The organism is Desulfitobacterium chlororespirans DSM 11544 (genome assembly GCF_900143285.1).
In the GTDB taxonomy this organism is placed as follows: Bacteria; Bacillota; Desulfitobacteriia; order Desulfitobacteriales; family Desulfitobacteriaceae; genus Desulfitobacterium; species Desulfitobacterium chlororespirans.
On record NZ_FRDN01000007.1, the window covers coordinates 38371 to 96041 of the forward strand.

The window sequence follows — 57671 nt, forward strand, 5'->3', positions numbered from 1 at the left end:
TGAGGGCGATCTCCCATCGGTCTCTGCCCCTGAGGATGGTCTCCCATCGGTCTCTGCCCCTGAGGGCGATCTCCCATCGGTCTTTGTCCTTGGGGACGATCTTCCATCGGTCTTTGCCCTTGGGGATGATCTTCCCTTTCTACTCGGGGACTTTCCACTTGCGAACCTTGAGACTTGTCACGATTCCCTTCAGCCGGCCCTTGCGTTAAGCTTTTGCTTTCCGGGGACGAAGCGCTTTTTCTAGGTTCTGCGACTTGCTCTTTACTCTGCGGTTTCTGAATTCGAGTCCGAAGACGATTGGCATCCTGATCTTCGACGGCACTCAAATGGTTCTTTACATCGACACCTATACTTTCCAGGCGACTCATCACTTCTTTGCTGCTTAAATTTAATTCTTTGGCTAATTCATGAACACGTATACTCAAAATACCACCCCCACATATTCAGCGCACATTATCTTTCCAGGCGTCAACTCCTTATCTTTAATATGGCCTTGGCAAATCCTTCGTCCATAATCAAAACCGTTGATCTTGGGGAGAGCCCAATGGCAATCCCCAGGTCCTGCTTAGTCCCCAGTATCAAAACCGGCAAGCGAAGGTCTTCCGCCCATTTCCCATATTTTTTATGAGTTCCAGGAGCGTCTTCAGCCAAAATGAGAAGAAATCCCTTCCCCTTCTTTAGCATAACTTCTATTTGTGACTCTCCGGAGGTAATTTTCCCCGCTCTTCGGGCTAATCCTAAGAGTGAGTAGATTCGTTCTAGCACTCTCTACCCAACTTCCTTTCCAATTCCTCAATCACTTGAGGTGCCAGTTCAATTTCCAGGGCTTTTTGGAACCGCTTACCCTTTACTGCTGCTTTAAAGCACTCGATATTCGGGCAAATGTATGCGCCACGGCCATTCCGTTTACCAGTGAGGTCAAGCTCCACGGCTCCTTCTGGTGTGCGAACTACGCGAATGAGCTCCTTTTTCGGCTTCATTTCTTGACAGCCCAGACACATTCTTAGCGGAATTTTGCGTGTCTTCATAGCATTCACCTACCTTTTGCCTTTGGCTTTCTTCTTTTTCTCCTTGCGGCTGTTTTTCTCATCCGCCTCAAAATATTTCATCATGGACCGATCCCGTTCCGTCAATCGTTCTTCTTTGTCGCCTGACCCTGTGTAGGCATCGTCTCCCCCAGCACTTTCTCCTTTAGGCTCCCCATTCTCCGGAGTCGCTGCATATTCTCCGTTCTCTTCGTAGGGAAGTTCTTCATTCTGATAAGCAGTGGATTCCTCATACTCGGAATTCTCATCATAAACCAGCTCATCATCATAATTCTCCTCATAGGTCGCGTTTTCATCGTAGTCCCCATTCTCTTCATAGTCATCGTATTCGCTATAGTCTTCATATTCATCGTAGTTTTCATACTCTGCATAATCAGCGAATTCGTCGTACTCTTCGTATTCTCCCTGGGCTTCATTCTGATCGGGAATAAGATTTTGGGCCAGGGCCTGGGACTCACTCTTAATGTCAATCTTCCAATTGGTCAGCTTGGCGGCCAAACGGGCATTTTGACCTTCTTTGCCGATCGCCAGAGATAATTGATAGTCAGGAACTACGACCAAAGCCACTTTCTCATTAGGTTTAGGGTATACTCCCACAACTTTGGCCGGGGAAAGGGCATTAGCCACAAATTCCTCAGGATCTGTGGAATAATTGACGATGTCTATCTTTTCGCCCTTCAGCTCAGTAACAATGGTTTGAACCCGGCTGCCTTTCGGTCCTACGCAAGCCCCCACAGGATCTACATTGGCATCCCGGGAATAAACAGCGATTTTAGAGCGGGCTCCCGCCTCCCGGGACACCCCTTTGATCTCAACCAGTCCGTCATGGATTTCCGGCACTTCCAGTTCAAACAAACGTTTAATCAGACCCGGGTGGGTACGGGAGAGCATGACCTGAGGCCCTTTGGTTGTTTTTTTGACTTCTACCACAAAGGTCTTAATCCGCTCAAAGGGTTGATAAGTCTCACCAGGAATTTGTTCCTGCGCTGTCAGAATGGCCTCTACCTTACCTAAATCAACAATGACGTTTTTCTGATCATAGCGCTGAACAATTCCGGTAACGATATCCCCTTCCCGGTTGATATATTCATCGTAAATCATGCCCCGCTCAGCTTCACGAATTCTTTGCACTACTACTTGTTTAGCTGTCTGAGCCGCAATCCGCCCAAATTCACGGGGCGTGACTTCGTATTCCACCACATCATCGATGGCATAGTTGGGGTCAATCTTCCGTGCTTCCTCCATACTTACCTGAGTTCTTGCGTCTTCAACCTCTTCCACCACGTTTTTCCGGGCGAAAACTTTGAACTCTCCAGTCATGCGGTCGATATGTACCCGAACATTCTGTAATGAAGCAAAATTTTTCTTGTAAGCAGATATCAGGGCAGCTTCAATGGCTTCAAACAGAATATCCGCTGAGATCCCTCTGTCTTTCTCCAATTCATGGAGGGCCTCAATGAACTCCATATTCATTTTTTATTCTTCCCCCTTATATTATGTTCCAAAACATATCACTCCACTAGAACTCAAAGGTTAGATTAGCTTTATCTACTATCGCTCTGGGGATGGCCATCTTTTCCTTTTCATATTCCAAAACGATATCATCCTCAATTAAACCCACTAAATAACCGGTAAATTCTTTATATCCCTGATAGATTTCTTTGGTCAGGACCCGGACGAGCTTTCCTGTAAACCGTTCAAAATCTTCATCTTTCTTTAGCGGGCGTTCCAATCCCGGTGAAGAGACTTCAAGCATATACGCTTGGGCTATCGGATCATGCTTATCCAATACCTCGCTTACCAAATGGCTTACATTCGTGCAATCATCGATATCCACTCCGCCCTCTTTATCGATATAAATGCGGAGATACCAATGTGCACCTTCCTTAACATATTCGACATCAACCAGCTCAAGGCCTTGTTCGGTTATCACAGGTGCAATGATCGCTCCAACTTGTTCCATGATGGATTCTCCCATAGCCATCCTCCTCTTATTTTAATAACCACTATGACTAGTGTTGCGAGGTTTTCATGAGTTATACAAAACAAAGGAAAGAGTGGGTTCAAGACCCACTCCTCTTCGGCTGCAATAGAATTTCTCTTCTATAAACTATAGCACATACTGGGAGATAGTGCAAGCTATTTAAAATGATTCGTTAATTTCTTTAAGATGTTGGTAATTCTACCTCCGGGGCGTTCATAGCTTCCTCGGGAATAACGAAGTCCTGGGCGCTATTTGGGTTTAAAATCGTGTATTCCATAAATATTTCCGCATTAGCGAAGATGTCTTTTATCTCTGCAGGCATATTTGGCTCTTCAGCCAGAGCTTTACCTAAGTTTCTCATATTCTCGGATAGATCCATCTGACACTTCAGCGTATCAAGAGTATTTTTATCAACCCAGATTGTATAGACCATATCCCCTATCTGGGAAAAGACATCCCCATTGATCAGACCATTCCCTAAGCCAAGCATATCGCCGGCTGTTTCCTGAAAAATCTGGTCAAAGATATCTCCTGAGGCTACTAGCTTTATCTTTAAGGCATCTTTTCCGTCAATTTTTTCTTCCCCAATGATTTCCGCCGAGACAAGATGGTCCATAAACAATTTAAGGTTATCCTTGGGGTCCATATACATCGTTTCCATCATGGCCGGGTCATCAAAGGTGATTTTTTGCCAGTTGTTTTCGATATTCTGATAGACAGCCATTTTTTCCGCATTTTGCTCTGCATACTGCTCTATCGTCATTTTTTGACCCATGCCAGGAATTGTGGTTTCCATCACCATTTTCATTTTCATAGGGTTTTGAAATATGACTCCTTTTCCTGTCATGGACATATCCAGAGCCTCGTCTCCTACAGAAAACTTCATATTCATGATCATATCCATATCATAGCTCTTCAGCCCATACCACTTTGCAAAGGATTCCTCAACCATCTGTTTGGGGCTTTTTCCTTCGCTTACGTTAGTCGTCCCCGTAGAACAGGCTACCAGAGCTAGTGTACAAATGAACATAAGTATAAGCGATACTATCTTTTTATTCATTCCAGCTAAGCACATCCTTCTTATCAATTTTGATAGGGCTTCGAAAATTATAGGTACTGATTTAATATTAGCATAGATATCCCGCTTCTGATAGCTGAATAATATGGGAAGGAAGCGATGGCTAGTCTATAAAATATTTTAGACTCAAATGTTGCAGCGCTGCATCATTTGAGTTGCGGCAGGAACGCTTTGCAGATTCTTATCCCGCAAAAAGCATTAGAAACAGTTGAGAAAGCAGCAATACCCCAGAAAACATCATCATTATAAGCTTTTTTGATCTATAGTAAAACACAAAAGCCGCAAAACCAATTAACGGTATAAGAATATTTATCCAGCTCATGTGCCCTATCATTCCTACGGTAACATGCGTAACAAATTTGCTGTAAAGAGCCAATGCAGCTAAATAGAAACTGCTTAAAGCCAAAAGTACAACAATTGTATTTGTTAGATATAGCAAAATCTTCTTTATTTTAATGTTCATTATACATACCTCCTTGGTTTAAATAATCTTTTGTGAAATTCATTTACAGCAGTTTCTGGGGTTTTTCATGTTCATTGGTAAAATAATACTGAGTAGAAGTTTCCATAACATGAGAAAACACTACTTTGTCATATCGGTTTCAAACCTCAAGTCAACGAATCTGACTAGCAAAATTGATTTTCCTACATCTCTTCTGTTTTATAAAAATATCCTTTCGAAATAAAAATTCTTAATGATATTGTTAAGATAGATAACAGAAATAAATCTATAAATTCAATATAGAATAAGTTTGCTATGGCACTCGATGAATACGAATTAGATTTTTGAAAATGCCCTGATGACATCGTACATTGAATGAGCCCCCTATAGCAAACATTATTGCTATTGCCTGCATAATGATTGCCAATAAATAGGGAGTTCTCTAAATATTATTTGCATTATGTATCCTCCGAATAATCCTTCTTCAAATAAAGCAACGCCTAAGAAATATAATTCCTATTAAGCCCTGAAATATATGGAAAGTACCTATTCTTTCCCTTTCTTACCCTTTAAAAAAAATCCTAAAACGATCAACACTACGCCAGGGATAACATTTATTGAGATGCTATCCGGAGTAAACATGGGAAAAGGGGGATTTGTGCTGAATGAAAGGATCGCTATACCTAGCATATATATCAGGCCTAATATCTGGATGATAAATCCGAGTTTTTTCATAAAAGTCTCCTTTTCGCTCTTATCGCCGACGACATAAACTCAAATGGTGCACCGTTGCACCATTTGAACTACAGGCACATGGTCAGTTTAAAGGCATAGTCCAAAAAGCTCTAAAAGCAACTGGTGTGAGGAGGCAAATTACCAACCGGTTGGTAATTTGGCCATTCCTGCAATCGGCTCATCATTCAGCTTCTTTCAACAATAAGCCCATCATTTCAACCATATATAAAGGCAAGTTCAGCAGCCTGTCCTCGCGTCTATAATCAGCCATGGAGGCGCGGATGGAGAGCTCCGGTCGAAATTTTTCCTGATACATTTTCAGGCTTTTCGCCTTCAGATTCGTTTCCGCACAAAAAATACAACGATATTTGATTCCAGTAATACACTTTTTACAACGATACCTGTACAATAAGCAGCATTTACAAAGAAATTACCAATCAATTGGTAATTTCGCCATTTCATTCTCCGGCTTTAAGTGCCTTTTGGATGATACCTGAATCCACAGAAAGATCTTCTATAGTCACTTTTTGTCCCTTTGGGCCAGTTACCCACTCTTTGAATTTCACACAATAAAAACCTGGAATCCCCATTTCATTTTCCGTAAGCTCCATAGCCCCAGGTATCGGTTGATTTGGCGAATAAATTACCTCCAGCTCCTGACGCCAAGTCCATCCTGCTTGCTCACCAGATAAATATTGCCATAATTTTGCCCTTTGCCAGGCACCAGGCAAAGGAGTTTCGCCCGTTAACATTGGGGCAAAACGCTTATCCCACTTTCTTTCCAAAAACATGACATCGATTGCTTCAGGGTCCCAAGCAGCAGCCGGTTGGTTATGAATGAAAGCTTCCCAATTGTCCAAAGTCCCCTTAAATGATCTTCCTTGGGGATTATAGCCATAATCATCAGCAGCAGCCAATACTCCTAAGGGGATAAATGAGAATATCCATACGAGTAAAACTAATGGAATTAACCTCTCCTTGCTCTTCATGCAATCTCTCCTTAAATTTTTAATACCATATAATGGCATTATTTCGTTGCAAGAGCGGCAATTCCTCCCTAAAATTGCTAATTTAGTAAAAATTTAATATTTCTTTAAGTCCATCTGAACATAATATAACCCCCTGCCATAAAATAAATGGCGGGAGGTTTTTGATGGGTTGCCTATGGGTCAAGCCTCCAAATTTCCAAGCGCTTGGAAATTTGCTCCTCAGGCTAACTGCGGTCGGGTAGCATTGGCTGCTCCCCTAGGATGAGTTTCTTTCCTTGGAACTTATCTTCCTTAGCCTCCCCCGCTTTAACCTTCTGCTCAGGATAAAACTCCGTCAGATGCTTCCAAAAGCGTTTAGGCATGAAATTCATACGGCAGCGGGGATTATCCCTGCTTGCAATGGCAATGGTTTTATAGAATTGCTGCCAGAGACGGCGATATTCCACTTCCTTTTCTTCCGGCTCCGGCAACTCCCACTCTTCTACATCCACGATCTCAACTCTGCCTGCTTGGTGAATGAGAGCGGCCTTATGGGTTTTGTCAAAAATCATAAAGACCTCATTGGGGTAACGGTTTGAGAAGTGATAGGCCAGCAGAGGCAAAACGAAATTCTCCGGTTCAATCACCGCAACTAAGGCCTCATTATAAACCGAAAACCGGACAAATCCTTTATAACGATGACTTTCATTGGTCAAGTTCCTTACGGCTTTCTGCAAGGCATGGACATTGTCATCAGTCAGCATTCCCATGACTTTCCCTCCTAGCTTATACCCTAGCCTTAGGAAAAGGAAAATCAAACGTTCCTTTTGTGGGGTACAGGTCAGGAAGCCCAGCTTCACCAGTTCCTGTGCTTCCAGGGAAATCCTGACGGGAATGGAATCATACACCCGCTGAGCTTTTTGGCGATCTGTCTCAATAGACTTGAGGATATCAAAAAGGCCAGGCTGACCTTCCGGCGGGAGAATGTCGCAGGGAATTTCTTTCTGCTCATAGCTCGCAAAGACACAGCACATAAGCCCTTCAAAGCTTCCGTCGTATTTGTAGACTAAAGTTGCCCCGTCAAACATTGAATCACATCCTCTCGGGAAAGGGGCGGTTCCTCAAATAAGGCTAACTGCTGGGGAGCCTGGGAAGGAAGGCCGGCGATGACCCGCTCGGACATCAGAGCCTGCATCACATTGTGGGGAGCCACCTTAAGCCCCGCCAGGGTTTTTCCTTTGCAAAGAATAAAGTACTGAGCACGCTTAAGGACAACGCCCAGCTTTTTCAACCCGGCAAAATCCAGATGGGCTATTTTCCGTGCCCGCAAAATCCGGCGGGCACTGGTCACACCGATTCCCGGTACCCGCAGGAGCATTTCATAAGGAGCCTGATTGATCTCGACGGGGAACTGGTCCAGGTGATTAAGGGCCCAGTTGCATTTGGGATCCACATGCAAATTAAAATTCTGATGGCCTTCATCCAACAGTTCCCGGGCTTCAAAACCGTAGAACCGCAGGAGCCAATCCGCTTGATAAAGGCGATGCTCTCTCAACAGGGGAGGCTTTACTGAAACTGCCGGGAGCAGGCTGTGTTCAGCAACCGGTATGTAGGCCGAGAAAAAGACCCGTTTCAGCTGATACTTCTTATACAGGCCCTCCGCCAGGGTCAAAATCTTATAATCGGTATCCGGTGTAGCACCAACGATAAGCTGAGTACTTTGACCTGCGGGGACAAATTTCTGAGCATGGCGGTATTTGATCAGATCCGTAGTATTTTCCGTTATTTTACCTTTGATGAGGCCCATAGGCCGGAGAATAGCTTCCTTGCTCTTATCGGGAGCTAAAAGCTTCAGGCTCTCCTGAGATGGGAGTTCAATATTAACGCTGACCCGGTCCGCCAGATAGCCCAGCCGGGTTAGGACCTCATTATCCGTACCGGGAATAGCTTTAACATGAATATATCCGGCAAACCGATACTCATGGCGCAAAAGTTCCAAAGTCTTAATCAGTAGTTCGGACGTATAGTTGGAGTTTTTTATGACCGCCGAACTCAAAAACAGTCCCTCAATATAATTGCGGCGATAAAAATTAATTGTCAGGTCGGCAAGCTCCCGGGGAGTAAAAGCAGCTCTGGGAACATCATTGGAGCTGCGATTGATGCAATATTTACAATCGTAGACACAAACATTGGTCAGCAACACTTTAAGCAGGGTTATACAGCGGCCGTCTGCGGCAAAGCTATGGCAGATCCCGGCTGCTACCGTATTGCCGATGCTGCCTGGCCTGCCCTTCCGCTCGACTCCGCTGGAAGTGCAAGCCACATCATATTTCGCGGAGTCTGTTAAAATCGTGAGTTTATCAAATACATCCATATCCGTTCCCTCCATTGATAAGAATATCATATAACAGAACATACATTCTTTCAAGAAGGATTATCTGTTCTTTTTAAGCAAACTTTATCGTTTTATCTTTCTTAAAATAATCAAGGCAGCGAAAGAATAGCCCGCTGCCTTTTTGATCCCTATATCACTCTAAATCTATATTTAGGTCCCACTTTATGGTTCAACATAGCCGCTTAAAAAAATTATTTCCCCCACTTGGTTATAACCTACAATTTTAGTTAATATTCCGTCTGAAGGATTCAAAAAGACAAACCATATCTTGCCTTCTTCGTTGCCGACAATGCGAGCTTTCTTTACAATATCTGAATTCTTAGTTAGGACGCCGATACTAGCGATATCCTCTCTTAGACTTTCACCATACGCTAAGGGAAAGGAGCTTTTCACATATCCTTTCGTAGAGGGAAAATATTGAGCTGTTACTTCATCTATTCCAGTATGCTCTCCGCCGGACACCCATTTCCAGCCACTGTTGGTCCGTTGAACATATCCAGCCGCTATGCTGTGAGCCTCCCCATCATTGATCCCTTTATGATAGAACACCACTTCTCCGTCATTTACTTTCTCTCTATGGAGAATCGCCACAACCTCCCTCCCGGATCTTTCTATAGCTTCCTCAATAGTTCGTCCTGAAGGATGATGTGTGTTGTTAAACAATGTTCCTATAATTCCAAAAATCAAGAGCAATATAACAGCAAACAATCTACCCATATTTCCCTCCACACCTACCAATAAAAATCATCAGCTATTGCTGATATTCTACATGCAAGCAAAAGTTCCTCTATTTTCCAACCCGGTATGATTATGAGTAAATCAACGTTACGATACAAAAGCCATACTCTATAAAAAAAAGCTGGTCTCCCATAATATAAGGACAATCAGCTTTTACTTATTTATACACTCCTCCACGGGAGTCTATCACCTGAATGTAGATAATCTTTTCAGTATGACTGATCTCAAAAAGTATGCGGTATGAGCCAACGCGAAGACGGTACAACTTCTTGTAGCCTTTCAGGAGCTTTATGTCACCGCTAGGAGGAATTTCTAAAAGACCTGCCAGCCCTTTTGCAATACGCTCTTGGGCAGACACGTCCTGTTTGGCTAGAATTTTACCGCTTCCTTACGGTAAATCAACCTGTAATCCGAATTCACGCTTAGCATCCTCCCCTGTAACGTAACCGTCATCACTGTTAAGCTGGCGAAGTTCTTCTTCAGTTAGAGGTTCATCATCCGGGTCCGCTTGATTAATTTGTTCCCACCCCTCTTCTTTTTGGGTGGAACGGTTTAATAGATACTGCATGAAATCAAAAACAGTTTTTTGATCATCTTCAGGAAGACGCTCGACTAAATTATGAATATCTTCTTTTCTTATAACCATGAGCCTAACCTCCTATAATATCCACTAATGTAAAATTATCATTCCCACTAAGTAAAGTCAAGGATTGGAAAAACCCTAAAACTAACCTGGTTGAAAAATAAACCGGGAGATGCCTTTACAGCTCCTCCCGGTCATACCGCTCATATTATGCCGCGCTATCGCGCTTACTTAACGCCTAATGCTTCCCGAATCATTCCCTGGATACGGCCTGCCAGTTCTTCCACCTTCACCAGCTGGACTTCCCCGGTCTTGCGCTCCCGTAGCTCGACTTCGCCATTGGCTAAGGTCTTGCTTCCTACAGTAACTCTCAGGGGATAACCCACAAGGTCCGCGTCTTTGAACTTGACTCCGGGGCGCTCATCCCGGTCATCCAGGACGGCTTCCACTCCGAGCTTCAGCAGTTCTTGGTATAACGTCTCACCCGTTTCACGAACCTGGTCATCCTTCATGTTGACAGGTACGACGATCACATGATAGGGTGCAATGGGAATAGGCCAGATGATGCCATCCTTATCATTGTTTTGCTCAATAGCCGCAGCCATGGTACGGCTGACCCCGATACCGTAGCATCCCATAACACAGGGATGTTCAGCTCCGTTCTCATCCAGGAATACGGCATTGAGAGCTTTGGAGTATTTGGTGCCCAGTTTAAAGACCTGGCCCACCTCGATGCCCCGTGCTTCTTTGAGAGGGCTGCCGCATTGGGGACAAGGTTCCCCGGCGTTTACCATGCGCAGATCAAGAATCTGATCGATGCGGAAATCCTTCTCCGGCACCGCATCCACATAATGCTTGTCCTCAGCATTGGCGCCGCAAACAGCTTTCGCCATCAGAGGCACTTCCAAATCAGCAACCACCGTTAAGTTCTTGGGTGCACCTATGGGGCCTACATAGCCTGGTTCGCAGCCCAGTTTTTCCAGTACAGCCTCAGGGCCGGCCAGCTGGAGATTGATAAAAGGACCAAGGGCATTGTTCACTTTGATCTCATTGATTTCCCGATCTCCCCGAACCAGAACCAAGATGAGTTTATCATCGCCTTGATAAAGGAGGGATTTGACCAGATCACTCTTGGAGACCTTCAAGAATTCAGCCACCTGCTCAATGGTCTTCGTTCCAGGGGTATCCACGCTGCGATAAGCTCCTATGGGAGCATCAACCGCCACAGGGGCGGGCTTACATTCAGCCTTCTCTACATTGGCGGCATAATCGCAATCAGGGCAATAAACTACGGCAGCTTCCCCGGATTCAGCCAGGACCATGAATTCATGTGTGCCGCCCGTGCCGCCAATGGCTCCGGCATCCGCTTCCACCGGACGGAAAGACAAACCACAACGGGTAAAGATCCGGGTATAGGCATCATACATTTTCTTATAGCTTTCAGCCAAGCCTGCTTCATCCCGGTCAAAAGAATAGAGGTCCTTCATAATGAACTCCCGGCCCCGCATTAAACCAAAGCGGGGGCGCCGCTCATCCCGGTATTTGTTTTGGATTTGATAAAGCAGCAAGGGCAACTGTTTATAGGAACGGATTTCACCCCGTATCAGATCGGTAATGATCTCTTCATGAGTCGGTCCCAGGCAGAATTCCCGATTGTGGCGGTCATTAAGGCGCATCAGCTCCTGTCCGTATAGATCCCAGCGACCGCTCTCACGCCAGAGCTCGGCAGGCTGAATAATCGGGAGCAGGACTTCCTGTCCTCCCTTGGCATCCATTTCCTCCCGGACGATTTGTTCGATTTTGCGCAATACGCGCAAGCCCAAAGGCAAGTAGGTATAGATGCCGGCTGCGGATTTACGAATTAACCCCGCCCTGACCAACAATTGATGACTGACGACTTCCGCCTCGGCAGGAACCTCCCGCAGAGTGGGATTGAGAATTTGGCTTACACGCATGAGTGCTGCTCCCTTCCATACTGTTTCACATAATTTTCAATTTCCGCAAGTAAAGCGGGCAATAGTTCTTCTTCCGATAAACGGGCAACAATCTCCCCTTTTTTAAAGAGCAAGCCCATGCCTTTGCCTCCGGCAATACCAAAATCTGCTTCCCGGGCTTCTCCAGGCCCGTTGACCGCGCAGCCCATCACGGCAACTTTCAAGGGCCGATCCAAAGGGGGCAGATGGGAAAGCTTGTCCTCCACCTTCTCTGCTAATTCGGCAAGATTCACCTGAGTCCGGCCGCAGGTAGGGCAGCTGATCAGCTCCACTCCCCGGTTCCTTAACCCGAGAACTTTTAAAATCTCCAGGGCTACCGGAATCTCCTGAACAGGATCTCCGGTAAGAGATACACGCAGGGTATCTCCTATCCCTTCGGCTAAGAGACTGCCGATACCTACCGCAGATTTTACTACTCCGGAACGTACTGTTCCTGCCTCAGTGACTCCTATATGGAGGGGGTAATCCACCCTTGCCGAGATCTTGCGGTAAGCCGCCAGCATCAGGGGAACATGGGAAGCTTTTAAGGAGACTTTGATTTTGTCATAGCCTTCTTCTTCAAGCAAGTGGATATGCCCTAGAGCACTTTCCACCATGCCCTCAGGAGTGACCCCCTGATATTTTTCCAGAATTTCTTTTTCCAATGAGCCGGCATTGACCCCGATCCGTATCGGTATCTCTCTTTCTTTACAAGCCCGGACCACCTCTTGCACCTTCCAGCGGGCACCGATATTGCCCGGATTCAGTCTTAGCCCGTGCACACCTTGTTCGATAGCCAGCAAAGCCAGCTGATAATCAAAATGGATGTCGGCAATAACGGGAAGTTCGCTCTTCAAGGCGATCTCCCCGAGAGCGTGGCCTGCCTCCCGATCCAGTACGGCCAGCCGCACCACCTCACACCCCGCCCGGGCCAAAGCTTGAATCTGCGCCAGGGTACCGGGGATATCCCGGGTATCTGTATTAGTCATGGATTGGACGACGATAGAGCTGCCTCCCCCTATGGTTACGTCACCAATCTTTACTGTTTTCGTCAGCTTACGCTCCACATTGAAGCCTCCTTAGCCTTTGCCGGTGAAGAGTTTTAAAATATCCTGATAGGTTACAGCCAGCATCAGGCACATTAAGAAAACAAAGCCCAGGAAATGAATAAAGTTCTGCCGTTCGGGATTCATCGGTTTACCCCTCAATCCCTCAATCAGCAAAAAAACCAGGTGGCTTCCATCCAGGGCCGGAATGGGAAAAAGATTAAGCAGGCCCAGTTGGATACTCAATATCCCGATAAATCCCAGATAATTCTCCCAGCCTGATTCAGCACTTTGATCGATAGCCTGAACAATGGCTACCGGTCCTCCCAATTCAGCCTTGGTCTCACCTGTGATCATCTGAGTTAAAGTGACCAGGATCAAACGAGTGAAATTAATGGTTTGTTCCAGTCCATAGCGTGCCGCTTCCAGTAGGGTCGTCTTCTGATAGATCACTTCCGGACTAATCCCTACCAGGCCATTTCCTGAAGCGGGGTCTTTTTGAGTCCCTATGGTGAGGGCTCTTTGTACTCCCTGGTGCTCAACCACCAGCACAACCTCTTGATCCGGCTTAATATGAATCGCTTGGGTTAAGTCCGTCCAGGTAGGAGTCTCCACGCCATTGACGGAAACAATCTTATCCCCGGCTTCAATCCCTGCGGCTTGAGCGGGCATTCCTTCAACAAGGGAGCCCACCACATTGGTATTGGTTGCCGTGGCGATACCAAAATAAGCAAAGACAATCATGAACAGGAAGATGGCCAAGACTAAATTCATAATGGGTCCTGCGGCGATAACCGACATACGCTGCCACACTTTTTTATTGCCGAAGCTCCGCGGATCTGTGGTAGCAGCTAAAACCTGGTTCCCATTTTCATCTGTCTCAGCATCCATGCCATAGAGTTTCACAAAACCGCCTAAGGGAATCAGCCTTAGGGAGTAGGCGGTTTCTTTACCTTGGAAACCAATGATCTTCGGCCCAAAGCCAAAAGCAAACTCCAAAACCTTGATGCCGTTTAAACGAGCCACAATAAAATGACCCAGTTCATGAATCATCACCAACAGCCCGAAAGCAAATACCACAGCTATAGCACTTACCAAACTAAACCCTCCTCCATTCCCCACCATGAATGGGTGTCTTGCTTGTGTTTCTCTTAATCTTATACCAATCTATCTTCAACTATGCCTTGTCTTTCCTTCTAACCATGGATGAGCTCTTCTGTACGGATACGAGCCCAATGATCCGCATTAAGTATGGTTTCCAAATCCGTGGCATCTAACACATCATGTTCCGAGCAAACCTTATCCACCAAGCCGATAATTTCCAGATAAGCTACCCTGCGTGCTAAAAAGGCATGAACCGCAACTTCATTGGCGGCATTCATCACAGCCGGCAACGTTCCTCCCCGTTTTCCACAAGCATAAGCAAGCTTCAAGGCAGGAAAATCATAATCCTCCGGGTCAAAAAAGGTTAAGGTCTTTCCCCGTAAATCCAGTCGTTCAAAGGGATTAGGCCAGCGGGTCGGATAAGTTAAGGCATACTGGATAGGCAAACGCATATCCGGTCTCCCACATTGAGCCAGAACACTCCCGTCACAGTATTGAACCATAGAATGAATCACACTTTGCGGGTGGATCAAGACTTCAATCTGATCATACTCCATATGGAAGAGGTGATGAGCCTCGATAACTTCCAGGCCTTTATTCATCATGGTGGCCGAGTCAATGGTTATCTTTGCTCCCATTGCCCAATTAGGATGCTGAAGAGCTCTTTCCGGAGTGACCTCCTGCAATTGTTCTTCAGACCACCCCCGGAACGGACCGCCGGAAGCCGTCAGGATAATCTTGTCCAGAGTACGCGGATCTTCTTCTAAGCATTGGAAGATGGCCGAGTGTTCACTATCCACGGGAAGAATGGTTCTGCCCAGCCTTTGGGCTGTTCTCATAACCAAATCGCCGCCGGCAACCAAGGTTTCCTTATTAGCTAAGGCGATGTCTTTCCCCGCCTTCAAGGCCTCCAGGGTCGGCTCCAAACCAATGCGGCCGCTGATGGCGGTTACCACCGTATCCGGCACCTCATCCGTAACGGTACGCAGGAGCCCCTCCATCCCGGAAACCACTTCAATATCCAGATCCGCCACCCGTTGTTTTAATTCCCGGGCAGCCTTTTCCTCCATCAACCCGATGATCCGAGGCTTAAATTCCCGGGCCTGGAGTTCAATTTCCTGGACGTTCTTCCCTGCCGCTAAAGCAAAAACCTCTAACTGTTCCGGATTTTGACGCACAATATCCAATGTCTGGGTGCCGATAGACCCTGTAGAGCCTAAAATTGTCAATCTCTTCACGCACTCACTACTTTCTTATTTACCAAAAAAGCCTGCTTTTCTTAGGGCTTCATAGATAATCACTAAACCCGGTCCCAAAATCAAACCAAAACCACCCAATAGCTTCAGACCAACATACATGGAAATAATGGTGGCCAAGGGATGGATGCCAATATTTTGGGACATGACTTTAGGTTCAAGGATTTGTCTTATGACAGTAGCTATCAAATATATAATTAAGAGCTTAATGCCCTCAGATACCGAACCCAAAATAAACAAACCAACAATCCATGGTACAAAGATCATCCCTGTGCCAACGATGGGCAATAAATCCAAAAGAGCCGAAATAAACCCAATGGTAAAGGCATAAGGATTACCCATCCATAATAGCCCCACCGTTAAAATAATGCCGGTCACAGAAATAAGTATGGCTTCCGCCCGAACAAATCCAACCACCGCAGCGCCCAAAGCCCGGCTTACGGAATGGGCACTGGGTTTCCACTTCCGAGGCACCAGGTTGCTGAAAAAATTCTTGACCCCCGGATAACTGGCACTCATAAAAAAGGTAGCTACGATAGATACAACTAAGACTATAAAAACTCCCGGCAAAGCAGAAATGAAATTCAAAAGAACCTTACTGCCTGTAAGCGCCCAGCCCTGTAACGAGTCAATAAGCCCTTGAGTAGCATTATTGATGGAAATCTGGATCTGAGGATTGAGTTGGATAAAGTTGTCGACTGTGCCGAGGATGTTGTTAAAAAAGCCCACCACATAGCCGTAGCTGGGAAAAGAATTACCCAGATCGGACAGCTCCGTATAAAGACGGACTACAATCAAAAAGACAATACTGCCAATCCCCAAAATAGCAAGAACTAAGGCTAAAACCGCGGCGATGGGTCTGCTTGTTTTTAATCCCTGCATAAAACGCAGAACCAAAGGTTCCAGCAAAAGAGCAATGAAAAAAGCAATGATGAAGGGTAAAAGCGCAGCAAGGAGTTGACTCATGACCTGGCCGAATACCGGCATAAATTCCATAAAGAAAAAGGTAATGACTTTAAGCAGAACCAAAATAAAGGTAATAACCGCCAGACGATTAATATTTTGTTTAAGCTTCGGTTCCTCTTGAAGATTCATAGAATCACCCCACAATTAGTACCCAATAATACATGATCGGTATCACAAACAAAAGACTGTCAAAGCGGTCGAGGATTCCCCCATGTCCCGGTATAATATTCCCCGAATCCTTGATATTGACACTCCGCTTCAGGGCGGATTCAAAGAGATCGCCAATCTGAGCACTGACAGCTACAACGCCGCTTAAAGCAATGTAGGCTGCCAAGGGAGCGCCGCCGATTATTTGCCAAGCCAGGATACCGCTTAAAATGCAAAAAACCAGCCCCCCTACGGAACCCTCTATGGTCTTTTTGGGACTGACCCGAGGGGCAAGTAAATGCTTCCCCATCACTCTCCCTATAAGGTATGCAAAGGTGTCGGTTGCCCATACCAGAATAAAGGTTAAGATAGCCCATGCTATTCCTTCGGAAAATCCCCGGATCAGATAGAGGTGAGAAAACAGCACCACCGTATAAATGGGAGCAAAGCAATTATACCCCGCTTCCCCCAGACTAACTTTAGGATACCCCAAAGCCGCTCTTCCCATAGCAAACAGCAGCCAGGCGATCATTAAAGGAAAATTCCACTGGATTTCACCAGCAAAAATCAGCACTAGCCATAGCATAGAAAAGATACCGGAACTTATCGTCCATGCTTTAAATCCCAATTTTTGACCAATGGCCAGGGCTTCCTTAAGCGCTATGAGGGAAACCGTCGTCACGAGTAAGGCAGTATATACCCCTCCCAAATACGTTAATCCCAGTAAAACAGGGACTAAAACCAAAGCGCTTAGTGTTCTTGTCAGCATATGATACTCCTTATCGCTTGTTCAACCCGCCGAAACGGCGCTCCCGCTTCTGAAATTCCAGCAGCGCTTCAACCAGTTGATCCGGACTAAAATCAGGCCACAAGCATTCTGTGACAATAATCTCGGTATAAGCAATCTGCCATAATAAAAAATTGCTTACACGCAATTCTCCCGAAGTTCGAATGAGCAAATCCGGATCAGATAATCCTGAAGTAAACAGATGTTGTGAGATCAGTTCACCCGTGATTTCCTCAGGTGTAAGTTCCTTTTTCATGACTTTTTCACAGAGTTGCCGTACTGCACAAGTAATTTCAGCGCGCCCACCGTAATTTAAGGCTAAATTGAGAATAAGTCCCCCATTATTCCCCGTTTTCTTAATAGAGCGCTTTAATTCCTTCTGAGCTTCCAGGGGGAGCTGCTCCATATTGCCAATCATCTGTACACGCACTTTATTATCATGGAGTTCATCCAGCTCACGCCGTAAATAGTCGATCAATAGATTCATAAGAATATTGACTTCTTCTTTAGGCCTACTCCAATTTTCGGTGGAGAAAGCATACACCGTTAAGGCCTCAATGCCAAGATTTGAACAAGCTTTAACGATATCCCTCAGTGCTTCAACGCCAGCCTTATGACCTACAGTTCGGGGTAAGCCACGTTTTTGCGCCCAGCGGCCGTTCCCATCCATAATGATCGCGATATGCCGGGGTAAATTGTCTTTATCCAGCTGATCGGCCAAGGTTTTGCTTTGCTCTTTTTTGTCCCAAAATCTATGCCACATTTCCACACCTCCAATGGGCAGACCTTAGAGAGGGTAAAGACCCCCTTATGTTTAAAGGGGGTCAGATCCACTGAAAATCAAACTTCCATGATTTCCTTTTCTTTCGTACCCATAATACGATCAATTTCTTTGACGAACTTATCCGTCATTTTTTGCACATCATCTTGGGCACGTTTAACTTCATCTTCTGAAGCCGTATGATCTTTTTCCAGTTTCTTCAGTTCGTCATTGGAGTCCCGGCGGATGTTGCGTACGGCAACCCGGGAATCCTCAGCTTTTTTCTTCACAGTTTTGACGATTTCCGTTCTTCGTTCGGCGGTTAACTGAGGTATGAGCAAACGAATGACTGTACCGTCGCTTGAGGGGTTCAATCCTAAATCAGATTTTAAAATCGCTTTCTCAATCATGGGCAGACTGGATTTATCCCAGGGCTGAATCGTCAGCATGCGAGGCTCCGGTACGGAAATATTGGCAAGTTGGTTCACCGGAGTCTGGGTGCCGTAGTACTCCACAGTGATCTTGTCCAACATGTTGGGGTTGGCTCGCCCGGCCCGAATCGTAGCATATTCTCTTTTCAGCGCTTCCACCGCTTTGACCATCCGGTCTTCTGCTTCTTTTAAAACGTCATTAATCATTACTTATCCCTCCCTACATATGTTCCAATGGATTCACCCATAATCCCTTTGCGGATATTACCCTTTTTGTTCAGGTCAAACACGATCAGAGGAATATTGTTGTCCATACACAATGAGGCTGCTGTAGAGTCCATAACTCCCAATCCCTGACTAAGCACATCCAAAAAGGTCAATCTATCGTATTTTTTAGCTTCAGGATTCTTCAAGGGATCGCTGTCATACACTCCATCCACACGTTTAGCCATCAGAATAGCTTCAGCTTCAATCTCCGCCGCCCGCAACGCTGCCGTGGTATCCGTTGAGAAGTAAGGGTTGCCGGTTCCAGCCGCAAAAATAACAACGCGTCCTTTCTCAAGGTGACGGATAGCCCGTCTTCTAATATAGGGTTCTGCCACTTGTCTCATTTCAATAGCGGACAAAACACGGGTGGCCGCACCGGCCTTCTCCATGGCATCCTGCAGCGCTAAAGCGTTCATGACCGTAGCCAGCATTCCCATATAGTCCGCATTGGCCCGATCCATCCCTTGCTTACTCCCCGCGATTCCTCTCCAGATGTTTCCACCACCAACCACTAAGGCCACTTCTACCCCAAGTTTCTGGATTTCAACAACTTGTTCGGCAACGGTTACAAGCATCTCATGGGCAATACCAAAGCCCTGACTCCCAGCTAACGCTTCCCCGCTAAGTTTCAAGATAACCCGGCGATATCGTGGTGTTTCCATTGCTGAACCTCCAAATACATATTTCTACATAACGAAAAATAATCCTCTTCCATATTCAAGTTTATACTTTCTGACGGTGTAAAAAGAGAACACCTAAGTGTCCTCTAATTGCTTACCTTAGCGGTTCATTTCTTTCATAACTTCTGCAGCAAAATCTTCCTCGCGTCTCTCGATACCTTCGCCCATTTCATAACGAGTGAAGCGGCGGATGACGATACGCTCCCCGATCTTAGCCGTTTTTTCAAGCACAAGATCATTAATCGTCTTATCTGGATCTTTAACAAATTCTTGTTCAAGCAAACATACTTCTTTATAAAATTTAGAGATCCTTCCTTCGACCATTTTATCAACGATCTTCTCAGGTTTTCCTTCATTTAAAGCCTGAGCTCTAAGGATATTCTTTTCGTGTTCCAGCTCTTCTTCTGGAACATCGGTTTTCGCAAGGTAGCGGGGCTTGGCCGCAGCAATTTGTAGAGCAATATCTCTGGCAAATTGTTTGAAATCATCCGTATTAGCCACGAAGTCTGTTTCACAGTTGAGCTCAAGCATGACGCCAATTCTTCCGCCGCCATGAATATAAGCTTCAACGATCCCTTCGGCTGCGATGCGTCCTTCTTTTTTGGCTGCAGCAGCGAGACCTTTTTCACGAAGGAAATCAATCGCTTTATCCATATTGCCGCCGACTTCGTTAAGAGCCTTTTTACAATCCATCATTCCTGCTCCGGTACGTTCACGGAGCTCTTTTACTTGAGCTGCAGTTACTTCTGCCATAGTTAAAACCCTCCAAACATATGTATCTATTTCTTAGGACATGATCTTAAAGAAAACCCGGCTTCGCCGAACCTTAAACGCATGCTCGCCAATGAGGCGCAGTCGCTGGTTGCCCTTATGCTTAGAAAGTATATAACGCAAGTTTATACTTTCTGACAGTCTACAGAAAAGGAGCAGGATGAGCATCCGGGAAGCTTAACCAACCCTTCTTCACCCTGCCCCTCTACTTAATCTACATTTACCCGTATGGGGGATAATTATTCAGCAACGACTTCTTCAGCAGTGATCTCTGCTTCTTCAGCCTCATCGCTTCCTTGTTGTCCCTCAATGATGGCATCTGCTATACGGCCTGTTAAAAGCTTTACTGCACGAATGGCGTCATCATTCGCTGGAATGACCACGTCAATCTCATCAGGATCGCAGTTCGTATCCACAATACCAACGATAGGGATGTTCAAGCGGCGGGCTTCAGCCACAGCGATCCGCTCTTTGCGTGGATCCACAATAAATAGGGCATCAGGAAGTTTCTTCATGCTTTTGATTCCGCCTAAGAATCTCTCCAACTTCTCCATTTCATGGCGAAGTGCAGCAACTTCTTTCTTAGGAAGAACTTCGAATACGCCTTCAGCTTCCATCTTTTCCAATTCACGAAGACGGCTAACGCGCTTTTGAATAGTTTGGAAGTTGGTCATCATGCCGCCGAGCCAACGCTCATTGACATAGTACATACCGCAACGTTCAGCTTCTTCTTTCACGGACTCCTGAGCTTGCTTCTTTGTACCGACGAACAAAACCGTACCACCGTCTGCCGCTAAATTCCGCACGTAATTGTAGGCTTCCTCTACCTTTCTTACGGTTTTTTGCAGGTCAATGATATAGATACCATTGCGCTCCGTAAAAATGTAACGAGCCATTTTAGGATTCCAACGACGAGTTTGATGACCGAAGTGAACACCGGCTTCTAGTAATTGCTTCATAGAAATTACAGCCATTGTGTTGCACCTCCTTTCTTGTTTTTTCCTCCGCAGGTTCATCTCTCGGCCAACCCTGGTTTTAGGGAACTCAAGCCTCAATCCCTCTGCGTGTGTATTCATTTCACACTGCGAATAGGATATCACAATTATAACGCTAATGCAACAAAAAGCTTAGGCACGGGAAAAGTTTGTCCGAATCTCATTCTCACTGATGTATTGCTCCAGCTCCGTCATCAATTCAGGGAAAGGAAAATAGAGATCACTAAGATAATAGTCCTGTTTCTTCGTTTTAATCTGAACGATCTCCTTACCTTGTTTGGTGGTGAAGAGAGCAATGCGGCGAATCTCGGCCGGGGAAAGGCTGTGCTCTCCCCGCAGAGAAGCAAAGACCAGTTGATTATCACTGACCCGGAAGTTCTTGCTCCGCCCATAAATCCATATGGCGGCAATTCCCAGAGCCGTGAGTAAATAGATAACCCGCAGCACATTGAATTCTAAAGCCGCTATCTTAAGTCCATAGTGTAAAACAGCTAAAACAAGAGGGGTAATGACCAGATATAGCCCCCCGGGAATCAGCAAAGGCTTCACTTGATAGGAATAAACCTGCTCTTCCATCCAGATCCCTCCACCTTTGTGCTTACACGGAATAAACGAGTTCAGTAATTACTTGTTGTGGCTGATTTTGTCCAACTCCTCGAGGAGATAATCATTTAAGACGCGGATGTAGGTTCCTTTCATCCCTAAGGATTTGGATTCAATCACTCCGGCGGATTCAAATTTTCTTAAGGCGTTGACAATGACGGAACGGGTAATTCCCACCCGGTCGGCGATCTTGCTGGCCACCAGTAAGCCGTCTCCGCCGCCTAATTCAGCAAAGATATGCTCCACTGCTTCCAATTCGGAATAAGATAAAGTCCCTACAGCAATTTGGACAGCCGCTTTCTTACGCGCTTCTTCCTCCGCCCGCTCAGCTTTAATGCGCAGAATTTCCATACCGACCACTGTCGCTCCGTATTCAGCAAGAATTAAGTCCGCTTCGCTGAAATCCTGATCGAATTTTGCCAATACCAAGGTCCCCACCCGTTCTCCACCGCCGAGAATCGGAAGAATCGTCGTGATTTTATTATTGAAATGGCATCGCTCTTTTTCGTTAAAGACGCAGCCGTTGGCTACTTGAGTGGTATTGGATCGGGTTTCCGTGACCTTTAATAATCCTTCATTATAACTTTCCGGGAACCGCTCGGTATGAACGACGATGTCTTCCATGGTGTTGCAGCCAAAATTCTGCATAAAGCTATAGCCTAAAATTTTACCGCGACGTCCTACAATATAGCAATTGGACTGAATGGATTCACTTAGCACATTGGCCATTTCGTCGAAATCTACGGAATGTCCGGCAGCTTTCTGAATTAATTTACTAATCGCTCTTGTTTTTTCCAATAAGCTTTTCATGGTGAAAATTCCTCCTATTATTTAAAAACGCTGATTCGAATTCCTGTTAAAGGATATACCTGGAAAGATCCTGGTTCCTCACGATATTGCCAAGTCGGTGCTGGATATATTCCCGATTAATCGTGACCGTATAATCTTCCGGCAGCTCCGAGGCTTCAAAGGACAATTCCTCCAAAACTCTTTCCACGATAGTATGCAGCCTTCTGGCCCCGATGTTTTCCGTGTTGGAATTCACCTCATAGGCAACTTTTGCTAATTCATCAATAGCATTCTCTGTAAACTCGACCTTTATCCCCTCGGTTTCCAGCAAGGCGCTGTACTGTTTAATCAATGAGGATTGAGGTTCAGTCAAAATCCGTTTGAAATCCTCAATGCTCAGAGATTCCAGTTCAACCCGAATGGGAAAGCGTCCCTGGAGTTCGGGAATAAGGTCTGATGGCTTGGCCACATGGAAAGCACCAGCCGCAATAAACAGGATGTGATCTGTCTTTACAGGTCCGTATTTTGTATTAATGGTAGAGCCTTCGACAATGGGCAGTATGTCCCTTTGGACACCTCCCCTGGATACATCGGGACCGGAGGCTCCATCTCTTCCGGCAATCTTATCGATTTCGTCGAGGAAAACCATCCCTTCCTGTTCCGCTCGGCGAATTGCTTCTTGAACCGCTTCATCATGATCAATGAGCTTCTGGGCTTCTTCAGTGGTTAAGATACGGCGGGCCTCGCTGACTGTGACTTTGCGTTTATGCCGCTTTTTAGGAAGCATGCCTGCCATCATATCCTGGAGATTCGTATTGATCTCCATGCCGGTTCCTAAGAAATCAGGGAGAAGGGGTTGATTGTCCTCTACCTCCACCTCGATGACTTGATCATCAAGTTCTCTGCGGTGCAAGCGTTCTCGAATAAATGACCTATCCCTTTCAATCTCAGGAGTTACCGTCTCCTCCTTTTCCTGGCCTTGATTAAACAAGAACTGAAAAGGGTTTGACGAATTATTTTCTTGACGCTTCCCCGGAACGAGTAAGGCTTCAAGGCGTTTTTCCGCAGCCTGTGCAGCCTGAATCTCCACTTCTTCCATCTTCTCCGCCTTAACCATGCGCAAGGAAATTTCAACTAAATCACGGACGATGGATTCAACATCTCTTCCCACATAGCCCACTTCAGTGAACTTTGTGGCTTCCACTTTAAGAAAAGGTGCTCGCACCAGTTTGGCCAGACGTCTGGCAATCTCAGTTTTCCCAACGCCTGTGGGGCCAATCATCAGAATATTCTTCGGGAGAACTTCCTCCTGCATCCCTTCGGGGAGTAAGGATCTTCTGTAGCGATTACGGAGTGCTATGGCTACTGCCCGCTTAGCTTGGTTCTGACCTACGATGTATCGATCTAATTCCCGGACAGTTTCCCGTGGTGTTAGTTGTTCCATTGGCTCCCCTCCTTACAATTCTTCAACAATAATTTGGTCATTGGTATAGACACAAATGGATGAAGCGACCTCCATAGCCTCTTGAACAAGCTGTGCAGGTTGGAGATCTGTATTTTTAACCAATGCCCGGGCTGCTGCTAAAGCATAGTTGCCACCGGAGCCAATCGCTGCTATTCCATCGTCAGGTTCGATAACCTCACCGGAGCCGGAAATTAAGAGCATGCTTTGCTTATCTGCTACAATGAGCAGGGCTTCAAGATTGCGAAGTGCTTTATCCATCCGCCAGTCTTTAGCAAGCTCTACCGCAGCTCGTTGGAGATTCCCTTGGTATTCCTCAAGCTTATTTTCAAACTTCTCGAAGAGGGTAAAAGCATCGGCAACAGAACCGGCAAATCCTGCAAGAACCTTGCCATGGAATAGTCGGCGCACTTTTCTTGCTTTATGCTTCATCACCGTAGCCTGACCCATGGTCACCTGGCCATCGCCAGCCATTGCCACTTGATCACCCTTTTTTACAGCAACTATAGTCGTTGCGTGAAACATGGGAATACCTCCTTATATCGGCAGTTTACAGAATTATTGGGTAAGTGTCAAGGGAAATTGTATACAATTGTTGTCTTTTTGTGAAAACTTACGAATTCTTCACATTTTCTTAGCACGGGGATGATTTTGTTCATAAACCTCCCGCAAACGCTCCTTGGTTAGATGAGTGTAAATCTGGGTAGAGGAAAGCTTGGCATGCCCCAAAAGCTCCTGAACACTGCGGAGATCGGCTCCGCCATCAAGCAAGTGGGTGGCAAAGGAGTGGCGAAGCATGTGGGGATGAAGGTGTTGGGATAATCCAGCCTCCAAAGCCAATCCATCAAGAATTCGACGTATAGAACGAACGGAGAGCCTTGTGCCCTGATAGTTCAAAAGCAATGCCTCTTGTTTATCTTCTCTCATCGCCAGATACTTGCGGGCGGCTTCCAGGGCGTAATTTGTTAAAGGAACGATTCTCTCTTTATTTCCTTTGCCGCGAACCCGCAGCAGGGAAGTCCCCTCATCAATATCCTGGCGATTAAGATCGGCCAGCTCACTGACCCGTAAACCCGAGCCGTAGAGCAATTCCAGGATCATTTGGTCCCGTGCTCCCAGCAGTGTGGCACAATCAGGAGTGCGAATTAATCGATCCAGTTCCTCCAGGGAGAGAAAGTGGGGAAGCTTTCTGCCCAGTTTAGGGGTGGCTATGCGCTGAATGGGGTTTTTCTGCAGGATCCCCTCCCGACAAAGGAACTTAAAAAAGGCTCTCAAGGCAGAAAGTTTGCGAGCCATGCTTTTTCTCTCCAGACCCCGATCCGTCATTTCACCGAGGAAACTGCGCACGATATAGATATCCACTTGATCAACGGTCACTTTTTCCGGCTCTTCTCCCAGCTCCCGGGCAGCAAACTCAAAGAATTGGATGAGATCCTTATGATAAGCCATGAGGGTATGCTGGGAGCGGTTTTGGGTTTTTAGGTGACCGTCAAATAGGCTAAGGGCATGATCGGCTTGCATGGTGGTGTTTTCACCTCGGTTTGTTTAGTCTTTTATCTATAGCAGTCTGGGTCGCGTAGCTTATTGTCTGGGTTGCGTAGCTTTACGCACAACGGACCTTCGGGCGTGAGCTCCTGAAACCCTCCACCGGAGGCTTTCTTAATCGGAGGCTCACGTTCTCCATAGCTCCGAGGCTGGTAAACTCGTTTTCTTAACAGCATCTGCGGCGGATGAGCATGCTTTTGAGTGTGCCGCCTTGAGCGAAACTGTCCACCGGACACTTTCGTCACCAAACCCCGCTGCTTACTGCATGTTAACCGTGGCTCCGCTACGTTAAGAAAGCTTTGTTTACCCGACCGCCCCTCCGCTAAATCCGTTCCCTTTTGTGCGTAAAGCTACTGCTTGCAGGTCTTTTTAGCACTTCTTTCGAGACTCATGCAAGTCTTTTCTGTGGTCATCTCCACGGCTATCTCTTGAGCTTTTCCCGGAGAGGGAGCCAACATACTGCTACCGCTACTGTCGCCGACCTTGCCGCCCCAAGCGGCATCGGCAAAGACGGAAAAAATGACTCAGGTCAAGCCAAGCAGCTTATCCCTTACTTCCCTCAAAACCCTGCATGCACAACTTAAAAAACAACCCAAGGATTTTGATTTACAGAAGGGAAGCGATTTTAAGCGAGCGGAAACAAAACTTCGCGAAAAGCCTGCAGCGGAGCCGGGTTGGAAACAGGACGTTTCCAACCCGCCATTGAGCAGGAGCGATTTGGCGGGGCACCCGGCGGAGCGGAGGGCTTTGAGCGTTAGTTTTGTCCGCGCAGCTTATGGAGCGACCGCTGTAAAGCAAAATCCTGGAGAGTCTGCTTTCGTTTAATCCAGCCCCTCAGCAGCTTTAAACTCCTCCAGCTTCGCCAGAGCCCGCGCGGATATTTTGGCGTTTTTCTCCTTTTTCGCTTTGATACGGACTTCCAGCGGAGGAAGGAGGCCGTAGTTGATGCTCATCGGCTGGAAATCCACGCTGGGGGATCCTTCTAAATGACGGGCTAAAGCACCCAGGGCTGTATCTTGGGGGAAAATGAGGGTGGGCAGATTCCTGAGGCGTCGAACGGCATTGAGCCCTGCCACTAACCCGCTGGCCGTGGATTCCACATACCCTTCTACTCCGGTGATTTGACCGGCAAAAAAGAGCTGCGGTGTTTTTTGAAGGCTGTAGTCAGCTTTTAATACCTTAGGGGCGTTTAAGAAGGTATTGCGATGCATGACTCCGAAACGGACGAATTCAGCATTTTCCAAGCCCGGGATGAGACGGAAAACCCGCTGTTGCTCTCCCCATTTGAGATGGGTTTGGAATCCTACCAGGTTAAAGAGGGTCCCCGCCCGGTTTTCTTTGCGGAGTTGGACAACGGCATAAGAGCGTTGGCCTGTGCGTGCATCAATAAGACCGACAGGTTTCAGGGGGCCAAAAGTCAGGGTTTGCTCTCCCCGGGCTGCCATGACTTCCACGGGCATACAGCCTTCGAAGACTTTCCCTTTTTCAAAGCCTTTCACTTCAGCTGTCTCGGCTTTAAGCAGCTCATAATAAAACCGCTTATACTCTTCTTCAGTCATGGGACAATTCAGGTAATCAGGGTCCCCCTTATCATAACGGGAAGCCCAGAAGGCTTTTTCCATATTAATCGATTCCAAAGTAACGATGGGGGCTGCGGCATCATAAAAAGCAAGGGCATCCTCACCTGTCACCTTCTGAATCTCCATAGCTAAGTCCTCCGAGGTCAACGGCCCTGTGGCGATCACAGCAATACCCGCTTGGGGAAGGGACTTAACTTCTTCCCGGTGAACCTGGATCAAGGGGTGCTCTTGGAGCAGTTTGGTTACTTCCTGAGAAAACTGCTCACGATCAACAGCTAAAGCGCCTCCTGCCGGCACGGCATACTGGTCCGCCACTCTCATGAGCAATGAATCCAGTCGGCGCATCTCTTCTTTCAACAGCCCCGCCGCATTATCCAATCCTGCTCCTTTAAGGGAGTTACTGCAAACCAATTCGGCAAAATGGCCGGTATGGTGAGCCGGTGTCATTTGCACCGGCCTCATCTCATAAAGCTCAACTTCTATTCCTTGCCGGGCAATCTGCCAAGCGGCTTCCGCCCCGGCCAGACCTGCTCCGATCACTTTAATGGCTGACATATTATTCTGCTTGCTCCTCTACTTGCTTGTCAAAACGGCATTCGGAATTGGTGCAGACATATTTTTGCCCTTGCTTTGAAGTCTTAACCACCATTAATCCTCCGCATTTCGGGCAGGGCTCCGGTGCCGGCAACTCCCACGAAACAAACTCACATTCCGGATAAGTGCTGCATCCATAGAACTTTCTGCCCTTCTTGCTGCGTCGGATCACCAGCGGGTTCCCGCAATCAGGACAGGGCCTTCCCACCTCTTCGAGCAGAGGTTTGGTGTTACGGCATTCAGGGAAACCCGGACAGGCCAGGAACTTACCATAGCGTCCCATTTTGATCACCATATTACGGCCGCAGTTTTCACAGATTTCTTCCGATACCTTATCTTCGATCTGTACCTTACCCATCACCTGATCCGCTTCCTCTATGGATTCCGCAAAGGGGCCATAGAAATCCCGAATGACGGCTTTCCAGGGTAAAGCTCCTTCTTCAATATCATCCAGCCTTTTCTCCATATTAGCTGTGAATTCCAGATCCACGATCTCCGGAAAATACTCTTTGAGAATGGAGACGACGATTTCTCCCAATTCAGTGGGAGAAAGCTGTTTTCCTTCCTTAGCCACATAGCCCCGGGATTGAATGGTTTCGATAGTCGGAGCATAGGTACTGGGCCGGCCAATTCCCTCCTCCTCCATTTTGCGCACCAAAGAGGCTTCTGTATACTTGGGAGGCGGTTCTGTAAAATGCTGCTTCTCTTGGAGCTGAAGGGCATTGAGACTTTCATGGGGTTGAATATTGGCCGCCAGGGTCCCTTCTTCCTGATCATCATTCTCGTCCTGCCCATCTTCATAAACGGCAAGATACCCGGGGAAACGCACGGTGGAAGCGTTAGCACGAAATAAGTACTCCCCGGCCTCGACTTCAACAGTTAACGTATCAAGAACAGCCGCACTCATTTGGCTGGCCAGGAAACGCTCCCAGACTAACCGATAAAGACGCAGCTGATCCCTGGACAAGAACTCCTTCACGGAGTCCGGTGTTCTTAATATGGAAGTAGGGCGAACGGCCTCATGAGCCTCTTGAGCCCGGCCTTTGCTTTTAAATTGACGGGGTTCCGGAGGATAATAATCCGCCCCATAATGCTCGACAATAAAATCCTTGGCTTCCCCTTGGGCACTCTCCGAAATTCTTACCGAGTCGGTACGCATATAGGTAATTAAACCAATGCCTCCCGCCTTACCCAGCTCTATCCCTTCATAGAGCTGTTGGGCCAGCATCATGGTCCTTTTCGGTGACATATTCAGCTTGCGATGAGCTTCCTGTTGCAGGCTGCTGGTGGTAAAGGGTGGTGAAGGTTGTTTCTTTTTCTCCTTGGTACGGACATCTTTAACCCGGTAAGCCTGATCCGCCAGCTCTTGAAGAACCTTCTTCATCTCTTCTTCCGAAGCAATGGCAATCCTGTGCTCCCCTTTCCTAGCGAGCTTAGCCGAAAATACCCCTCCCTCACTTTTCAAGGAAGCGGTCAACGTCCAGTACTCTTCCGGGATAAACTCCCGAATCTCTTCTTCCCGATCACAGATTAAACGAACAGCAACCGATTGAACCCGGCCGGCACTTAAGCCCTTTTTCACTTTTCTCCAAAGGAACGGACTCAGCTGGTACCCCACCAAACGATCCAAGACGCGACGGGCTTGTTGGGCATCCACTTTACTGGAATCGATCTGACGGGGGTGTTTGATGGCAGCCGTAATGGCCGGTTTGGTAATCTCATGGAATTCAATGCGGCACTTCTCCGATAGATCCAAACCGAGCAGATGGCCTAAATGCCAGGCAATGGCTTCCCCCTCGCGGTCGGGGTCAGAGGCCAGGAGAATTTTATTGGCGGTCTTCGCGGCAGCCCGCAGCTCTTTAATTAAATCCCCGCGTCCACGAATAGCTATATATTTGGGTTCAAAGTCTTTGTCTACGTCAACTCCCATTTGGCTTTTAGGTAAATCCCGCAAATGTCCCATGGACGCTTTGACCGTATAATTATTGCTTAAAAATTTGCTTATGGATTTAGCCTTAGCCGGAGATTCAACGATCACGAGTGTTTTAGCCATACATCACCTCAAGAAATCTCAAACGTCTTATTTTACTTTCCTATTGTATATCACAAGCCTAAATCTTCAAAATTTTGAATATCTGCAGCTTGAAGGGTTACAAATAAACTAGCCTAATATTATCTTCTTTTCCATAGTATGTCTAGCACTTATACGCTAATACATAAAGTTGGCCGGGAAGTTGCTCGATGCGGCCGGCAAGCTGGAGCTCAAGCAATGCCAAGGGAATTTGCTCAGGAGGAACCTCTGAGTTCATCGTAATCTGATCAATATGGGTAGGGACATCACTCAATTGGTTCAGAATGTGCTGCTGGTCGCTGCTTATTTCCCGTTTGCCTTCTTGCTTTCCGCTCTCCGCTGACTCCGTACCCTGGTCTGAAGATTGGGGGGACAGATGACCAACTCCGGCAAAAGCAGGAATCTCAACACATATATCTTCAAAGCTCTCTGCCAGCTTGGCACCTTGCCGGATCAGATGATGAGGGCCTTTACTCATCTGACTAAAAATGGGTCCAGGCACTGCAAAAACTTCACGGCCTTGCTCCAGGGCGAAATCCACAGTGATCAATGCTCCACTTTTCAGGGCGGCCTCCACAACGACGACACCTCTGGACATCCCGCTGATTAAACGATTGCGTGCCGGAAAGAATTGGGGTTCCGGAGGCATTCCCGGAGGAAATTCGCTCCATAGAGCACCTCCCTTGGCCAGGATTTCCTCGGCGAGCTTTTGATTTTCCGGTGGATACATATGATTCAGCCCACAGCCCATGACCGCCCAGGTTATTCCCTTACCAGCCAGTGCTCCCCGATGAGCAGCTGCATCGATACCCCTGGCTAACCCGCTCACCACCACAATCCCCTGGCCGGCGATGTCTTGGGCCAGCGCTTCAGCTGCAGCTCTTCCGTAAGGAGTAGCTTTACGAGCCCCCACAATGGCCAGACATTCTGGCCTGCTCGGCAAAGCTCCTTTGTAATAGAGCAGCGGCGGAGCATCCGGCAACTGACGCAGCAAATCCGGATAACCCTCTTCTTCGGGAATGATCAACTTGATGCCTTGACTTTGTAAGGTTTCCCGAATATCCCCAGGATTGATTTCTTTGCACTTTTGCGCAATCTGCTGCTGCCAACGCTCTTCTTGAGCGTGTTGACTCCCTTCGCTTTGCTGCAAAGCGTTTACGGCGCTTCCGTAGCGGGCAATCAGATGGCGCAGCTTGCTGTTTCCTACGCCCCGTATAGTATGTATCACAGCTCGCATAAGCTTTTCTTCTATTAATGTGTCCTTTATTGCTCCTTTTAAACTCTCTTTATTCATAGATCAACCCTCCCCCGTCCATCAATTCGCGACTTTGGGGATTTTTTCCTGCGTCGAGCTATGTCGAATTTTATACTATTACTAAAAATAATGATGTATTCTCTGAAAATCGTTTTTTTCCTGCCTGTCTTTTCTTCAAATCCAAATTATGCTTCTTTTACCTTGCGTCGTCTCCGGGGAGTTAATGTGGATTTCGTTGGCTTTTCCTCCGTTTCCGAATCTGTTGTATTTTGCTTCTTTTTCTGATCGGTCATGGCGATGCTGGCCCGTAAAGCTTCCATTAAATCCACGACTTTTCCCGGCTCCGGCGCAGCGGCAACCCGATAAGTTTCTCCGGAGACCTTCTTCTCGATGAGCTCTTTTACTTGTTCCCGTAATTCATCCCGATATTTCTCCGGTGCAAAAGGTGCTGCCAGATTCTCAATGAGCTGACGGGCCATAGCAATTTCTGTGTCTGTAGGGGATACATTATCCCAGCTTGCCTCCAGGTGTCTGATTTCTGCCGGATAGTACATCGTTTCTAGGACCATAATGCTCTGATCAATAATCCTAAGACAGGCCAAGTGTTGCTTGGAGCGCATAGTTAGTTTGGCTATAGCGACTTTTCCGGTATCGGACATAGCTTGACAAAGCAGCTTATAGGCTTTATGAGCCGCCTCTTCCGGGCTTAAATAATAGGATTTTTGATAATAGATCGGATCAATATCACTGAGATCGATAAAATCCAATATATCAATGGAACGGCTCAGGGGAGCCTCCAGAGAGGCTAAATCTTCCTCCTCCATAATGACATAATGGTCTTTCTCATATTCATAACCTTTAATTATATTTTCAGCAGCCACTTCTACTTCACAATGGGGGCATTTCTTTATATAGCGAAGTCGATTATGACAGTCTTTATGTAAATAATTAAAGTGAAATTCATGAGTTTCTGTAGCAGCATGCATTTTGACCGGAACATTGACTAAGCCGAAACTGATTGAACCTTTCCATACGGTATGCATCAAATACACCTCCTCAAGCTTTATTGTAAACCAGAGCTTAAAGTTCATTCGATGTTATTGACTTAGATTATTGGCATCCTCTCCATTAAGAGTCATCGCTTCCTTATTAAGGGATTAAAAAAAGAGCGCCCTATACTACCTTCTCAGGTAGCGGGCACTCTTTTACTATTGAAGATCTCTAATATTTTAATAGTAAGTTAAATTATTTGGCAGCTTTTGCGGCGTTAACTACAGCTTTGATGTAGCCGGCAGTGTCAGCTAAAGTAGAACCGGTTACAGTGTCAACAGGCATCTTTTCTGCAGGAGTAGAAGAAAGAATTCCTTCCAATTCGGAAATAGTTTTTCCTTCGCAGAATTCGACAATAGCGTTGAAGTTGTCAACATAGGCAACAGTAGATCCTGCTTTTTCCTTCATGTTTTTGCTGTAGTACTCATTGTTGTCAATTTTGGAAGCAAGAACTTGAGCAGGATCCTTATAGTTCTTGGCAGCCAGGCCTTCTGTATTGGCAAGACCTTTAGCTTGATCAGCAGGCATAAACTGGTACTCGTCAAGTGATACACCAACGATCTTGTCCCCTTGAACTGCAACGACAGCAACGGCTACTGCATTGGTACCATGAGCGGCAGCATCAACGCGGCCCATCTTAATCGGTTCCGGAGTCGAGGCAGCAGTAGCTGCAGGAGCCTGGCTCGAACAACCAGCGAGCCCAACGATTAACCCTAAAGAAAGCACAACACCCAAAATCTTTTTCATCTCTTCTTTTCCTCCCTAATCTTGAGAACTTGTTATTTTTTACGTTTTAGCTTTAATTAAAAAGCTAAAAATTACACTAATTGAAAAGCCTCCTACTGAAGAAATACCTCTTCTGCCCTATGACCCAGAACGAGTCTATCTGTGAAAATAAATCTTTTAACGAAAACACTGAAAATACAAATCATTGCATAGCTAACTATTGCTTATTCAATATTTGCATTAACTACATTTGTCACAACAAGTATCTGGCCAAAAAAAACACTTGTTAGACAAAATTCTGCCATACAAGCTCCATAGATTTTCATAATCCGGACTACATTTGCAATTATATAAGCTTGTTAAATCTATGTCAAGGCCTTAATTCAATATTTTTAATAAAAATAATTATCATTTAACCCATTGGTTTACTTATTGCTTTTCAGGGATATCTGATGTGATTTTCCTTAATCTCAGCTTTAGGTTTTTTCAGCGCTTCCCCAGCCATGATCTGAATAATTTTTAGCCGCATCCGGCTCATTGAGATGCTAACTTACGCAAAGCGAACACTACCTGGCTGGCTAAGACTGCATAGTCTTCTGTGGGGAGAATCGTGCCGGCCGAGGAATCAAAAAGAATATTACCGGTGGCCGGAAACTCATCATCAGCCTCCCAGATCACCAAGGTTATGGGCACCTTGGGGAATACACTGAGAACCACGGCAGCATCGCCCAGGGAAACGACTTCCCCTCCCAAAGTGCCGGCCGCCTGAATAAGATTTGACCGTTGGGAACCAAAGGTTTTAACCAAAGGATTAATGGCGCGGTTGGTAAAGGGTTGTATATAGATACTTCCCCCCGGCAGTTCTTTGTAAGATATTAATTGCCCGGTCTGCATAGCGGGCGAGCGGTTCACTAAATAATGAAGTATCAGTATCTGAGTGGGAATAGAAATCTCTTCATTCAGTGTTGTCTCAACAAAAAATTGACCGGATGGATAGTCAACATCAAATCTTCGACCCAGGAATTCTATCTTGATCCTATTCCCATCGATGGGGTAACCGGAGTACTCTGATATTTCCTCAAGGGTTGCCTGGCGAAACTTCTCAAGAGCAACATCATGAGCTGCTGAATAATTCATTTCTCATCCTCCCTAAAGTCAACTTGCTTTTTCATGCCTCGGCACATTCCTAAATTGTTTCCCAATTCCTTGTATATTCTTTTCAGACTTTTGTTTTTCCTCCTTATCCGTAAAGAAACTTGGCCTGCCCCTGCATTAAAACCATCAGTAAAAGAGAAAATACCCAGGAGACCCATTATGTATACGCTTAGGGTATACTCTCAGGAGGCTGTCATGCTTGAGCTTAAAGACATTAAAAAGACCTATCGGGTAGGGGATATCGAAACGAAGGCTCTTGATGGTATCAACCTTTCCTTTCGGGATAAAGAGTTTGTGGCTATATTGGGTACCAGCGGCTCCGGAAAGACCACCTGCTTAAACATGATCGGCGGACTGGATCATTACGATTCAGGAGACTTGATTATCAAAGGAAAAAGCACCAAAGCCTTTAAAGAGTATGAATGGGATGCCTATCGCAATAACTCGGTGGGCTTTGTTTTCCAAAGCTATAATTTAATTTCTCATATCAGTATCGTGGCCAATGTGGAAATGGGGATGACTTTGAGCGGTGTTTCCAAACAGGCCAAACGTCAAAAGGCCTTGGACATTCTGGAAAAAGTCGGACTCAAAGAGCATCTGCATAAAAAACCCAATCAACTGTCCGGGGGACAGATGCAAAGGGTTGCCATAGCACGAGCTCTTGCCAATGATCCGGAAATTCTTTTATGCGATGAACCCACGGGAGCCTTGGATAGCACTACCAGTGTTCAGATTATGGATCTGATCAAAGGAGTGTCCAAGGATCGGCTGGTGATTATGGTTACCCACAATCCTCAGCTGGCCAAAACCTACGCAGAACGCATTATCCGCTTTTCCGACGGCAAGATTATTGACGATACCAACCCTTATGGCGCCCCCTCCCAACCCGAGTACTTTCACCTCAAGAAAACAGGAATGAGCTTTTTGACCGCCCTTAACTTATCCTTCCGAAATCTATGGACCAAAAAAGGGCGAACCTTTCTCACTGCCCTTGCTTCCAGTATCGGTATTATCGGGATTGCTGTCATTTTAAGCTTATCCACAGGCTTTCGTGCCGAGATTGATGAATTTCAATTCGATGCCATGGCTGAGTTTCCGATCATTATCTCTCAGGAAACTCAACAGATGAATGCCAACGATCTGAACAATATGACCCTGGAAATTCGGGATCGGATTTATGGTACCCCTGCCGCTTCCACTGCTCATGAAATTGTGATCGTCGATTCCGCTAAAAACGTTATTACTCATAAAAACGATCTTTCTCAAGAGTTTATCGACTACTTAGAGCATGTCTCCCCGGATATTGTGGGCAGTATTGGCTATACCCGGGTGGTCCAGATGAACCTCTTACGGAAGACTGACAATAACTACCTTCCCATCACTCTGAGCAATGGACCTCCCTCAGGTAATATGACCTCCTCAAGTTCAGTAGGTTTGTCCTCTTTTCCCAGTGCTGTTTCCGGAAATAATAGTTACCTGGCAGACAATTATGAATTACTGGCCGGTGACTATCCCCGGCAACTTACGGACGTGGTCCTGGTATTGAATAATCAAAATCAAATCGAAAAGGGAACCCTGGGGGCTTTAGGGTTTACAGTAGAAGGCAGTGACCGTATCGCCTTCTCCGCTGTTGTGGGAACGGAGTATAGAGTGATCCATAATAACGACTTTTACACGAAAACCTCCTTCGGAACTTATCTCCCGGCCAATAATTATCAGAAAAACTATACCTCTGAACATGGTTTTACCATCAGGATTTCCGGTGTGGTTCGGCCTAAAGCCGGAACCAGTATGTCTATGCTGGCATCCGGGATCGCTTATGATGATCGGCTGTCGCAAAAAGTTATTGATAACGCTATGGATTCCGATATTGTGATCGCCCAGCGGGATGCTGATTATCATGTTTTAACCAGGGAAAAAATCGACGCAAACACTAAAGAACTTCTGCTCGCTTATTTAGGGGGTGATCCTTCACCCTATATGGTCATGGTTTTTCCTAAGGATTTTGACGCCAAGGACGAAGTCATCAACTATATTGAGCATTATAATGTGGGCAAAGCTGAAGAGGATGTCATCACCTTTACCGATTTGGCCGGGACCCTTTCCAGTCTGACGAAAGGAATTATGGATGGCATCACCCTGGTCCTGATCGCCTTTGCCGCTATTTCTTTGGTGGTCAGTATGATTATGATCAGCATCATTACCTATACCAGTGTTTTGGAACGGACCAAAGAAATCGGTATTTTAAAAGCACTGGGGGCCAGAAAAAAGGATATTACCAGAGTGTTTGATGCCGAAACCTTTATTCTCGGGGTTTTTTCCGGTGTGCTCGGCATTGTGGTAGCCTGGTCCTGCACCTTCCCCATCAATCAAGCCATCAATAAGTCGACCGGCCTCACCAATGCCTCCCATTTAAGGCTGGATCATGCTGTTCTCTTAGTCATCCTCAGCACCGTCATAACCGTATTAGGGGGCCACATCCCCGCCCGGCTGGCCTCCAAAAAGGATGCCGTGGAAGCCTTGCGCACAGAATAACCAAACTAGCCTGATAGACTCTTAGATTCGGTTTAACTTCTTTTATCTCTTTATAAAGCCATAGTGATTAAGCCATAGTGCGGTAAGTCGTTTGCAGAAGAAGGGCATCTTCTTCAAGATTGGGACTTTCACAAATCACCAATCCTTCCACACCGAAGGTGTGAAAGGCTTTCATTAGCTCTGGATAGCGCAAATCGGATTGTTCAAGTATAAGGTGCTTTTTCTCCCCTTTAACACCATAATCGATCCCGGAGACATGAAAGTGAACATGCTTAACCCAGCGATCCCCCAGGGATTCCGCCGCAGCCTCCAGGACTTGACAGAATTCATCGTAGGTATTGATCCTCCCATTGCTGCGGGCATGCAGATGACTGATATCAATACAGGGCAAAACCCCTGGAACTGCTTGCGCCAGGGTCAGAACCTCCTGAAGAGTGCCCAGTTGTGAGGGCTTCCCCGTGGTCTCCGGCCGTAATATGACATCATTTCCTTCTGCATCCAGAATCTCCCGAACCTTCATGAGTTCCCCAGCGGTTCTTACCAGGACAACCTGGGGATCATCCTGATGATAAAAGGCAGGATGGAATATTACACTCTTAACACCTAAGATTTTACTGATGCGTGCACTATGCAAAAGGCGCTCACGGCTGGCTGCTACTTTCTCAGGTTCCTGAGAATTAAAGTTAATCCAATAAGGACCATGACAGCTTAGGGCAACCTTCTCTTCCACAGCTATTTGGGCAATTTTTTGGGCCTTTTCTTCTCCCATGCGGACCCCTTGGACAAACTCTACTTCCATGGCGTCCAGCTGAAGCTCCCGGACACGCTTGACCCCTGCTTCTGTGGAACGCTCTTTGGCCGATAAAGGAACCCCGGCCGTCCCGAATAAAAGCGGCACATCCCTTCCCCCTTTTTGTTGCTTTATTTTTTGTTAGGCTGAATTGGGTCTATCATAACAGTTTTTCCGGCTTTCATCTAATTATTTATCCCTTATCCGAGCTAAGGAGATCTAAGAAGATCTAAGAACAACTCTTTCCTCACACATAAAGTTCAGGGAAGCGATGCAAACTAGTGTTACTTGCTTAAATGGCAAGGAGATGAATTTCCCTAAGGTGAAAGGAGGAATCCAAATGTCCAGACGGCGCAGTACCATGTCCGATAACCTTAAGCAGCAGATAGCTCAGGAGCTTGGATTTTCGGATACCTTAAATCAAGAAGGGTTCAGTGGTGTTTCATCTCGGGATTGTGGCAATATGGTGAAAAAGGCAATTGAGATCGCCGAACGCAATATGACCGGTCGTTTATCCTAGGACAAGGACGGTAATGAGGGCTCGTAAGATTCGAATCCAGATTCGAATCTTACGAGCCCCTTTCTAAATGCCGATACCCTAATGAAAATCCACTTCGATGGTGCGGGCTGCCGGGTGACGATCCTTGAGAAAAGACAATTCCAAAATCCCATTTCTGTAGCTGGCATGGGAGCCGTCTGCTTTTACCACTGCCGGAAGTTTGATTGTCCTGCTGAACTTTCCATAATATCTCTCCGTACGGTGAGAAGAGCGTTCAGTTGTCGATGCAGCTCGTTTGATCTCACCACTGATGGTCAAACGCCTTTCATCGATCTCAATATGCAGGTCCTCTTTCTTCTCAAGACCGGGAATCTCCGCCATGACAAACACTTGGTCCGCTGTTTCCTCCACATCGATCCGGTAGAGAAACTGGGAAAGTTCCTCTTTGCCACGGCCTCTAAGATAATTACGCTCCATTTCATCCCAATAGTGGTTGAACATCCGGAAAGGGTCATTAGGTATTAATGCCATAATTCTCACCTCATTAAGATTCGTATTGCTCAAATCTTAGTATGGCAAATCTCCTGGCAAAACATGCATCACTCGGCGCTATAACCGGCGTCTTCCACAGCTTTAATCAGCTCTTCCCGGCCGGCTGATCCGGCGACTACTGCCTCTCCTTTTTCTAAATTCACATCTGCTTGTTGGACTCCGCCCACTTTCAGCAAGGCTTTTTCCACATGGGCTTTGCAATGATTGCAGGTCATTCCGGTAACTTTTAAGGTTTGATTCATGGTTCTTTACCTCCCTTTATCTATTCCTCCATCCTGTCGAAGGAGAAAAATAACAATGTTTAATCAATTAGTTTTTTACTATACCTGGAGAGCAGCAGAGAGCTGGTCACTACGGACACTGAGGAAAAGGCCATGGCCAGGCCAGCCCATTCCGGGGGCAGAAGCTCTCCGGTAATCGGAAAAAGCACTCCGGCGGCAATGGGGATTCCCAGTGTATTGTAGATGAGAGCCCAGAATAAATTCTGTTTAATCTTGGTTAAGGTTTTGCGGCCAAGGCGAATGGCGCGTTCCACATCGAGAAGATCATTGCGCACCAGGACCACATCCCCGGTTTCTTTGGCCACATCCGTTCCTGAGCCGATGGCGATGCCGATGTCGGCCTGAGCCAAAGCAGGGGCATCATTGATCCCGTCTCCAACCATGGCCACTTTCAGGCCATCATTTTGGTACCTTTTGATAATCTCGATTTTATCCTGGGGGAGGACCTCTGCAACCACTTCGTCAATGCCTACTTCATTGCCGATGACGGTGGCGACTTTCTTATTATCCCCGGTAATCATGAAGGTTTTGATCCCCAGGCCGTGCAGGCGTTTAATCGCTTCTTGCGTACTCTCTTTTAAGACATCGGCCAAGGCGATGATGCCAATGACTTTCCCGTCATAGGCCACAAAGCTGGTGGTCTTTCCTGCGTTGGCCAATTCCTGAAAATCCTTCTCTACAGCCTCAGTAGAAATATTCTCTTTGCTCATCAGTTTTTTATTACCGATGAGCAATTTTTTACCTTGGTAAGAGCAAAGGGTGCCGTGACCACTTTCCTCATGATAATCCTGAACTTCCTCCACTTCGATCCCTTCATCTTTAGCTCTTTGGACGATAGCTTGAGCTAAGGGATGAATAGAAGGGTTCTCCCCTGCCGCAGCAATCCTGAGCAGATCCTTTTGGGCATATCCTTCATAAGCCATCAGATGGGTTACTTCCGGTTTCCCTTTGGTTAAGGTGCCTGTTTTATCAAAGCCAATAGCCTCCACTTTGGCTATTCCTTCAAGCACAGCAGCTGATTTGAAGAGGATACCCCGGTTTAAACCGACACCGCTTCCCACCATAATAGCCGTGGGCGTTGCCAGCCCTAAAGCACAGGGGCAGGCTATGACCAGGACAGCAATGGCAGCGGTAAAAGCGAAGACAAAGGTGCTGTCCAAAACTACATACCAGATGATGAAGGTAAGTATGGAGATAGCTACGACCACAGGCACAAAGACATTGGATATCTTATCCGCCAGACGTTGAATGGGCGGCTTGACTCCTTGGGCATCTTCCACCATTTTAATAATTCCGGAAAGGACACTGTCTTTACCCGTTTTGGTGGTGGAGATTTTAATACTTCCCGACTGGTTGATGGTTGCACCGACTACATTTTCACCGGCACCTTTATCAACGGGTATCGATTCTCCTGTAATCATGGACTCATCAATACTGGCTTGCCCTTCAACAATCACGCCATCCACAGGAATCTTTTCTCCGGGCTTCACCAAGACGATATCCCCGATTTTGACACTGGAAGCGGGGACCTCCTTTTCTTCTCCGTTAATCAACAGACGGGCTCTATCCGCTTGCAGCTCAAGGAGGCGTTTTAGGGCCTGACCGGCACGTCCCTTGGCTTTTGCTTCCAAATACTTACCAAAACGCACAAAGGTAATCAGGAGGGCCGATGTGTCAAAGAAAGTGGGCCCTTCGAAAAAAATATGGGGAAAGGTTGTCATCACACTATAGGCATAAGCAGCGGTGATGCCCATGGCGACCAAAACATCCATGTTAGTGGAACGGTTCTTCAGAGCATGGTAAGCGCCTCGATAAAATGTCCAACCTGCCGTAAATTGAACGATAGTGGCCAGGATGAACATAGCATACATGATGCCATGGGTCATGGGCATAAACATCATGGGCATCAGAGGTGCCGACAACACTGCACTGAAAATAACCCAGTTCCGCTGGGATTTCACATGGTTATCCTCATGAGATTCCTCTTTATTCTCAATGGGGGTATAGCCTGCATCTCTGACCTGTTCATAGATGGTCTCCAGATCGATCAGGTTGGGATCATATTCTGTTGTGACGCTTTCTGTAGCAAAATTAACGGCTACAGTCTGTATTCCCGGTGTATTGCGCAATTTCTTTTCAATAGTAAGTGCACAATTAGCGCAGGTCATACCGCTCACTTTAAACTGGGCTTTTCCTTCATCGCCTTCCATATAAGCCCCATAGCCCAAATCCTTGACCTTCTCAAGGATAGTTTTCTCATCGAGAAGTGCCGGGTCATAATCCAGGGAAAGTTTCTCTGAGGCAAAATTGACCGTAGCGGCTTTGACCCCCGGCAGCTTGGCCATTCCCTTTTCAATCGTCAGGGCACAATTGGCACAGGTCATACCGGTTATTTTAAGTTGTTTCTTCTCGTTAATTAATTCTTGTGCAGGGCTTTCCGATTTTTGAATGTCCGGGACGGAGGCTTCAGTGACTTCAATGGATTCTGTGGCTTCTGTGGCTTCTGTAGAATATCCCGCCTCCTGGATTGCCTCTTTAATCTGTGCCTCTGTGGTTATCGCCGGATTATGGCGAAAGGAGGCTTTTGACTCCGCCAATGAAACTTCCACATCAATCACTTCAGGGAGGTTCTCCAGAGCTTTTTTCACCCTACGTACACAATGCTCACAGGTCATACCATAGACGTTCAGTTCCTTCATGAGCATCCCCTGAGCCTGAACCGGAACCTTTTGCTGAGCTTCTTCCTGGTCCTCTATCACTGTATAGCCCGCTTCCTCGATGACATCTTTCACCCTTGCCATGCTTAAGTCTTCCCCGGCCCAGTCAAAGCTGGCCTCCTCGTTCTCCAGAGAGACTTTTACATTCTCCAGCTCCGGCAAACTTTCCAGAGCTTTCTTTACCCGGCGTACGCAATGCTCACAGGTCATGCCGGTCACCTTGATTGCTGTATTCTTTTTACTCATTATCTCGCCCCCTCGGCTTCTATCCCGCTATTAAGGTCCTTGCTGCCGCTTATTTCATCATTCTGTGCATGGTTTTGACCAGCTCATCGATGACTTGCTCGTTACCCTCCTGAAGCTGCTCAAGCACACAGGATTTCATGTGTTTTTCCAGAAGAAGCTTGGAGACTCCGTTAAGAGCAGCTTGAGCCGAAGCAATCTGGTTTAATACATCGTCACAGTAGGCATGATTTTCAATCATTCCTTTGATACCGCGAATCTGGCCTTCGATGCGATTCATCCGGTTGGCAAGTTCACGAATGGTCTTTTCGCTATGATGGCTTAGTCTTTCACTTTCCTGTGAGTTTGAGTCATGACAAGCTGGACAGTGTTCCATTTTTTTGTCCATAAGTGTCCACCTCCTGAAATTATAGTATACCCCCCTATCCTATTTGTCAAATATAATTTAATAAAAATGCTCCACCAACCCAGTCCGGTTAGTAAAAACCCACTGCAGTCAGAGGAGCACATCTCTATCAGAACCAAACCAAATCAAGGGAAGGGGCTTCCCCCTGGGAACTCTGTAACATTTAAAACTTGCATGCCCGGCCGGAAATGTGAGGAATTAGGTGTTACAGAGTCCTAGCTCCTGGAAATAAAAATAACGCCGACAATAACCAACACTGTTCCCAGCACTCGGTAAAAGGAAATATTCTCTTTAAAGACCATAACCGAAAAAGCCATAATAAAAATATAGCCCAGGCTAACAAAAGGGTATGCATAGCTTAACTCCGTCTTAGTCAACACTTTAATCCATAATATGAAGCTTATCCCATAAAGAAACAGTCCCGACATCACCGGGAAGTTTTGCATAATTGCACCGAGGCTTCTCAGTAAATTCTCAGGAGAAAAATCCAGTTCAAGATTTTTTGCTCCGATTTTTACGAGGATCTGGCCAAGCGCCCCCAGAATCACCGAGATGATAATTTGCCCTAACATCTTATTCCCCCATCTCATCCTGCCATTGATACACCCGCCAAAGGGCGAAATAGATTAACATCATCACCGTTGGGAAAGCGTAACGGCTCTGTCCCTCTGTGATAAAATAAACGCCGGCAAACATCAAGAATGTTACCAAGAGGGTAAGTCTTTCTTTGTTGATTTTTCTTGGCCCCTCTCCACCCGGGCGGAAAAAGCCTCTCAGCACCCGCCAGGAATAACTTAGTATGCCGAGGCAGCCCAGCCAGAAGACGGGGGCCCGTACCAGCTCGGAGGTCCATAAAAGAAGAGACGGTACCGTGGCGCTCACCCCGTAAAAAGCATAGTTAATATCCCCGACGAACAGAAAGGTGCGGGCAAGCCGCTTTATTCCCAAACCGGCAAATTCAACGGGATGGCCTGCGATCCACGCTTTGGCTGCCGCGCTGAGCATCTTATTCTTTTCAAGGGCATTAGCCTCCTGATAGGCCGGTGTTTTAACCAGAGAATCAGCAACGTCCTCGGCAGGCATCCAACCTCCCACTTTATTCTGAGAGTTATTGTTAATATAGAGAACGATTCCGCTGTTGTTGGAAATATAGCAAAACTCCCCAAATATCCTGGAATTTCGGTAGAGCCAGGGGGATAGCACGACAAGAGCCACGAGAAGCACGATTCCAGACCGCTTAAGACTCTGCCGGAAATTCCTCTCGCTTAAAACTTCGACCAGGAAGACGGCCAGGACGAAGGCCGGGAAAAAGGGCTTCACCATGGCATTGAGCCCCGTCAACAGGCCAATCCCCACATACTTCCACCGCAGCTTGGAAAAGTAGAGCAATAATACTGAGAGCAGCCCTGTGGTAAAAAGAATTTCCGAAGCCACTAAGCTATTGTAGTAAACATTCATCGGGAATAAAACAAAGAGCAAAAGGAAGGTATACCGCAGTCTCCCCGGGATGGAAATCTTCTTAAGCAGAAAATAGACAAGGATATTATTTGCGGTGCTCAGAGCAATATTTAAACATTTGGCAACCCAGACCGAACTTCCGAACAGCTTATAAAAGAATCCCAGGAAAATAGGATAACCGACAGAAGTGTAAGTATCGCCCCATGGGCCGCCAAGCGCAATTTGAGTTGCCAGGCGGTGATAATACGAGAAATCCGAAAAAGGCACTGTGGGCACCAGCATGATCCAAAGTATATCAACCAGCAAACCAATAAGCAGAATCCAGAACATCAAAACACCCCTAATACTAAATCATGAAGCTTAAGGGTCCACAATACATAGAGAACCCAAAGCATAACGACCGCGATGAGATGCCTGTCTTTAGTGACAAGTTTGGATGGATCTCCCGCCTCACCTTTATGAATAAGATAAAGATAGCGAAAAATACCGTAAATTACGAAGGGCACTGAATAAATGAGATCGGTGGTATGATGAAGAGCCACCGTTGCCGAATCGAGAGTATAGAGGCTGTAGGTAAAGATAACCCCTCCGGCCGTAATCCCCAGCAATTGATTCAGCAACCCGGGGCTGTATCGTTCCAAAACAGGCCGATGCAATCCGGCATCCGCGTTCAATTCGTTCAACTCAGAACACCGCTTTCCGAAGCCCATAAAAAGAGCTACCATAAAGCCACACAATAAGAGCCACTCTGAAGGGGGAATTCCCACACCCCAGGTTCCCATGAGAATCCTCATCATAAAGCCCAGGGCAATAATAAATACATCGACGAGAACAATCCGCTTAAGCCCCTTTGTATAAGCTAAATTCTGGGCAACATACAAAACAAGAATTCCGGCAGCAATTTTTGACACATGCCAACCCAGGAAAAGTCCCCCCAGCAGAAACAGTGCAAAAATCAAGCCTGCCGCAGAAAGGGTCACCCGATTTGAAGCAAGCGGACGCTTACGTTTAATCGGATGATTCCGATCATAATCTCGATCGACAAAATCATTCATCACATAGACTGCGCTGGAAACAAGACAAAAGGCCACCGCAGCAATGATGACCTTTAGAATCAGGTGTTGGTTAAGATTTTGAGTAAAGAGCAGACCGATGAAGACAAAGGAATTCTTAACCCATTGCCGTGGACGGACTAATTGAGCAAGTGCCTGCATAGTATTCTTCTTTTGCGGGTCGAAATCAGGTTTTTCATCCTTTAAAGTTTCCAACCGGGCCATCAATGACATACACACCCTATCTATTAATCTTAAACAATAATTATAGCATAGTCGTTGCTATTCATAAATATACGATTAGATATTCGACCAATCCTTCCCACTTCCTCTATTTCTCAATAATGTTCCAGAAATTGTTTTTGGCGCTTTACAACCCCCAGCTTGTCTTATATGATTATCTGGAGAGCAACTGAGAGCGGGATGCCCAGTTGATAAGGAGGTTGATAAGTTGGATAACGGCCAATTTCAGGAATTAGTCATCCAGCAGCTGAGTACACTCACTAAAAGCATAGATACCTTAGCAATCAACCAAGAAGTGATGCAGGCTGATATCAACACCATGAAGACTGACATCAACACTATGAAGACTGACATCATTGGTATGAAAACAGATATCTCTAACCTCAAGCAATCTCAGGTTCGCATGGAAGAAGATTTAACGAGGAAAATCACAGCTTTATTTGACAGCAGAGAATTACAAAAAGATGTCAATCAAAATGTTTCACGCTCCTTAGAGCGTATTGAAGCCAAGATTGACATCCTACAAATAGAAACCGCTTACCTTAAACGAATAAAATGAGAGAATCCTAGGCTCCTCCCACCGTAGTCGGTTGTGAAAATCACTACGCTGGAGGAGCCTAATTTTTACAAATCCCCAAACCACCTTGGAAGGAAACTCTAATATTCTGTCGAATTCTTCCTCTTATAGGAGGGATTTGGATGTTTGCTGCTGTTCATGGTATGGCAGTCTCCGGTATTCAGGCGCATTTAATACGGGTGGAAGTGGATGTCTCCAATGGTTTGCCTGAGTTCAGCATCGTTGGGCTGGCCAAGGCTGCCGTACGTGAGTCCCGGGAGCGGGTTCGCTCAGCCATCAAAAATTCAGGGTTTGATTTTCCCTTGCAGCGCATTACGGTTAATTTGGCTCCCGCTGACCTGAAAAAGGATGGTTCGGGTTTAGATCTGCCTATTGCCCTTGGCATTTTAGCGGCTACCGGGCAATGTTCATTTGCGGACCTTTCTCATACCGTCTTTGTCGGGGAATTATCCCTTGAGGGGCAGCTGCGGCCGGTTCCCGGAATTCTCGCCATGGCCGTGTCCTTAGCCCAGCACAATGAATATGCTTTGATCATTCCTCCAGAGAACCTTCTTGAGGCTAACCTCATTGAAGAGATTAAAAGCGGCTCCGCAGAATATCTGGCCCAGCTGGTCCATTCTTTGAAAACCGATCAACTCTTCAGCAATCCCCAGGCAAAACCCCTCACACCAGAGATATCTGCGGACCATCCCATCGATTTAAGCAGTATTCGGGGACAGCAGCAAGCCAAACGAGCCTTAGAAATCGCTGCCGCCGGTGGGCACAACCTTCTGCTCATTGGTCCCCCCGGCTCTGGTAAAACCATGCTTGCCAAAGCCTATTCAGGCATTCTGCCTCCCTTAACCCGCTCCGAAAGCCTGGAAGTTACAAAGATTTACAGCATCGCCGGCTTGCTTGGCCATAACGGGCAACTTATACAGAGGAGACCCTTTCGGCAGCCTCACCATTCGGCAACTGTAACCGGGATTCTCGGTGGCGGACATGATCTTAAGCCCGGTGAACTCATTCTTGCCAATCATGGTGTGCTCTTTCTGGATGAATTGCCGGAGTTTTCCCGGAGAGTCCTGGAATCTCTGCGTCAACCTCTGGAAGACCGGGAGCTTACCTTAACCCGCCAGCGGGGCAGTGTCAGGTACCCGGCACGTTTGAGCCTCGTCTGCAGTATGAATCCATGTCTCTGCGGCTGGAACGGGGATTCAGCGCGGGTCTGTACCTGTACACCATGGCAAATCAGTCATTACCGCGGCCGGATATCCGGCCCCTTGCTTGATCGCCTTGATCTTCATATAGAAGTTCCCCGGGTGGAGTTTGATGAGCTCCACCGCTATCCGGAAAGCGAAACCTCAGCAGATGTTCAAAAACGTGTCCTTAAGGCCCGCCAATGCCAATGGATCCGCCTGGGAGAAAGCCGAACCAATGCGGAAATGAGCGCTGGGGAAACATCAGCTTTTTGCCGCCTCGACTCCACAGGTGAACAGCTTTTGCGCAGTGTGTTCGATCGTCAACACCTTAGCGCCCGCAGTCACGACAGGATTCTCAGGGTTGCCCGCACCATCGCCGATTTGGATAGTGAGGACTCTATCCTGCCTCGCCATCTTGCTGAAGCCCTTCAGTACCGGGCTTTGGACCGCTCAGATGCCCACTGACTCCTTCACTTTTCCCTTTTTTTTAAGGCATCATCCGGCTCACTCATCAACCCCCATGACAAGCAGAAATTGCAGACGGCTGAAGAATAGGGTCATCCCCTGCTCTCCAGCCGTTTGTTTTTCTGCCTATCTCTTTCGCCTATTAAACTTAAGCTGTAATAGATACTCCGGTCTCATAGAGTTTTTCTTCTGCGATAAGCTTTACTTGATATTTTCCGGATAATCCGGTCTTGTTGATATAGACATCGATGTTGCGAGGGTCAGCTTTCTGGAATGTCCCTACACACATGGCTTGGAAGGCCTGAGGCACAGTATTGACAGGATATCTCTTTACCCCGCCGTCTCCGTCCACCAAAAGCAGCTGAGCCATTTCCCCGGCCTCGAAGATGGCGTTAAGGAGAACCCGATCCTCTTCTTCTGTGATGGATGCTTCATAATGATCCGGCACCCTCTCACCTGTCTCCACAGCCTTGATCTTCATCTTTGTCTCCTGGGTCTCAACTAAATTGCCCAGTATTTCGCCCGCACCCAATTCAGCCGTTTCGTGGGCATAGTAGAGGGGCAATTTTTCAGCACGGTAACAATTGGCCGGTACTTGTAATTCATACATAAGCACATCATCTTTAAGCTCGCAGGTAATGGAATTGAAGGTAAACACACTATCCTTAAACTCCGGTTGCAGGACTTTCATAACTGCCATACCTTCGCAGGTTGCACCGTTTTCATAGCCGATTCCGCCGGAGTGAACCAGGTAATGGCCTTCATTGTAATACTCCACATTGCAAATGTAGGGAGAGAAGAACTCAGCGCCCCGCTCTTTTCCATATTGCCATACTTGTTCTATGGTCATTTTTTCGGTATCAATACGGTACCTCACACCACGGCTGAAATTCCGGCCGTTCGGCAAGTAGTTTTCTTTATTCTTCGCTCTGAAGTGGCCGTTATCGAAAAGCATGATATCCCCATCAGGTAAAACCACACAAGCATGCTGCTCATACTGCCAGTCAAATTCCCCTTCCCCAACCGGGGTAAAGAAATAGTTGTCCACCATGTCCTGGGGCCACCCCTCAGGATCCCCAATGACCCAGTTTAACTCACCTGTATCATAGTCAATGTTGATCACCACATCCTGGTGGCGACCGGAGAAGCATAAGCTGTTGGTCTTCTTATCATACCAAACGGCGTTATTATGAAACCAATCGTGGGCATCCTGGCTTCCGGAACCGGCTACATTCTGGGGCAGGACCTTTTTATAATCCCATGACTTGAGAATTTCTCCCGTTTTGGCATCCAGGAGCACGCACATATCTTCAACCGTACCTGAGTAGAAATCAAAGGTAAGCACCAGAATATTGCCATCTTCCATGACAAATTGATCATGGTGGTATCCGCCGGATAGACGGTATTCTTTGAATATCTTCCCACTAAAGGCCATTTCATAAAGACCTGTGGTAAAATAAGGCAATTTTACTAAACGCTCCGTGCCAATGAGAATATGACCATTTGCCATGCGCTTGAGATCAAAGGCAAAGTTCTTTGTGGCATACCAGCGAACTTCTCCGGCATAGTCATAACCTACAGGCATAGCTTTCATCGCTGCCGTCAGAAACATCAGGTTGTTGCCCATGTATTCAGGGGTGGTCTTAATCGAGGTGGCTACCGGGACATCGGGATGAAGAGGCTCGGTCTTAAGGGTTATTGTGTTCTTTTGCCCATTAGCCAAGACGATTTCAACCTTATTTTCATAATCCGCATAGAGACCATAAACCGGCAGAATATGTTTTTTATGGGCGGGGAAGGTATGCCGGATATCTCCAGGGTGCTCTTTGCCACGAATGATTATGGTTGCCTCGGTGGCTACCGGTGTTTCAAATAAGACCATGGCCGTTAAGGGGCAAATATCATAAGGGTTGAGTTTAACCAGTGGATTCTCCAGTGTATAGTGACCGGCTGAAAATTCAGCCAGAAAAGCTTCTTCCAGCTCCTTTTGTCTATGGATAATATGGGGCATCTGCTCATTTTTGATCGAATTCATTATACAACACTCCTATTTGACACTCCTATTTTTCAGATTAAGCCTTTAACACTGCTTTAATCAATTTCCTCCAACGGTCTTCCGCCCGTACGTGCTCCCAGGGCAAGAATGAACAGACCTCCGAAGGTCATCAACCCGGCAATAACCAGATACAAGACTTTAAAGCCAAAACCTGCCATGATGAGGGGGACAACGAGTTGGGAGGCTGATACACCAAGACGCTGGCAGGCATTGATGGTACCTACGGCGGTGTTGCGCATTTTAGTCGGGAAATGCTCCGGTACATAAGCCATAGCGATAAATCCTGTGCCCATTCCTACTGCGTTGATCATAAGGGCTACAATCATCACGACCATATAGGTGTTACCCAGGCTGGCAAAGAGAATAGTCAAAGCTGCACCGGCCAAAACACCGACAGCCATCGGAATCTTCCGGCCGCCTTTGTCGGCGAGGGGTGACATGAGGAACAGCCCTATCGGGCCGCCCAGCATAAAGGCTGTCCCAATCGTTAAGCTTTGTTCAAGAGTAAATCCTTTCATGGTGAGCAGGGTTGGGGTCCAGACGGATGTTGCAAAGCTGGCAATATTGATGGGAATACCAAAACCCAGCAAAATCAGCGTGCGTTTAAGATACTTCCCTTTAAACATCCCGGTAAACTGTTCAATGAAGTTTGTCTTAGGAGGAGTATGCTTGGCTGCTTCAGACAAATCAATAGTAAAACCACTGATTTCTTCAATAACCGTCTCCGCTTCAGCGATTCTCCCTTTGCTTACCAGCCAACGGGGCGATTCTTTAAGATATTTGAAACCAAGTATGAAGCTGATAAAGCCTAACGCACCCAGATAGAAAATAATCCGCCAAGCTTCCGGACTTGTAGGAATGATTGCTCTGGAGATAAATCCGATGGCCGGCATAGCCATGAAACCTCCGGCAGCAGTCAAGTTCTGCCATTTTCCCCGACTTTCTCCCGGAGACATTTCTGAAATGTAGGCAATGGAAGTAACCATCATCATGAAAATACCGAATCCGGTGGCCGCTCTGGCAAAGACAAAGACGGCAAAATTACTGGTCAAACCATTTAAAACAGACATGGAAGAAAAGATCAACATGGCCAATAAGAAGGTTTTACGGCGACCGATGGCATCGGAAATAAACCCACCCAGAAATCCTCCCAGCGTCATGCCTAAAAAGTAAGTGGAGGTTATGGTGGCAATTTGATGCTGTGCAACAAATCCCCCTTGGATCAGAGCTGGGGCAATAAAGGAGAAATTGTTATTGTCCATCTGCTCAAAAAAGTAAGATAAAACAATGATGATAAATAAGAACATATGTTGCCTGGATACAGGCAGTCCATCAAAATAATTATTAAGTTTCTTTACTTTTGAGCCACCGGCAGGGGGAGTTCCCTTATCAAGGTTAATTTCTAAACTCATATAGTTCCACATCCTTTACATAATAAACCTAAAACCATACAATATTAGAGCGCATGCAAAGAAGAAAGACCGTACTTTCACAACCCCTCCTTTTCGTTTCCCTTTCCGACCCTTTGACATAAATAATGTGGATGAACCAATTGGTTGCTCTTATTGTAGGATATTGTTTTCTCTTTGCATAATATAGGTTTTGTTATGTCAGGTATGTGAAAAATAATATATGCACTTACTCGTGCCTATATAGCATATTAACTATTACGTTATAACGCTTATCCTATCTGGCTGATCAGGTTATCCCGAATCAATTCTTTAACTAATGCCAGCAATTCTCTTTCGATAAATGACAAGGATTCGTGATGAGAGTATAAGATAAAGATATCCCACTGCTCACTTAACTCATGCATGGGTATGGCCTTAATCATTCCACTGCTCATATATAAATCGTTGTAAGATAAAATCTCCGGAAAAATAGAAAACCCGAAGTCAGCGCTGATCAGTCTTTTCAGCAATTCGATATCTTCAACAATAATCGGCTTATGCAGAGGACATCTTAAATTTCGCGAAGTTTGGATATAGTTTTCTTTATAGGAAATCATCTTCATGGACCTAATATCGGAGAAGCTGATCCGCTCTTTATCTGCCAAAGGATTTTTACTGCTTAAGAAAAGCATCAATTTGGCCTGACCACCGGAGATGATCTCCCATTCGATCTCCACGTCATTCAGCTGCTTGAGTAAATCCTTTTTGCCCTCTTGACCACAGGGTATAACGCCTATGGAATAGGCTCCCCGATCCATGTTTTCGACGATTTCATAATAGGGAGCCTCATGGATATGCAGATTAACCTCCGGATAGAGCTCACGAAATTTCATCAGCAGATCGGGGGCTATGGCATTGGCAAAGGCTCCTGGTATCGCAATCTGAAGATTACGGATCAGGACTTTTCTCCCGTCCATCATGCCCTTGATCTTTTCGCTTAAGGTCAGAATATTTCTTGCCAGCTCCAAGGCAGCTTCCCCTTGTTCCGTGGGTGCCACTCCTATATTACTGCGTTCAAAGATCTTCAGCCCCAATTCTTCCTCCAGCCGGCTGACGGATATGCTTAATGAGGGTTGGCTGATAAAAAGCGCATTGGCAGCCTTGGAAAGGGAGCCATGTTCATAAATTTTTACGATTTGATCAAGTTGTTCTATCCGCATGATAAACCTCCCCCTTAACTAACGTTGCCGGCTATTACCTCGCTAAGCATCTTCTTCAGTTGCTTCGCAGAATGAGACAAAGGTTCGGTTCTGGAATAGATAAGGTACATTTTCATTTTGACTTCATCAGTTATCTTTGCGATGGCCCGATAGCTTAGTAATTCTTGTTCAAAAAACAAATCGTTATGAAAGAAAAAACGCGGAAAAACGGCGATTGCCTGATTTTTGGCGACGATTGTTTTCATGACCTCACGGTTATAGACAATCAGGAACTCACTCTTCGCCGTATCGATTCCGCAATTGCGCAGCAAATTGCGATACCTGCCGCAATAATCTACAAAGGTCATTCCTTCTAAATCAGACAAATTTATGCTCTCTTTAGCGGCCAAAGGATGCCCTTTGCCAAGAACCAAACATAAATCATCCTGAGTAATTTCTTCATAAGCAATGTCATTGATATCGAGAAGCTTGCGCATGGTATCGTCATCATTGCTGGTCCAAACCGGGACCCCCATCAAACATGTTCCCGTAGCCACCTTATCCACGATGGCAATACCTATATCCTCGGTAATCATTAGATTCACATTAGGGTATCTTTCATTGAAACGAGTGAGCAAAAGACCGGCAAATGAGTTAAAGGCCCCTGGTGCAAGAGCCAGGCTGAGATTGCCGGTCAGATTGGCTTCACCACTTGCCAGAGATTTGAGTTCTTCAATAGTATTGATAATTTCACGGGCCAAACCCACAACCTCTTTCCCCTGGCAGGTCGGAATCAATCCTCCCCGGTTGCGGCGGAACAGTTTATAGCCCAGCTCATCCTCCAGGTTTTTCATAGAGTGGCTAAGCTGAGGCTGGCCCATAAAGAATGTTTTCGCCGCTTCCGAGATGGATTTCTTATTATTGACTTCGATAATATGCTGAAGCTGCTCTATACGCATAGAAACTACCCTCTCCTGTCGTTCTTTTATTTGGGTAGAATCACCTTAAAGGTTGCCCCCTTGCCTACTTCACTTTCGACTTTAATCTCCCCGTTATGAGCCTCGACGATCAGCATGACAATGGATAGGCCTAATCCCATACCCCCTTCCTTCCTTGAGCGGGATTTATCCACCCTATAAAATCGATCAAAAATATGGGGCAGGGCTTGAGGAGGAATCCCCTCTCCCTGATCCTCGACATTAAATTGAATATGCTCTTCACTGTCAATGATCCTAATGTAGACACTTTTGCCCTCAGGAGTGTGGCGGAAGGCATTTTCAATGAGATTGATAAAGACTTGGAGCAAGCGATCCCGATTGGCATGAATAACTCCTGTACCGTTATCCATCTGCAAATGGATTCCTAACTCATCGGCTCGTCCCTGGAAACGGTAGCCCAATTCTTGAATAAAGCCGGCCAAATCAATTTCTTTTTTCTCAAAATTCTTCCAGCTCTCAAAACGGTCCAGCTCCTGGAGTTCCATGACCAATTTGGCTAAGCGCTTAGCTTCCTCCAGTACCAGATCGATGTGTTCCGTCTGCTCCTCTTTAGCGATCACTCCATCTTGGATAGCTTCCAAATAGCCTTGAATCAAGTGAAGGGGGGTGCGTAATTCATGAGTGACACTGGCCATAAAATCCCGCCGCTCTTTTTCTGCCCTTAAGGATGCGGTAATATCCCGCAGTACGGCAACATAGCCCTGCTTGCCGTCTTCAAATTGGGTTGTCGCCATCGCCACTTGAAGCACTTGGGTATCTAAATTGAAATGGATCTTTTTATCGATCTCAACATCCTCCATGAACCCCCGTAAAAAGGCCATGAGAGTTTCTTTACGCTCTGAGGACTCTTCCTCCGATCCCGAGCCCTGCCAAAGAGCTTTAGCCGGTTCATTGGTGTAGAGAATCTCCCCTCTCCCATCCAGCATAATGACGCCGTCACTGATTCCTTCGACAATGCCCAGCAGAAGGTTCCTTTCCTCAGACAGCCAAGTCATGTGATTTTTAAGGCTTTCTCCCATGGAGTTCAGGACATCGGCAAGTTCGCCTAACTCATCCCGGCTTCTCACTCCGGTAATAGGCTGAAAGTCTCCATTGGCCATTTGTCTGGCACCTTTCTGCATCAGGGCTAAGGGCCGTGTCACTTGTCTGGCAAAGACCAAGCTTACCAAAGTAGCCAAAACCACAGCTGCCAGAGATACATATAAAGTCATCCGGCGAAAGGCATTAATACTATCCTGAACAGGGGCCGGTGACGTTCCCAAAACGACAATGGCTTCGCTGGGATTGCCTAACGGGGCTGCAGCAATGAGCATTGCTTGTCCCGTTTTATTCCTAGGGATCGCTTTAATCGTTATCACCTTCCCCGCCAGAACCTCGGCAATATCCGTCCTTGATAAGAAATCAGAAGGGTATAAGGAGCGGATCAGCCAGCTCATTTCCCCAGAAACATCACCCCAACCGATACGATCATTGGTTCCGAAGCTTGCCGCCACATTCCCGCCCTTAATGGCGATAATCTCGCTGTAACGGTCAATGACAACCATTTGCGTATCCGAAGACAGACGAATTTCATCAATGGCAAATAAGCGCTGCGACCAATTAGGCTGCTCTCCGAGGTAATGGGATATTTCCTCCACTTCTTTCCCCAAAGTATCCAAAGTTTGCTGGAAGTAAAAGTCACCAAAAAGCAAGGTGATGGTTACCCCTAATCCGCCCAAAACCGCGAGAATTAAAGCGGTTATAGCAGCCCATAATTTCATGCTTATGCTTCCCGGACGCAGGTCAAAATTCAATTTTTTCTCCTCTTTTCGAGTGCATACTATTCACTGGCTGCTTCGGGATCGAATTTATAGCCCACTCCCCATACAGTAGCAAGCATGCTCCTTACTTTAGGGTCAGCCAGCTTTTCACGGATCTTCTTGACATGAGTATCCACCGTGCGGGCATCGCCATAGAAATCATAGCCCCATACGGTTTCCATAAGCTGTTCCCTGGAAAACACCCGGCTGGGATTTTTGGCTAAAAAGTAAAGGAGCTCAAATTCCCTTGGCGTAAAAGGAATTTGTTCATCATCAATGGACACCCGATGTTTATCCTTCTCAATTTTAAGGGGACCGAAGAGTAAGTCTGAAGAACTTATGGCCGTATTCCCCCGGGAACGCCTTAAAAGCGCTTTTACACGCGCTACCAGCTCCTTGGTACTAAATGGTTTCACGAGATAATCATCTGCGCCCAATTCAAAACCTAACACACGATCAAACTCTTCGCCCCGGGCTGTGAGCATTATGATCGGGATATCGGATCTTTCTCTCACATCCCGGCATACCTTCCACCCATCTATCTCAGGCATCATTAAATCGACAATAAGCAGAGCATAGTCCTGTTTATGGAACTTTTCCAGAGCTTCCCGCCCATTGCCTGCTTCGTCCACCTCATAGCCTTCCCGTTCCAAATACATGCGAACCAAATGACGTATACGTTCTTCATCATCAATTACTAAAATCGCATTCATAGCCGTCCACCCTCCAATCTTGTCCTCTATCTGCATTTTATCATACCTCTATCAATAACACATCTTCCACATCTTCTCGGTTTCAAAATACCCGCCATCGTTCGCATTGTGATTGACGACAACCCAGTCATACGGAAATTTAACAGAGTACTAGATGCCGCGAATCCAGATGATATCCGGCTGCTTGCCTTCCTGGTCCTGGCAACGTATAGCAATTAAATCAAAACGTAAAGAAGGCCACTCTTTATAATTCCTGTACTTTAAATAATGAGTGGCTATACGATAAAGCCTCTCCCGCTTCTTAGCCGTAATGCTTTCTTCTCCCCATCCCCGGCTTCCCGTGGAACGAGTCCTGACTTCAATAAATACCATCGTCTCTCCTTCTTGAGCAATGATATCCATTTCTCCTAAAGGACAGCGATAATTGCATTCCAGAACAGAAAGTTCAGCCTGCCTGATGTGCTTTACAGCAAGTTCCTCCCCATATTTTCCCAATGCTTGCCGATGTTCACTCATAAGCAGTTCTCCTTTAATTTTCTTGATCTCTAAGTTTTTTAAGTATTCTAACACATTAGGTCCCTTTGTCCCAGCAAGAATCTGTTGTACAGTACGGCGAATCTATCCTTGTTGCCTTTTGTCCGGGTCGTTGTAACTAAAGCTTGCTCGGGTCGCGTAGCTTTACGCACAACGCGTACTCCATAGCTCCGGGGCTGGTTTACTCGCTTTCTTAACAGCTCCACCAAACCCCGCTGCTTTCTGCATGTAAACCGTGGCTCCGCTACGTTAAGAAAGTCTCGTCAACCTGACCGCCCCTCCACTAAATCCGTCCGCTTTTGTACGTAAAGCTACGTCTGTGGGGCTTTTTCAGCCCTGCTGTTCAGCTTTTTGGGTGCTTTCTTCGAGCAGCCGACCATGCCGCTCAAAGGTTGTCGATAAGACGGAAAAAGCGGCTCAGATAAGGCAGCCTCCCACACATCCCTCACAACGCCCCACTCTCCCAGATCCGAAAAGCAGCCCAAGGATTTTGATTTACAAAAGGGAAGCGACTTTAAGCGAGCGGAAACAAAACTTCGCGAAAAGCATGCAGCGGAGTCGAGTTGGAAACAGGACGTTTCCAACCCGCTATGAGGCAGGAGCCGATTTAGCGGGGCACTCGACAGAGCGGAGAGCTTGAGCGTTAGTTTTGTCCGCGCAGCTTATGGAGCGACCGGTGTAAAGCAAAATCCTGGAGACTCAGCTTCCGGAACTTTCCAGAGCAGAGCAGGCTCCTTACGAAAAGAGCCTCAGCATAAGCTGAGACTCTCTTAAAAGACATTATGGTATTCTATTTTACCAGGCTCGAAGCGGCGGTAAGCGCCATTTGAGCCAAAGGTGTGGGGTAAATACCTAAGATAACCGTAATGATCATGGAGAATACCATGCCAAATTTGGCCGCACCATGAACAGGCACTTCAGGTAATCCTTCCCCATCGCCCAGATACATGATCTTAACAATGGATAAATAGTAATAGACGGAAATCATACTCATCACAAAACCTATCACCGCTATCCAAACATGTCCTTGGTTGATGACTGCCGAGAAAAGGTAGAATTTACCTACAAATCCTGCCAAGGGCGGAATCCCAGCCAAAGAAAGAACGGATAAGGTAAGAACTGCGGCGGCCAGCGGAGAACGTTTCGCTAAACCTGCGTAATCCTTGATCTCAGTGCTGCCCTGGCTTTGAGCCACATGGGTAATGACCGCAAAGGCCCCCAGATTGGCAAAGACATAAATCATCAGGTAGAACAATACCCCTTTAATCCCATCCACAAAAGCATTGACCGGATCCAGCCCCCCTTGGGCAGCCGAGCTGGCAATGGAGACTGCGATGACACCAACGATGATGTAGCCTGCCTGAGCAATCCCCGAATAAGCCATCAAGCGCTGGATATTCTTTTGCGGGAAAGCCATCAGGTTACCGATAATCATCGTTATAGCGGCCAATACCAGAAGCAGGATGAGCCCGGCTTCAGCCATGGAATGATTGTACATCATCAGGACATAGAATCTGACCAAGGCCGCAAAACCGGCAGCTTTGGAGGCTGTAGCCAAGAAAGCCGTGATGGGAGCAGGAGCCCCTTCATAAATATCCGGTGCCCACATATGGAAAGGAACCAAACTGATTTTAAAGCCAAATCCTGCCAGCATCATCACCGTAGCCAGGATGGTCACCGTATTCGCCTCAGAACCTAAGGACATGGCCACAGCAAACATCTGCGTGGAGCCGGTGAGTCCATAGATCAGGCTGATACCGTAGAGCAGAACTGCCGAAGAGGCGGCTCCCAGCACCAAATACTTAATGCCGGCCTCTGAGGATTTGGGATCATTGGGATGGTAAGCGACGAGAATATAGAAGGTGATGGTCATCAACTCTAAGCCTACATACATCGTGAGGAGATCCCCGGCACCAGCCATCAGCATCATACCCAAAGCGGCCAAGAGCAATAAGGGGTAAAACTCACCGCGGTAAGCCTGGAACTTAGCCACATAGTTT

The 57671-nt window shown here is 46.5% G+C and carries 56 protein-coding genes and 1 pseudogene (1 of these 57 running past the window's edge); 5 read left to right on the forward strand and 52 right to left on the reverse strand.

Annotated elements, in window-relative coordinates; all coding sequences use genetic code 11:
• The 36 genes from BUA14_RS10865 to BUA14_RS11050 form a co-directional block, all read right to left on the reverse strand.
• Positions 1 to 425, reverse strand: a 425-nt coding sequence (locus BUA14_RS10865; RefSeq protein ID WP_178371676.1) for a translation initiation factor IF-2 N-terminal domain-containing protein, incomplete at its 3' end; no start/stop codon positions are given.
• A 43-nt stretch (positions 426 to 468) separates the two neighbouring features.
• On the reverse strand, positions 469 to 765 hold the full coding sequence (locus tag BUA14_RS10870; protein WP_005807689.1) for a L7Ae/L30e/S12e/Gadd45 family ribosomal protein: 297 nt from the start codon (positions 763 to 765) through the stop codon (positions 469 to 471).
• The gene (gene rnpM, locus BUA14_RS10875) at positions 759 to 1028 is read right to left on the reverse strand and encodes an RNase P modulator RnpM (protein ID WP_026183746.1); all 270 of its coding nucleotides are present in this window, start codon (positions 1026 to 1028) and stop codon (positions 759 to 761) included. Before rnpM ends, BUA14_RS10870 begins: the two co-directional genes overlap by 7 nt.
• A 9-nt stretch (positions 1029 to 1037) precedes the next feature.
• On the reverse strand, positions 1038 to 2519 hold the full coding sequence (gene nusA / locus BUA14_RS10880) for a transcription termination factor NusA (protein ID WP_072772636.1): 1482 nt from the start codon (positions 2517 to 2519) through the stop codon (positions 1038 to 1040).
• A gap of 46 nt (positions 2520 to 2565) precedes the next feature.
• On the reverse strand, positions 2566 to 3024 hold the full coding sequence (gene rimP, locus BUA14_RS10885; RefSeq protein WP_072772637.1) for a ribosome maturation factor RimP: 459 nt from the start codon (positions 3022 to 3024) through the stop codon (positions 2566 to 2568).
• Between the two features lie 187 nt (positions 3025 to 3211).
• Positions 3212 to 4090 (reverse strand): DUF6612 family protein, encoded by an 879-nt coding sequence (locus tag BUA14_RS10890; RefSeq protein WP_072772638.1) that lies wholly within the window; start codon positions 4088 to 4090, stop codon positions 3212 to 3214.
• A 199-nt stretch (positions 4091 to 4289) separates the two neighbouring features.
• A complete protein-coding gene (locus tag BUA14_RS10895) occupies positions 4290 to 4571 on the reverse strand; it encodes a hypothetical protein (RefSeq protein ID WP_005807700.1) in 282 nt (93 codons plus the stop codon).
• Between the two features lie 525 nt (positions 4572 to 5096).
• Entirely contained in the window at positions 5097 to 5285 is a 189-nt protein-coding gene (locus BUA14_RS10900) for a hypothetical protein (protein WP_015944728.1), read from the reverse strand.
• A 458-nt stretch (positions 5286 to 5743) separates the two neighbouring features.
• Positions 5744 to 6274, reverse strand: a complete 531-nt coding sequence (locus BUA14_RS10910) for a hypothetical protein (RefSeq protein ID WP_072772640.1) — start codon at positions 6272 to 6274, stop codon at positions 5744 to 5746.
• 224 nt (positions 6275 to 6498) lie between these two features.
• On the reverse strand, positions 6499 to 7341 hold the full coding sequence (locus BUA14_RS10915; RefSeq protein ID WP_072772641.1) for a TIGR03915 family putative DNA repair protein: 843 nt from the start codon (positions 7339 to 7341) through the stop codon (positions 6499 to 6501).
• Positions 7320 to 8627: a putative DNA modification/repair radical SAM protein gene (locus tag BUA14_RS10920; protein ID WP_072772642.1), complete on the reverse strand. Its 1308-nt coding sequence runs from the start codon at positions 8625 to 8627 to the stop codon at positions 7320 to 7322. The genes BUA14_RS10915 and BUA14_RS10920 overlap by 22 nt, the downstream gene beginning before the upstream one ends.
• A gap of 183 nt (positions 8628 to 8810) precedes the next feature.
• A complete protein-coding gene (locus BUA14_RS10925; protein ID WP_072772643.1) occupies positions 8811 to 9365 on the reverse strand; it encodes a hypothetical protein in 555 nt (184 codons plus the stop codon).
• Between the two features lie 178 nt (positions 9366 to 9543).
• Positions 9544 to 9744, reverse strand: coding sequence for a type II toxin-antitoxin system RelE family toxin (locus BUA14_RS10930; protein ID WP_242954632.1), 201 nt, complete (start codon positions 9742 to 9744; stop codon positions 9544 to 9546).
• Between the two features lie 30 nt (positions 9745 to 9774).
• Positions 9775 to 10032, reverse strand: coding sequence for a hypothetical protein (locus BUA14_RS10935; RefSeq protein ID WP_015944735.1), 258 nt, complete (start codon positions 10030 to 10032; stop codon positions 9775 to 9777).
• Between the two features lie 164 nt (positions 10033 to 10196).
• Entirely contained in the window at positions 10197 to 11924 is a 1728-nt protein-coding gene (locus BUA14_RS10940) for a proline--tRNA ligase (protein ID WP_072772644.1), read from the reverse strand.
• Positions 11915 to 13009 (reverse strand): flavodoxin-dependent (E)-4-hydroxy-3-methylbut-2-enyl-diphosphate synthase, encoded by a 1095-nt coding sequence (gene ispG / locus BUA14_RS10945; protein WP_072772645.1) that lies wholly within the window; start codon positions 13007 to 13009, stop codon positions 11915 to 11917. Before ispG ends, BUA14_RS10940 begins: the two co-directional genes overlap by 10 nt.
• 12 nt (positions 13010 to 13021) lie before the next feature.
• Entirely contained in the window at positions 13022 to 14086 is a 1065-nt protein-coding gene (gene rseP, locus BUA14_RS10950; protein ID WP_026198962.1) for an RIP metalloprotease RseP, read from the reverse strand.
• A 98-nt stretch (positions 14087 to 14184) separates the two neighbouring features.
• Positions 14185 to 15330 carry a 1-deoxy-D-xylulose-5-phosphate reductoisomerase gene (locus BUA14_RS10955; RefSeq protein ID WP_072772646.1) on the reverse strand — a complete coding sequence of 382 codons (1146 nt, stop codon included), beginning with the start codon at positions 15328 to 15330 and terminating at the stop codon, positions 14185 to 14187.
• Between the two features lie 15 nt (positions 15331 to 15345).
• Entirely contained in the window at positions 15346 to 16443 is a 1098-nt protein-coding gene (ytvI, locus tag BUA14_RS10960; RefSeq protein WP_072772647.1) for a sporulation integral membrane protein YtvI, read from the reverse strand.
• 4 nt (positions 16444 to 16447) lie between these two features.
• Complete coding sequence (locus BUA14_RS10965; protein WP_005810663.1) at positions 16448 to 17230, reverse strand: phosphatidate cytidylyltransferase; 783 nt, start codon at positions 17228 to 17230, stop codon at positions 16448 to 16450.
• A gap of 10 nt (positions 17231 to 17240) precedes the next feature.
• Positions 17241 to 18011: an undecaprenyl pyrophosphate synthase gene (uppS, locus tag BUA14_RS10970; protein WP_005810664.1), complete on the reverse strand. Its 771-nt coding sequence runs from the start codon at positions 18009 to 18011 to the stop codon at positions 17241 to 17243.
• A 77-nt stretch (positions 18012 to 18088) separates the two neighbouring features.
• The gene (gene frr, locus BUA14_RS10975; RefSeq protein WP_015944743.1) at positions 18089 to 18646 is read right to left on the reverse strand and encodes a ribosome recycling factor; all 558 of its coding nucleotides are present in this window, start codon (positions 18644 to 18646) and stop codon (positions 18089 to 18091) included.
• Positions 18646 to 19368: a UMP kinase gene (gene pyrH, locus BUA14_RS10980; protein WP_005810668.1), complete on the reverse strand. Its 723-nt coding sequence runs from the start codon at positions 19366 to 19368 to the stop codon at positions 18646 to 18648. The genes frr and pyrH overlap by 1 nt, the downstream gene beginning before the upstream one ends.
• Positions 19369 to 19485: 117 nt before the next feature.
• The gene (gene tsf, locus BUA14_RS10985) at positions 19486 to 20139 is read right to left on the reverse strand and encodes a translation elongation factor Ts (protein ID WP_072772648.1); all 654 of its coding nucleotides are present in this window, start codon (positions 20137 to 20139) and stop codon (positions 19486 to 19488) included.
• Between the two features lie 257 nt (positions 20140 to 20396).
• A complete protein-coding gene (gene rpsB / locus BUA14_RS10990) occupies positions 20397 to 21131 on the reverse strand; it encodes a 30S ribosomal protein S2 (RefSeq protein ID WP_072772649.1) in 735 nt (244 codons plus the stop codon).
• Positions 21132 to 21284: 153 nt separating this feature from the next.
• Positions 21285 to 21728: a hypothetical protein gene (locus BUA14_RS10995; RefSeq protein ID WP_072772650.1), complete on the reverse strand. Its 444-nt coding sequence runs from the start codon at positions 21726 to 21728 to the stop codon at positions 21285 to 21287.
• A 48-nt stretch (positions 21729 to 21776) separates the two neighbouring features.
• Entirely contained in the window at positions 21777 to 22565 is a 789-nt protein-coding gene (gene codY, locus BUA14_RS11000) for a GTP-sensing pleiotropic transcriptional regulator CodY (RefSeq protein WP_072772651.1), read from the reverse strand.
• Between the two features lie 46 nt (positions 22566 to 22611).
• Positions 22612 to 23988: an ATP-dependent protease ATPase subunit HslU gene (gene hslU, locus BUA14_RS11005; RefSeq protein ID WP_072772652.1), complete on the reverse strand. Its 1377-nt coding sequence runs from the start codon at positions 23986 to 23988 to the stop codon at positions 22612 to 22614.
• 12 nt (positions 23989 to 24000) lie between these two features.
• Positions 24001 to 24531: an ATP-dependent protease subunit HslV gene (gene hslV / locus BUA14_RS11010; RefSeq protein ID WP_005810679.1), complete on the reverse strand. Its 531-nt coding sequence runs from the start codon at positions 24529 to 24531 to the stop codon at positions 24001 to 24003.
• Positions 24532 to 24630: 99 nt separating this feature from the next.
• Complete coding sequence (gene xerC / locus BUA14_RS11015) at positions 24631 to 25527, reverse strand: tyrosine recombinase XerC (RefSeq protein ID WP_072772653.1); 897 nt, start codon at positions 25525 to 25527, stop codon at positions 24631 to 24633.
• Positions 25528 to 26372: 845 nt separating this feature from the next.
• A complete protein-coding gene (trmFO, locus tag BUA14_RS11025; protein WP_072772654.1) occupies positions 26373 to 27686 on the reverse strand; it encodes a methylenetetrahydrofolate--tRNA-(uracil(54)-C(5))-methyltransferase (FADH(2)-oxidizing) TrmFO in 1314 nt (437 codons plus the stop codon).
• Between the two features lies 1 nt (position 27687).
• Positions 27688 to 29778 (reverse strand): type I DNA topoisomerase, encoded by a 2091-nt coding sequence (gene topA / locus BUA14_RS11030; protein ID WP_072772655.1) that lies wholly within the window; start codon positions 29776 to 29778, stop codon positions 27688 to 27690.
• Between the two features lie 142 nt (positions 29779 to 29920).
• Positions 29921 to 31090, reverse strand: a complete 1170-nt coding sequence (gene dprA, locus BUA14_RS11035) for a DNA-processing protein DprA (RefSeq protein ID WP_072772656.1) — start codon at positions 31088 to 31090, stop codon at positions 29921 to 29923.
• 146 nt (positions 31091 to 31236) lie between these two features.
• Entirely contained in the window at positions 31237 to 32094 is an 858-nt protein-coding gene (gene ku, locus BUA14_RS11040; RefSeq protein WP_072772657.1) for a non-homologous end joining protein Ku, read from the reverse strand.
• 202 nt (positions 32095 to 32296) lie between these two features.
• Positions 32297 to 32848 (reverse strand): hypothetical protein, encoded by a 552-nt coding sequence (locus BUA14_RS11045; protein ID WP_072772658.1) that lies wholly within the window; start codon positions 32846 to 32848, stop codon positions 32297 to 32299.
• Between the two features lie 513 nt (positions 32849 to 33361).
• Positions 33362 to 33964: a DUF3786 domain-containing protein gene (locus BUA14_RS11050; RefSeq protein WP_072772659.1), complete on the reverse strand. Its 603-nt coding sequence runs from the start codon at positions 33962 to 33964 to the stop codon at positions 33362 to 33364.
• A gap of 213 nt (positions 33965 to 34177) precedes the next feature.
• Between BUA14_RS11050 and BUA14_RS11060 the strand changes: the two genes are divergently transcribed.
• Positions 34178 to 36517: an ABC transporter ATP-binding protein/permease gene (locus BUA14_RS11060; protein ID WP_072772661.1), complete on the forward strand. Its 2340-nt coding sequence runs from the start codon at positions 34178 to 34180 to the stop codon at positions 36515 to 36517.
• Positions 36518 to 36584: 67 nt separating this feature from the next.
• Here the strand turns inward: BUA14_RS11060 and BUA14_RS11065 are convergent, their stop codons facing one another.
• Positions 36585 to 37415 carry a TIM barrel protein gene (locus BUA14_RS11065; RefSeq protein ID WP_072772662.1) on the reverse strand — a complete coding sequence of 277 codons (831 nt, stop codon included), beginning with the start codon at positions 37413 to 37415 and terminating at the stop codon, positions 36585 to 36587.
• 232 nt (positions 37416 to 37647) lie between these two features.
• Here BUA14_RS11065 and BUA14_RS11070 point away from each other — a divergent pair, with 232 nt between their 5' ends.
• On the forward strand, positions 37648 to 37827 hold the full coding sequence (locus tag BUA14_RS11070; RefSeq protein WP_072772663.1) for a small, acid-soluble spore protein, alpha/beta type: 180 nt from the start codon (positions 37648 to 37650) through the stop codon (positions 37825 to 37827).
• A gap of 78 nt (positions 37828 to 37905) precedes the next feature.
• Here BUA14_RS11070 and BUA14_RS11075 read toward each other — a convergent pair whose 3' ends face one another.
• From BUA14_RS11075 to BUA14_RS11105, 7 genes are all read right to left on the reverse strand, one after another.
• Positions 37906 to 38337: an Hsp20/alpha crystallin family protein gene (locus BUA14_RS11075; RefSeq protein WP_072772664.1), complete on the reverse strand. Its 432-nt coding sequence runs from the start codon at positions 38335 to 38337 to the stop codon at positions 37906 to 37908.
• A 68-nt stretch (positions 38338 to 38405) separates the two neighbouring features.
• Positions 38406 to 38600 (reverse strand): CopZ family metallochaperone, encoded by a 195-nt coding sequence (locus BUA14_RS11080; RefSeq protein ID WP_072772665.1) that lies wholly within the window; start codon positions 38598 to 38600, stop codon positions 38406 to 38408.
• A 59-nt stretch (positions 38601 to 38659) separates the two neighbouring features.
• A complete protein-coding gene (locus tag BUA14_RS11085; RefSeq protein ID WP_072772666.1) occupies positions 38660 to 41602 on the reverse strand; it encodes a heavy metal translocating P-type ATPase in 2943 nt (980 codons plus the stop codon).
• Positions 41603 to 41651: 49 nt separating this feature from the next.
• Positions 41652 to 41987 carry a metal-sensitive transcriptional regulator gene (locus BUA14_RS11090; RefSeq protein WP_072772667.1) on the reverse strand — a complete coding sequence of 112 codons (336 nt, stop codon included), beginning with the start codon at positions 41985 to 41987 and terminating at the stop codon, positions 41652 to 41654.
• A 233-nt stretch (positions 41988 to 42220) separates the two neighbouring features.
• Positions 42221 to 42577, reverse strand: a complete 357-nt coding sequence (locus BUA14_RS11095; protein WP_072772668.1) for an SMR family transporter — start codon at positions 42575 to 42577, stop codon at positions 42221 to 42223.
• A gap of 1 nt (position 42578) precedes the next feature.
• A complete protein-coding gene (locus BUA14_RS11100; RefSeq protein WP_072772669.1) occupies positions 42579 to 43793 on the reverse strand; it encodes a glycosyltransferase family 39 protein in 1215 nt (404 codons plus the stop codon).
• Positions 43793 to 44740, reverse strand: a complete 948-nt coding sequence (locus BUA14_RS11105) for a decaprenyl-phosphate phosphoribosyltransferase (protein ID WP_072772670.1) — start codon at positions 44738 to 44740, stop codon at positions 43793 to 43795. The genes BUA14_RS11100 and BUA14_RS11105 overlap by 1 nt, the downstream gene beginning before the upstream one ends.
• 226 nt (positions 44741 to 44966) lie before the next feature.
• On the opposite strand from BUA14_RS11105, the gene BUA14_RS11110 reads away from it, so the two are divergent.
• On the forward strand, positions 44967 to 45317 hold the full coding sequence (locus BUA14_RS11110) for a hypothetical protein (RefSeq protein WP_072772671.1): 351 nt from the start codon (positions 44967 to 44969) through the stop codon (positions 45315 to 45317).
• 140 nt (positions 45318 to 45457) lie between these two features.
• Positions 45458 to 46981, forward strand: a complete 1524-nt coding sequence (locus BUA14_RS11115; RefSeq protein ID WP_143153449.1) for a YifB family Mg chelatase-like AAA ATPase — start codon at positions 45458 to 45460, stop codon at positions 46979 to 46981.
• Between the two features lie 148 nt (positions 46982 to 47129).
• Here the strand turns inward: BUA14_RS11115 and BUA14_RS11120 are convergent, their stop codons facing one another.
• The 7 genes from BUA14_RS11120 to BUA14_RS11150 form a co-directional block, all read right to left on the reverse strand.
• Positions 47130 to 49016: an aryl-sulfate sulfotransferase gene (locus tag BUA14_RS11120; RefSeq protein ID WP_072772673.1), complete on the reverse strand. Its 1887-nt coding sequence runs from the start codon at positions 49014 to 49016 to the stop codon at positions 47130 to 47132.
• A 56-nt stretch (positions 49017 to 49072) separates the two neighbouring features.
• Positions 49073 to 50449 carry an MFS transporter gene (locus tag BUA14_RS11125; RefSeq protein ID WP_072772674.1) on the reverse strand — a complete coding sequence of 459 codons (1377 nt, stop codon included), beginning with the start codon at positions 50447 to 50449 and terminating at the stop codon, positions 49073 to 49075.
• A gap of 269 nt (positions 50450 to 50718) precedes the next feature.
• The gene (locus BUA14_RS11130) at positions 50719 to 51648 is read right to left on the reverse strand and encodes a LysR family transcriptional regulator (protein ID WP_072772675.1); all 930 of its coding nucleotides are present in this window, start codon (positions 51646 to 51648) and stop codon (positions 50719 to 50721) included.
• Between the two features lie 14 nt (positions 51649 to 51662).
• Entirely contained in the window at positions 51663 to 52586 is a 924-nt protein-coding gene (locus BUA14_RS11135) for a LysR family transcriptional regulator (protein WP_072772676.1), read from the reverse strand.
• Positions 52587 to 52612: 26 nt separating this feature from the next.
• Positions 52613 to 54418 carry a HAMP domain-containing sensor histidine kinase gene (locus BUA14_RS11140; protein WP_072772677.1) on the reverse strand — a complete coding sequence of 602 codons (1806 nt, stop codon included), beginning with the start codon at positions 54416 to 54418 and terminating at the stop codon, positions 52613 to 52615.
• 26 nt (positions 54419 to 54444) lie between these two features.
• A complete protein-coding gene (locus BUA14_RS11145) occupies positions 54445 to 55137 on the reverse strand; it encodes a response regulator transcription factor (RefSeq protein ID WP_072772908.1) in 693 nt (230 codons plus the stop codon).
• Between the two features lie 150 nt (positions 55138 to 55287).
• Positions 55288 to 55653 (reverse strand): YraN family protein, encoded by a 366-nt coding sequence (locus BUA14_RS11150; RefSeq protein WP_072772909.1) that lies wholly within the window; start codon positions 55651 to 55653, stop codon positions 55288 to 55290.
• A 581-nt stretch (positions 55654 to 56234) separates the two neighbouring features.
• On the opposite strand from BUA14_RS11150, the pseudogene BUA14_RS28855 reads away from it, so the two are divergent.
• Positions 56235 to 56445, forward strand: a pseudogene (locus BUA14_RS28855) (hypothetical protein).
• 16 nt (positions 56446 to 56461) lie between these two features.
• Here the strand turns inward: BUA14_RS28855 and BUA14_RS11165 are convergent.
• Positions 56462 to 57671 carry the 3' portion of an NADH-quinone oxidoreductase subunit N gene (locus BUA14_RS11165; protein WP_072772678.1) on the reverse strand. The gene runs 281 nt beyond the window's last position, so the window shows 1210 of its 1491 coding nt (coding positions 282-1491); its start codon lies off the right edge, out of view — the gene reads right to left on this strand; it ends in the stop codon at positions 56462 to 56464.

Bases quoted from the DNA above. Each gene is read 5' to 3' on its own strand.
- BUA14_RS10915 (WP_072772641.1), bottom strand. From the start codon at position 7,341: ATGTTTGACGGGGCAACTTTAGTCTACAAATACGACGGAAGCTTTGAA.
- BUA14_RS11095 (WP_072772668.1), bottom strand. From the start codon at position 42,577: ATGTTAGGGCAAATTATCATCTCGGTGATTCTGGGGGCGCTTGGCCAG.
- tsf (WP_072772648.1), bottom strand. From the start codon at position 20,139: ATGGCAGAAGTAACTGCAGCTCAAGTAAAAGAGCTCCGTGAACGTACC.
- ytvI (WP_072772647.1), bottom strand. From the start codon at position 16,443: ATGAATCTTCAAGAGGAACCGAAGCTTAAACAAAATATTAATCGTCTG.
- pyrH (WP_005810668.1), bottom strand. From the start codon at position 19,368: ATGGAAACACCACGATATCGCCGGGTTATCTTGAAACTTAGCGGGGAA.
- frr (WP_015944743.1), bottom strand. From the start codon at position 18,646: ATGATTAATGACGTTTTAAAAGAAGCAGAAGACCGGATGGTCAAAGCG.
- BUA14_RS11120 (WP_072772673.1), bottom strand. From the start codon at position 49,016: ATGAATTCGATCAAAAATGAGCAGATGCCCCATATTATCCATAGACAA.
- rimP (WP_072772637.1), bottom strand. From the start codon at position 3,024: ATGGGAGAATCCATCATGGAACAAGTTGGAGCGATCATTGCACCTGTG.
- BUA14_RS10920 (WP_072772642.1), bottom strand. From the start codon at position 8,627: ATGGATGTATTTGATAAACTCACGATTTTAACAGACTCCGCGAAATAT.
- BUA14_RS11085 (WP_072772666.1), bottom strand. From the start codon at position 41,602: ATGAGTAAAAAGAATACAGCAATCAAGGTGACCGGCATGACCTGTGAG.
- BUA14_RS11130 (WP_072772675.1), bottom strand. From the start codon at position 51,648: ATGCGGATAGAACAACTTGATCAAATCGTAAAAATTTATGAACATGGC.
- BUA14_RS11150 (WP_072772909.1), bottom strand. From the start codon at position 55,653: ATGAGTGAACATCGGCAAGCATTGGGAAAATATGGGGAGGAACTTGCT.
- BUA14_RS10895 (WP_005807700.1), bottom strand. From the start codon at position 4,571: ATGAACATTAAAATAAAGAAGATTTTGCTATATCTAACAAATACAATT.
- BUA14_RS10925 (WP_072772643.1), bottom strand. From the start codon at position 9,365: ATGGGTAGATTGTTTGCTGTTATATTGCTCTTGATTTTTGGAATTATA.
- xerC (WP_072772653.1), bottom strand. From the start codon at position 25,527: ATGCAAGCCGATCATGCCCTTAGCCTATTTGACGGTCACCTAAAAACC.
- codY (WP_072772651.1), bottom strand. From the start codon at position 22,565: ATGAAAAGCTTATTGGAAAAAACAAGAGCGATTAGTAAATTAATTCAG.
- BUA14_RS10900 (WP_015944728.1), bottom strand. From the start codon at position 5,285: ATGAAAAAACTCGGATTTATCATCCAGATATTAGGCCTGATATATATG.
- BUA14_RS11105 (WP_072772670.1), bottom strand. From the start codon at position 44,740: ATGGCCCGGTTGGAAACTTTAAAGGATGAAAAACCTGATTTCGACCCG.
- ku (WP_072772657.1), bottom strand. From the start codon at position 32,094: ATGCATACCGTATGGAAAGGTTCAATCAGTTTCGGCTTAGTCAATGTT.
- BUA14_RS11045 (WP_072772658.1), bottom strand. From the start codon at position 32,848: ATGAAAAAGATTTTGGGTGTTGTGCTTTCTTTAGGGTTAATCGTTGGG.
- rpsB (WP_072772649.1), bottom strand. From the start codon at position 21,131: ATGGCTGTAATTTCTATGAAGCAATTACTAGAAGCCGGTGTTCACTTC.
- dprA (WP_072772656.1), bottom strand. From the start codon at position 31,090: ATGAATAAAGAGAGTTTAAAAGGAGCAATAAAGGACACATTAATAGAA.
- BUA14_RS11125 (WP_072772674.1), bottom strand. From the start codon at position 50,449: ATGAGTTTAGAAATTAACCTTGATAAGGGAACTCCCCCTGCCGGTGGC.
- BUA14_RS11145 (WP_072772908.1), bottom strand. From the start codon at position 55,137: ATGAATGCGATTTTAGTAATTGATGATGAAGAACGTATACGTCATTTG.
- trmFO (WP_072772654.1), bottom strand. From the start codon at position 27,686: ATGTCAGCCATTAAAGTGATCGGAGCAGGTCTGGCCGGGGCGGAAGCC.
- BUA14_RS11115 (WP_143153449.1), top strand. From the start codon at position 45,458: ATGTTTGCTGCTGTTCATGGTATGGCAGTCTCCGGTATTCAGGCGCAT.
- BUA14_RS10995 (WP_072772650.1), bottom strand. From the start codon at position 21,728: ATGGAAGAGCAGGTTTATTCCTATCAAGTGAAGCCTTTGCTGATTCCC.
- BUA14_RS10890 (WP_072772638.1), bottom strand. From the start codon at position 4,090: ATGAATAAAAAGATAGTATCGCTTATACTTATGTTCATTTGTACACTA.
- BUA14_RS11135 (WP_072772676.1), bottom strand. From the start codon at position 52,586: ATGCGTATAGAGCAGCTTCAGCATATTATCGAAGTCAATAATAAGAAA.
- hslV (WP_005810679.1), bottom strand. From the start codon at position 24,531: ATGTTTCACGCAACGACTATAGTTGCTGTAAAAAAGGGTGATCAAGTG.
- BUA14_RS11080 (WP_072772665.1), bottom strand. From the start codon at position 38,600: ATGAATCAAACCTTAAAAGTTACCGGAATGACCTGCAATCATTGCAAA.
- uppS (WP_005810664.1), bottom strand. From the start codon at position 18,011: ATGTGGCATAGATTTTGGGACAAAAAAGAGCAAAGCAAAACCTTGGCC.
- BUA14_RS10940 (WP_072772644.1), bottom strand. From the start codon at position 11,924: ATGCGTGTAAGCCAAATTCTCAATCCCACTCTGCGGGAGGTTCCTGCC.
- BUA14_RS11075 (WP_072772664.1), bottom strand. From the start codon at position 38,337: ATGGCATTAATACCTAATGACCCTTTCCGGATGTTCAACCACTATTGG.
- hslU (WP_072772652.1), bottom strand. From the start codon at position 23,988: ATGGAACAACTAACACCACGGGAAACTGTCCGGGAATTAGATCGATAC.
- BUA14_RS10910 (WP_072772640.1), bottom strand. From the start codon at position 6,274: ATGAAGAGCAAGGAGAGGTTAATTCCATTAGTTTTACTCGTATGGATA.
- BUA14_RS10965 (WP_005810663.1), bottom strand. From the start codon at position 17,230: ATGCTGACAAGAACACTAAGCGCTTTGGTTTTAGTCCCTGTTTTACTG.
- nusA (WP_072772636.1), bottom strand. From the start codon at position 2,519: ATGAATATGGAGTTCATTGAGGCCCTCCATGAATTGGAGAAAGACAGA.
- BUA14_RS11090 (WP_072772667.1), bottom strand. From the start codon at position 41,987: ATGGACAAAAAAATGGAACACTGTCCAGCTTGTCATGACTCAAACTCA.
- topA (WP_072772655.1), bottom strand. From the start codon at position 29,778: ATGGCTAAAACACTCGTGATCGTTGAATCTCCGGCTAAGGCTAAATCC.
- BUA14_RS11060 (WP_072772661.1), top strand. From the start codon at position 34,178: ATGCTTGAGCTTAAAGACATTAAAAAGACCTATCGGGTAGGGGATATC.
- BUA14_RS11050 (WP_072772659.1), bottom strand. From the start codon at position 33,964: ATGAATTATTCAGCAGCTCATGATGTTGCTCTTGAGAAGTTTCGCCAG.
- BUA14_RS11070 (WP_072772663.1), top strand. From the start codon at position 37,648: ATGTCCAGACGGCGCAGTACCATGTCCGATAACCTTAAGCAGCAGATA.
- BUA14_RS11100 (WP_072772669.1), bottom strand. From the start codon at position 43,793: ATGTTCTGGATTCTGCTTATTGGTTTGCTGGTTGATATACTTTGGATC.
- BUA14_RS10935 (WP_015944735.1), bottom strand. From the start codon at position 10,032: ATGGTTATAAGAAAAGAAGATATTCATAATTTAGTCGAGCGTCTTCCT.
- rnpM (WP_026183746.1), bottom strand. From the start codon at position 1,028: ATGAAGACACGCAAAATTCCGCTAAGAATGTGTCTGGGCTGTCAAGAA.